The organism is Blautia sp. Sow4_E7 (assembly GCF_052116245.1).
Classification (GTDB): Bacteria; Bacillota; Clostridia; order Lachnospirales; family Lachnospiraceae; genus Blautia_A.
The window spans coordinates 1-57,671 of sequence record NZ_JBQKLL010000017.1 but is presented as its reverse complement, the minus strand read 5'-3'; the positions used below and the strand labels follow the sequence as shown (position 1 = coordinate 57,671).

At 43.9% G+C, this 57,671-nt stretch carries 47 protein-coding genes, 1 tRNA gene and 1 other RNA gene (1 of these 49 running past the window's edge); 45 read left to right on the top strand and 4 right to left on the bottom strand.

The features are described 5' to 3' along the window. The 3 genes from ACTQ50_RS11130 to ACTQ50_RS11120 all read left to right on the top strand — a co-directional run. On the top strand, nt 1–329 hold the 3' end of the coding sequence (locus ACTQ50_RS11130) for an amidohydrolase family protein (RefSeq protein WP_441484265.1). It extends 940 nt beyond the left edge of the window; 329 of the gene's 1,269 nt are visible here — the last part of the coding sequence; its start codon lies beyond the left edge, outside the window; it ends in the stop codon at nt 327–329. Between the two features lie 172 nt (nt 330–501). After that, nucleotides 502–851: a transfer-messenger RNA gene (ssrA, locus tag ACTQ50_RS11125) on the top strand. 295 nt (nt 852–1,146) lie between these two features. Beyond that, nucleotides 1,147–2,220 (top strand): Ig-like domain-containing protein, encoded by a 1,074-nt coding sequence (locus ACTQ50_RS11120; protein WP_441484264.1) that lies wholly within the window; start codon nt 1,147–1,149, stop codon nt 2,218–2,220. A 196-nt stretch (nt 2,221–2,416) separates the two neighbouring features. Here ACTQ50_RS11120 and ACTQ50_RS11115 read toward each other — a convergent pair whose 3' ends face one another. Further along, a complete protein-coding gene (locus ACTQ50_RS11115; protein WP_226821125.1) occupies nt 2,417–2,650 on the bottom strand; it encodes a hypothetical protein in 234 nt (77 codons plus the stop codon). Between the two features lie 272 nt (nt 2,651–2,922). Between ACTQ50_RS11115 and ACTQ50_RS11110 the strand changes: the two genes are divergently transcribed. From ACTQ50_RS11110 to ACTQ50_RS11080, 7 genes are all read left to right on the top strand, one after another. After that, complete coding sequence (locus ACTQ50_RS11110) at nt 2,923–3,195, top strand: hypothetical protein (protein WP_441484263.1); 273 nt, start codon at nt 2,923–2,925, stop codon at nt 3,193–3,195. A gap of 232 nt (nt 3,196–3,427) precedes the next feature. Continuing rightward, nucleotides 3,428–4,105, top strand: coding sequence for a response regulator transcription factor (locus tag ACTQ50_RS11105; protein ID WP_441484262.1), 678 nt, complete (start codon nt 3,428–3,430; stop codon nt 4,103–4,105). Next, nucleotides 4,102–5,613, top strand: coding sequence for a HAMP domain-containing sensor histidine kinase (locus tag ACTQ50_RS11100; RefSeq protein WP_441484261.1), 1,512 nt, complete (start codon nt 4,102–4,104; stop codon nt 5,611–5,613). The genes ACTQ50_RS11105 and ACTQ50_RS11100 overlap by 4 nt, the downstream gene beginning before the upstream one ends. A gap of 300 nt (nt 5,614–5,913) precedes the next feature. Further along, nucleotides 5,914–6,531: an imidazole glycerol phosphate synthase subunit HisH gene (hisH, locus tag ACTQ50_RS11095; RefSeq protein WP_441484260.1), complete on the top strand. Its 618-nt coding sequence runs from the start codon at nt 5,914–5,916 to the stop codon at nt 6,529–6,531. 2 nt (nt 6,532–6,533) lie between these two features. Beyond that, entirely contained in the window at nt 6,534–7,292 is a 759-nt protein-coding gene (gene hisF / locus ACTQ50_RS11090; protein WP_441484259.1) for an imidazole glycerol phosphate synthase subunit HisF, read from the top strand. A 35-nt stretch (nt 7,293–7,327) separates the two neighbouring features. Continuing rightward, nucleotides 7,328–8,014 carry a uracil-DNA glycosylase gene (gene ung / locus ACTQ50_RS11085; RefSeq protein WP_441484258.1) on the top strand — a complete coding sequence of 229 codons (687 nt, stop codon included), beginning with the start codon at nt 7,328–7,330 and terminating at the stop codon, nt 8,012–8,014. Nucleotides 8,015–8,017: 3 nt separating this feature from the next. Next, nucleotides 8,018–9,637, top strand: a complete 1,620-nt coding sequence (locus ACTQ50_RS11080; protein WP_441484257.1) for a putative polysaccharide biosynthesis protein — start codon at nt 8,018–8,020, stop codon at nt 9,635–9,637. Between the two features lie 357 nt (nt 9,638–9,994). Here ACTQ50_RS11080 and ACTQ50_RS11075 read toward each other — a convergent pair whose 3' ends face one another. Then, the gene (locus ACTQ50_RS11075; RefSeq protein WP_441484256.1) at nt 9,995–14,242 is read right to left on the bottom strand and encodes an acyl-CoA dehydratase activase-related protein; all 4,248 of its coding nucleotides are present in this window, start codon (nt 14,240–14,242) and stop codon (nt 9,995–9,997) included. Between the two features lie 320 nt (nt 14,243–14,562). On the opposite strand from ACTQ50_RS11075, the gene tgt reads away from it, so the two are divergent. The 7 genes from tgt to ACTQ50_RS11040 all read left to right on the top strand — a co-directional run bounded on the left by tgt (nt 14,563) and on the right by ACTQ50_RS11040 (nt 23,435). Beyond that, nucleotides 14,563–15,720 (top strand): tRNA guanosine(34) transglycosylase Tgt, encoded by a 1,158-nt coding sequence (gene tgt / locus ACTQ50_RS11070; protein ID WP_441484255.1) that lies wholly within the window; start codon nt 14,563–14,565, stop codon nt 15,718–15,720. 167 nt (nt 15,721–15,887) lie between these two features. After that, a complete protein-coding gene (yajC, locus tag ACTQ50_RS11065; RefSeq protein WP_118584184.1) occupies nt 15,888–16,187 on the top strand; it encodes a preprotein translocase subunit YajC in 300 nt (99 codons plus the stop codon). 309 nt (nt 16,188–16,496) lie between these two features. Beyond that, nucleotides 16,497–17,579: a 3-isopropylmalate dehydrogenase gene (gene leuB / locus ACTQ50_RS11060; RefSeq protein ID WP_204453591.1), complete on the top strand. Its 1,083-nt coding sequence runs from the start codon at nt 16,497–16,499 to the stop codon at nt 17,577–17,579. A gap of 242 nt (nt 17,580–17,821) precedes the next feature. Further along, entirely contained in the window at nt 17,822–19,495 is a 1,674-nt protein-coding gene (ilvD, locus tag ACTQ50_RS11055; protein ID WP_441484254.1) for a dihydroxy-acid dehydratase, read from the top strand. A 21-nt stretch (nt 19,496–19,516) separates the two neighbouring features. After that, complete coding sequence (ilvB, locus tag ACTQ50_RS11050; protein ID WP_441484253.1) at nt 19,517–21,193, top strand: biosynthetic-type acetolactate synthase large subunit; 1,677 nt, start codon at nt 19,517–19,519, stop codon at nt 21,191–21,193. Next, complete coding sequence (gene serC, locus ACTQ50_RS11045; RefSeq protein WP_148461832.1) at nt 21,190–22,272, top strand: 3-phosphoserine/phosphohydroxythreonine transaminase; 1,083 nt, start codon at nt 21,190–21,192, stop codon at nt 22,270–22,272. Before ilvB ends, serC begins: the two co-directional genes overlap by 4 nt. Next, nucleotides 22,272–23,435 carry a phosphoglycerate dehydrogenase gene (locus ACTQ50_RS11040; protein WP_441484252.1) on the top strand — a complete coding sequence of 388 codons (1,164 nt, stop codon included), beginning with the start codon at nt 22,272–22,274 and terminating at the stop codon, nt 23,433–23,435. Before serC ends, ACTQ50_RS11040 begins: the two co-directional genes overlap by 1 nt. Before the next feature lie 278 nt (nt 23,436–23,713). On the opposite strand, the gene ACTQ50_RS11035 is transcribed toward ACTQ50_RS11040, so the two are convergent. Next, a complete protein-coding gene (locus ACTQ50_RS11035; protein WP_441484251.1) occupies nt 23,714–24,688 on the bottom strand; it encodes a carbohydrate kinase family protein in 975 nt (324 codons plus the stop codon). A 213-nt stretch (nt 24,689–24,901) separates the two neighbouring features. Between ACTQ50_RS11035 and glgB the strand changes: the two genes are divergently transcribed. The 16 genes from glgB (at nt 24,902) to ACTQ50_RS10955 (ending at nt 41,383) form a co-directional block, all read left to right on the top strand. After that, nucleotides 24,902–27,238: a 1,4-alpha-glucan branching enzyme gene (gene glgB / locus ACTQ50_RS11030; protein WP_441484250.1), complete on the top strand. Its 2,337-nt coding sequence runs from the start codon at nt 24,902–24,904 to the stop codon at nt 27,236–27,238. A 38-nt stretch (nt 27,239–27,276) separates the two neighbouring features. Beyond that, nucleotides 27,277–27,768 (top strand): ureidoglycolate lyase, encoded by a 492-nt coding sequence (locus ACTQ50_RS11025; protein WP_226821181.1) that lies wholly within the window; start codon nt 27,277–27,279, stop codon nt 27,766–27,768. Between the two features lie 149 nt (nt 27,769–27,917). Continuing rightward, a tRNA-Thr gene (locus ACTQ50_RS11020) sits at nt 27,918–27,990 on the top strand. A gap of 197 nt (nt 27,991–28,187) precedes the next feature. After that, complete coding sequence (locus tag ACTQ50_RS11015; protein ID WP_441484249.1) at nt 28,188–28,409, top strand: hypothetical protein; 222 nt, start codon at nt 28,188–28,190, stop codon at nt 28,407–28,409. A 114-nt stretch (nt 28,410–28,523) separates the two neighbouring features. After that, entirely contained in the window at nt 28,524–29,528 is a 1,005-nt protein-coding gene (locus ACTQ50_RS11010; protein WP_441484248.1) for an ABC transporter ATP-binding protein, read from the top strand. 56 nt (nt 29,529–29,584) lie between these two features. After that, nucleotides 29,585–30,409, top strand: a complete 825-nt coding sequence (locus ACTQ50_RS11005) for an ABC transporter permease (RefSeq protein WP_441484276.1) — start codon at nt 29,585–29,587, stop codon at nt 30,407–30,409. Next, nucleotides 30,406–31,182, top strand: coding sequence for an ABC transporter permease (locus tag ACTQ50_RS11000; RefSeq protein ID WP_441484247.1), 777 nt, complete (start codon nt 30,406–30,408; stop codon nt 31,180–31,182). Before ACTQ50_RS11005 ends, ACTQ50_RS11000 begins: the two co-directional genes overlap by 4 nt. A 199-nt stretch (nt 31,183–31,381) precedes the next feature. Next, nucleotides 31,382–32,425: a spermidine/putrescine ABC transporter ATP-binding protein gene (gene potA / locus ACTQ50_RS10995; protein ID WP_441484246.1), complete on the top strand. Its 1,044-nt coding sequence runs from the start codon at nt 31,382–31,384 to the stop codon at nt 32,423–32,425. After that, on the top strand, nt 32,425–33,246 hold the full coding sequence (locus ACTQ50_RS10990) for an ABC transporter permease (RefSeq protein WP_441484245.1): 822 nt from the start codon (nt 32,425–32,427) through the stop codon (nt 33,244–33,246). The genes potA and ACTQ50_RS10990 overlap by 1 nt, the downstream gene beginning before the upstream one ends. Before the next feature lie 10 nt (nt 33,247–33,256). After that, nucleotides 33,257–35,104, top strand: coding sequence for an extracellular solute-binding protein (locus tag ACTQ50_RS10985; protein WP_441484244.1), 1,848 nt, complete (start codon nt 33,257–33,259; stop codon nt 35,102–35,104). Nucleotides 35,105–35,165: 61 nt separating this feature from the next. Then, on the top strand, nt 35,166–36,194 hold the full coding sequence (locus ACTQ50_RS10980) for a polyamine ABC transporter substrate-binding protein (RefSeq protein WP_441484243.1): 1,029 nt from the start codon (nt 35,166–35,168) through the stop codon (nt 36,192–36,194). Nucleotides 36,195–36,450: 256 nt separating this feature from the next. Next, entirely contained in the window at nt 36,451–38,064 is a 1,614-nt protein-coding gene (ptsP, locus tag ACTQ50_RS10975; protein ID WP_441484242.1) for a phosphoenolpyruvate--protein phosphotransferase, read from the top strand. Between the two features lie 106 nt (nt 38,065–38,170). After that, complete coding sequence (locus ACTQ50_RS10970; RefSeq protein ID WP_441484241.1) at nt 38,171–39,448, top strand: DUF362 domain-containing protein; 1,278 nt, start codon at nt 38,171–38,173, stop codon at nt 39,446–39,448. A 181-nt stretch (nt 39,449–39,629) separates the two neighbouring features. After that, a complete protein-coding gene (locus tag ACTQ50_RS10965; protein ID WP_441484240.1) occupies nt 39,630–40,358 on the top strand; it encodes a hypothetical protein in 729 nt (242 codons plus the stop codon). Then, entirely contained in the window at nt 40,345–40,950 is a 606-nt protein-coding gene (locus ACTQ50_RS10960; protein WP_441484239.1) for a hypothetical protein, read from the top strand. The genes ACTQ50_RS10965 and ACTQ50_RS10960 overlap by 14 nt, the downstream gene beginning before the upstream one ends. Then, nucleotides 40,925–41,383 carry a hypothetical protein gene (locus ACTQ50_RS10955; protein WP_441484238.1) on the top strand — a complete coding sequence of 153 codons (459 nt, stop codon included), beginning with the start codon at nt 40,925–40,927 and terminating at the stop codon, nt 41,381–41,383. Before ACTQ50_RS10960 ends, ACTQ50_RS10955 begins: the two co-directional genes overlap by 26 nt. A gap of 42 nt (nt 41,384–41,425) precedes the next feature. Here ACTQ50_RS10955 and ACTQ50_RS10950 read toward each other — a convergent pair whose 3' ends face one another. Next, entirely contained in the window at nt 41,426–42,307 is an 882-nt protein-coding gene (locus tag ACTQ50_RS10950; RefSeq protein ID WP_441484237.1) for a homocysteine S-methyltransferase family protein, read from the bottom strand. A gap of 317 nt (nt 42,308–42,624) precedes the next feature. Here ACTQ50_RS10950 and ACTQ50_RS10945 point away from each other — a divergent pair, with 317 nt between their 5' ends. From ACTQ50_RS10945 to ACTQ50_RS10890, 12 genes are all read left to right on the top strand, one after another. Continuing rightward, entirely contained in the window at nt 42,625–44,268 is a 1,644-nt protein-coding gene (locus tag ACTQ50_RS10945) for an LCP family glycopolymer transferase (RefSeq protein ID WP_441484236.1), read from the top strand. A gap of 674 nt (nt 44,269–44,942) precedes the next feature. Next, nucleotides 44,943–46,085, top strand: coding sequence for a tyrosine-type recombinase/integrase (locus tag ACTQ50_RS10940; protein WP_441484235.1), 1,143 nt, complete (start codon nt 44,943–44,945; stop codon nt 46,083–46,085). Between the two features lie 206 nt (nt 46,086–46,291). Next, nucleotides 46,292–47,476, top strand: a complete 1,185-nt coding sequence (locus ACTQ50_RS10935; RefSeq protein ID WP_441484234.1) for a zinc ribbon domain-containing protein — start codon at nt 46,292–46,294, stop codon at nt 47,474–47,476. 256 nt (nt 47,477–47,732) lie between these two features. Continuing rightward, nucleotides 47,733–49,799 (top strand): polysaccharide biosynthesis protein, encoded by a 2,067-nt coding sequence (locus ACTQ50_RS10930; protein ID WP_441484233.1) that lies wholly within the window; start codon nt 47,733–47,735, stop codon nt 49,797–49,799. Nucleotides 49,800–49,819: 20 nt separating this feature from the next. Continuing rightward, nucleotides 49,820–51,091, top strand: a complete 1,272-nt coding sequence (locus ACTQ50_RS10925) for a DegT/DnrJ/EryC1/StrS family aminotransferase (RefSeq protein WP_441484232.1) — start codon at nt 49,820–49,822, stop codon at nt 51,089–51,091. Nucleotides 51,092–51,117: 26 nt separating this feature from the next. Then, complete coding sequence (locus tag ACTQ50_RS10920) at nt 51,118–51,756, top strand: sugar transferase (RefSeq protein ID WP_441484231.1); 639 nt, start codon at nt 51,118–51,120, stop codon at nt 51,754–51,756. After that, a complete protein-coding gene (locus ACTQ50_RS10915) occupies nt 51,753–52,349 on the top strand; it encodes an acetyltransferase (protein WP_441484230.1) in 597 nt (198 codons plus the stop codon). Before ACTQ50_RS10920 ends, ACTQ50_RS10915 begins: the two co-directional genes overlap by 4 nt. A gap of 4 nt (nt 52,350–52,353) precedes the next feature. After that, nucleotides 52,354–53,505, top strand: a complete 1,152-nt coding sequence (locus ACTQ50_RS10910; RefSeq protein WP_441484229.1) for a glycosyltransferase — start codon at nt 52,354–52,356, stop codon at nt 53,503–53,505. Next, a complete protein-coding gene (locus tag ACTQ50_RS10905; protein WP_441484228.1) occupies nt 53,502–54,578 on the top strand; it encodes an EpsG family protein in 1,077 nt (358 codons plus the stop codon). The genes ACTQ50_RS10910 and ACTQ50_RS10905 overlap by 4 nt, the downstream gene beginning before the upstream one ends. Continuing rightward, nucleotides 54,569–55,624, top strand: coding sequence for a glycosyltransferase family 2 protein (locus ACTQ50_RS10900; RefSeq protein WP_441484227.1), 1,056 nt, complete (start codon nt 54,569–54,571; stop codon nt 55,622–55,624). The genes ACTQ50_RS10905 and ACTQ50_RS10900 overlap by 10 nt, the downstream gene beginning before the upstream one ends. After that, nucleotides 55,621–56,577 (top strand): DUF6625 family protein, encoded by a 957-nt coding sequence (locus ACTQ50_RS10895; protein WP_441484226.1) that lies wholly within the window; start codon nt 55,621–55,623, stop codon nt 56,575–56,577. Before ACTQ50_RS10900 ends, ACTQ50_RS10895 begins: the two co-directional genes overlap by 4 nt. Then, nucleotides 56,578–57,531 carry a glycosyltransferase family 2 protein gene (locus tag ACTQ50_RS10890; RefSeq protein WP_441484225.1) on the top strand — a complete coding sequence of 318 codons (954 nt, stop codon included), beginning with the start codon at nt 56,578–56,580 and terminating at the stop codon, nt 57,529–57,531. It abuts the gene before it with no gap. The last annotated feature ends 140 nt before the right edge of the window (nt 57,532–57,671 follow it).

Genomic DNA, 57,671 nt, shown 5'->3' with positions numbered 1-57,671 from the left:
CCGGCGGTCATGGGATTGCCGTTTACCGTCAGGTGGCAAGAGCGGTGCAGCTGTCCAAGCTGAAAGAATTCTACGAGTCTGACCAGAGTAAGACGATCACGATCACACAGGCTTTCTATTATGGAACAAAAGAGGCGGGAAGTGTATTCGGCAAGGTGGGTTCCTTCGAGAAAGGCTATGCATTCAACGCTCTCGTGATCGACAACATGGAAGATCCCTGGACCAAAATGACCGCGGAGGAGAAGCTGGAACGCTTCTGTTATATTGGAGATGATAGGAATATTAAGGCGAGATATATTGATGGGGAGTTGTTGAAGGGAGAGTTTTAGGGGATTGCTATTTTGTGGGGTAAAATCGCGTCCGGGGAACCAGCACACAAAATAGCAAAAAATTCAGTTGCCACCTTGACAGTTCTGCGCGAAATGCATATAATAAAACTCTAGCGAAAGCATAATTACACAAACTTCGTCTGCGTACCAGCATACCTATTATACATGATTAGGGCTTGTACTGGTTTCGACGGGGGTTTTGAAGTTGTGGAAGCCATCCGCAGTCTCCCGAACTGCGTAATAACGGGAAATTCTAAATATAAACGCTGACGATCAGTTAGTAATGGCAGCCTAAGTGCTGCCCGTCAGTCCTGTTGCACTCACACTTCAGGAGTCTGGCGTCGACCTTGTGAGAAACCTTGCCGGGTAAGCTTTGCCCCGGTAGATGTATCATGAAGCTACTGAAGCAGTAAGCCTGTCGGTGGGCGTGCTGTGGAGGGAATGTTAATACAGCGACTGTGATGGGAGATGCCGCAAGGGATAGACTTTCGGACGCGGGTTCAATTCCCGCCAGGTCCATAGTAAAAACGTCGTATTTACGGCGTTTTTTCTTTTTTATGTTGCATTTCGTGTTGCATAGATGCGAATTTATTTTATCTGTAAATTCTTTTGGTTCATTATTGATTACATTTCTGTATATAGCTTTTGCGCCCCATAGATAAGCCAAGATTATGTGAAAAAATGTTGGGGGTTTCCCTTTATAACTGTTAATTTCCAAACAATTGTTGAAAAGAATTTCCAATTCTTATATAATAACAGAAAGCAAACTCTCAGAACCTGATTTATTCGATTCTGAGCAGCAAAAGGAGGAAATCATATGGAAAAGAAAACCCGAATCTGGAAAAAACTTGCCGTTGTATTGATGACCGTATTTTCCCTGTCCCTGTTATCCCCTGAGGTGGCAGCGAACCTTGGAACCATGCAGACTGTACAGGCTGCCGTGAAGCTGAACGTCAAGACCGTGAAGCTTGTAAAGGGCCAGAAGAAAACCTTGAAAGTCACCGGCACCAAAAAGAAAGTAAAATGGTCCAGCAGTAAGAAATCAGTTGCAGCAGTCTCCTCAGCAGGAGTTGTCACCGCAAAGAAAAAAGGCTCCGCAGTGATCACCGCCAAAGTTGGAAATAAGAAATACACCTGTAAGGTAGCTGTTGAGGCACCGAAGCTGAACCAGACTTCTGTCACTCTGAATGCAAAGAAAACATACCAGTTAAAGCTGACCGGTACAACCCAGAAACCGAAGTGGACAAGCAGCAACAAATCTGTAGCCACAGTAAGCAGCAAAGGTAAAGTTACCGCAAAAAGTGCTGGAACAGCAACCATCACAGCAGCTGTTGGCGGCGTGAAATTTAACTGCAAAGTTACCGTGAAAGGAAACACAACCACGAATACCTCCACAACTGGTTTTAAGAAGCTGATCACGTATATCCAGAATAAAGGTGATACCAACAGCAGTGGAAATAAATTTATCAATATAACAGATTATGATTCCGAAACCACTATGAGTGTAAATGCTGGTATTATCTACGATGCATCCAAGGATCAGCTGGATCTGGTTCTGGTTACCGAGATGAGCAGCAACTCATCCAGAACTGCATCCCAGGTTACAATTTCCCGGGCTTCAACCAGTGCACCTGTTTATTATGCATTTGTATTTGATACCCAGGGTGTGGAAGGTGCCGTAGAACTGAAATCCACCATTAATATGAAAACATACACAGACGGTACCAACCTGTCCTTCCAGAAAATTTCAGATACCACAAATTCTTCCGCAGCAGATCTGAATAAGCTTGGAAATGCATATCTTCGTCTTGGTTTTGCATGCTGGCAGGAACTTCTGAAACAGGGACCGAAGATGACTCTGAAAGATATTGGATTTGCCGCATATAAATAGTAAATGCAATATTAAAAAACATATAAATAGAACAAAAGAAAAGGATACACCCTTTTATGAACAGCTTATTTTATTTCGAAATACTTTTGTGAAAATAAGCTGGTAAGGGATGTATCCTTTTGTTCTATTCTCTTTGGCAGCGTACCGAAGTATATGCTTGCAGTATGCTCTTAGCGTGGCTCAGAAGGGAAAATTGTTATTCTTCAAATTCCGCAATCACCACATATCCGCTAAGGGGAGCCTTCTCCACACTGACAATCGTGCCTTCTTTCGCCTTGATTCTCCGTGAGTTCGGATAACAGCCGGACATGGCTACGGCTGGCTCAATGATGTAGCTATAATTCATATAAGACTGATATTCTGTGATCTGAACCTTATCACCTGGCTTCACCAGTCCCGGGCGCTCCATTTTAAAACTTTCCTGACGCATGAAAATTCCCTCTTTCTAAATGTGCTATATGTTACTGACCGAAGCGTGACCAGTAACTATTATATTTACGCGGGCAAAATCAGCTCTCCCGGTTTTGCCTCGCTTCTGCAAATCAGATGCTTGTCTGATTTCTGTCACTGTTCTTAGAATACCACAAAAATGTAAAAAAGTCATCTGTGAAAAGGTTGTGAAAGCAGCGTGAAATATAGTATAATATTGAAATCAAAAACTGGAGCCTTTTTCAAACATGCTCTAGTGAAAGGAGCAATTTCATGCCATCTGACCGTACCCGCGAACTCTATAAAGCTTTACAGGAAAAAGGTTACCCGGATAAATTTTGCCGGGAAATTGCATATAAATATATGACTACAGATTATACTGCCACGCGCATGCTTGGATATCTTTACCGTGTTACAAGTCCGAGAATGGAAGACGTGGCAGATGAAATGCTTGCTATTTTAAGCGACCGCAATGCCATTATGGAAAAGAAAGCGTCAGAACACGCCCAGGCCACCATTAATGATGTTTATGAAAATGGTTTGTAGAAGAAACGTAATCCGAAGCTTTTGCTCATGTTCTGATCTTTTACATCTTTTAAGCTTTAGATCTTATATATAAAAATTTTGTGAATGCAGAAAAATACAGCCCGACGTTCACAAAATCATCATACTCGTCTGGTACTATAACCATAAAATTACAGATCACAATTACGGATCAGACAGGAAAGCCAAGACGCTTCAGAGAAAATCCGTTTAGGGAAAATAAGGAGGAAGAGATATGGATGCATTAAAAATCCTTGTAGTGGACGACGAAAGCCGAATGAGAAAGCTTGTAAAAGACTTTTTGACCAAAAAGAATTTCCAGGTTCTGGAAGCCGGAGATGGCGAGGAGGCCATGGATATTTTTTATAAAGAAAAGGATATCGCACTGATCATCCTGGATGTTATGATGCCGAAAATGGACGGCTGGGAAGTATGCCGTGAGGTGCGCAAGAATTCCAAAGTGCCCATCATCATGCTGACCGCAAGAGGAGATGAAAGAGACGAGCTCCTTGGTTTTGACCTGGGTGTGGACGAGTACATATCCAAGCCATTCAGCCCGAAGATCCTGGTTGCAAGAGTAGAAGCCATCCTTCGCCGTACCGGTCAGGCCGGAGCCGAAGATGTGCTCAGTGCAGGCGGTATTGTGATCGACAAGGCAGCCCATCTTGCGACCGTAGACGAGAAGCCAATGGATCTCAGCTTTAAAGAATTCGAACTCCTCACCTATTTCCTGGAAAATCAGGGAATCGCTCTTTCCAGAGAGAAGATCCTCAATTCGGTATGGAATTATGACTACTTCGGAGATGCCAGAACCATTGATACCCATGTGAAGAAGCTGAGAAGCAAAATGGGAGACAAAGGGGAATATATAAAAACCGTATGGGGAATGGGCTATAAGTTTGAGGTGGAATGATGAAGAAGCCAAAGAAAATCCGCTCCATAAAGCACCAGATCACCTTTACCTTTATTGGGCTTCTTTTCCTGTCCATCCTTACCATGTTTGTGATCAACGGCGTTTTTCTGGAGAAATATTATGTGTCCAAGAAAACAGACACTCTTCTGGATGCAAAAGATGTTTTAAGTCAAATTGATGCAGATTCCATGACAGATGACGATGGGGAAAGTGAGCAGGCAGATCTGCCATCGGAGCTGATTCAGGCAAGCTCCCGGAATAATCTGACCTGGGTTCTGATCAATGAGGACAATACTAAGTATCTCTGCTGGCCAGAGAATGAGGACCAGCTCCGCAGCAAGCTTTTCTTCGGTTATGCCAGTGACCTGGATATGGACAACGGCAAGGGCAAGATCCTGAAAGAAACCGATAACTGCGTAGTCCAGCAGGTACACGACCGTTTCGTAGGAATGGATTACGTAGAATGCTGGGGCAAATTTGACAACGGCAATTATTTCCTGATCAGAAGCCCGTTGGAGAGCATTCGTGAAAGTGCAGATATTTCCAATAAATTTTATTTCTTTGTAGGAATTATCATTATTGTGATAAGTGGAATGTGCATTATGGCAGTCACCAGAAGGCTGACAAGACCGATCTCCGAGCTAACCGAGCTGACCAGCAAGATGACAAATCTTGATTTTGAGGCCAGATATAAGAGTAAAGCTGGCAACGAAATTGATGTACTTGGTGAAAATTTCAACAAAATGTCCAGCCAGCTGGAACAGACCATTTCCGAGCTGAAATCTGCGAACAACGAATTGCAGAAAGATATTGAAAATAAGGTGAAGATCGATGAGATGCGAAAGGAATTCCTGGATAATGTTTCCCATGAACTGAAAACTCCAATCGCACTTGTGCAGGGATATGCAGAAGGCCTGAAGGAGAACATCAACGATGATCCGGAGAGCATGGATTTCTATTGTGATGTCATTATCGACGAAGCTTCCAAGATGAACAAGCTGGTGAAGAATCTTCTTACCCTGAACCAGCTGGAATCTGGAAAAGATGCAGCTGTTATGGAGCGGTTTGACCTGACAGCGTTGATCAAAGGTGTCCTTTCCACTATGGACATTATGATCAAGCAGAAGGAAGCCCGGGTGATCTTTAATGAGACCGAGCCTCTTTATGTATGGGCAGATGAGTTTAAGACAGAAGAGGTTGTGACCAACTATGTAAGCAATGCCCTGCATCATCTGGATGGGGAAAAGATCGTGGAGATCAAAGTCCAGAAGCAGGAGGACAGAGTAAAAGTAACCGTATTTAACACCGGAACCCCGATCCCGGAGGCTGACCTTCCAAATCTGTGGAACAAGTTTTACAAGGTAGACAAAGCCCGTACAAGAGAGTACGGCGGCAGTGGAATCGGACTTTCCATTGTAAAGGCCATTATGGAAGGCATGAACCAGCAGTACGGTGTGCAGAATTTTGACAATGGTGTGGAGTTCTGGTTTACGCTGGACCGGAAGTAAGGCGCAGAGAATTTTTTTGGCAAAGGAAAGGTTGCTGGAAAAAAGACGATAATTGTAATTTTTCATAAAAAAATCAGTGCTAATCAGGCAAGACAGTACAAACTAACAAAACAGGCGGCAGCAGGGAATTAGCTCTTTGCAACCGCCTGTTTTTGCGTTATACTGTAAGAATGTGAAGCCATATATTCAAAGAATATTATGGTAGTAAGAAAGATGGATGGATAAAGGATTCGCATAATGACAGAAACGTGCTGTGCATAGGATGCGCGGTATAAAATACAGACAACAGGAGGAGTCCGAATGATTGGAATTATCGACTACGACGCAGGTAATATAAAGAGTGTGGAAAAAGCCCTTCATTATCTTGGAGAGGAAACTGTTGTTTCCAGGAATCCCCAGATACTATTGAGTGCGGATAAGGTAATACTTCCAGGTGTTGGAAGCTTTGGAGACGCTATGCATAATCTGAATAAATTCGGACTTGTCCCTGTGATCAAAGAGATCGCAGGGAAGGGAACGCCGTTCCTTGGGATCTGCCTGGGACTGCAGCTGCTTTTTGAGTCCAGCGATGAGACTCCAGGAGTGGAGGGGCTTGGCCTTCTGAAAGGTAAGATCGTGAAGATTCCCCCGGCTCCCGGGCTTAAGATCCCACACATGGGCTGGAATTCCCTTCACCTTCAGAACGACGGGCGTCTGTTTAAAGGAATCCCGGAAGAAACCTATGTCTATTTTGTCCATTCCTATTATCTTCAGGCAGAAGAGCCAGAAATCGTGAAAGCGACTACAGAATATGGTGTTACCATTCATGCCTCCGTTGAAAAAGACAACCTGTTCGCCTGCCAGTTCCACCCGGAGAAGAGCAGCAAATACGGGCTGAAAATACTGGAGAACTTTGCAAAGCTTGGGAAGGAGGCATAATCATGTTTACAAAACGAATTATTCCCTGTCTGGATGTGAATAACGGTCGTGTGGTGAAAGGCGTCAATTTCGTGGACCTGAAAGACGCTGGAGATCCGGTTGAGATTGCTAAGGCCTATGACGCTGCAGGAGCAGACGAAGTGGTATTTCTTGACATTACCGCCTCCTGTGAACAGCGTGATACTGTAGTTGATATGGTTCGAAAAGTAGCAGCCAACGTATTCATTCCTTTTACAGTGGGCGGCGGAATCCGCACGGTAGATGATTTCAAAAAGCTTCTTCGTGAGGGCGCCGACAAGATCTCTGTAAACTCTGCAGCCATCGACCGTCCGGAGCTGATCCGCGAGGCAGCAGACAAATTCGGCAGCCAGTGCGTAGTTGTTGCCATTGATGCAAAACGCCGCCCTGACGGTGGCTGGAACATCTATAAACATGGCGGCCGCCTGGACACAGGTATTGACGCCATTGAATGGGCGAAGAAAGTGGAAGCCCTTGGAGCGGGAGAAATCCTTCTGACCAGCATGGACTGCGACGGTACAAAAGCCGGCTACGACATCCCCTTAACCCGCGCCGTATCCGCTGCTGTATCCATCCCCGTCATCGCCTCCGGCGGTGCCGGCACCCTGGAACACTTCTACGAAGGCCTCACCGCCGGCGGCGCCGACGCCGTCCTCGCAGCATCCCTGTTCCACTACAAAGAACTGGAAATTAGTCAAGTAAAGGATTATTTGGCAGAAAAGGGAGTTCCGGTACGAAGATAAAATAGTAAAATACAAAAGATGAGGTGACATTTAAAATGGGTCAGATATCAGGAGACTGGCAGGCAGCGCTGAAGAATGAATTTCATCAGCCCTACTACGCCAAACTATATAAAACAGTAATGGAAGAATACCGCACCAAGAAGATCTTCCCCCCGCCCCAGGACATGTTCAACGCCTTCGAATACACACCCCTGAACGATGTAAAAGTTGTAATCCTGGGCCAGGACCCCTACCATAACGACGGTCAGGCCAACGGCCTCTGCTTCTCCGTAAGAGAAGACGTAGACATCCCGCCGTCCCTGGTAAACATTTACAAAGAACTTCACAGTGATCTTGGCTGCTACATCCCAGACAATGGCTGTCTGGAAAAATGGGCAAAACAGGGCGTATTCCTTTTGAACACTGTACTCACCGTCCGTGCACACCAGGCATTCTCCCACAGAGGAATCGGCTGGGAACAATTCACAGACGCCGTTATTCAGACCCTGAATGAACAAGACCGCCCAATCGTATACCTTCTCTGGGGAAGACCTGCCCAGATGAAAAAAGCAATGCTGAACAATCCGAAGCAGTTGGTACTCACCGCTGCACATCCAAGCCCGCTGTCTGCGTCAAGAGGATTTTTCGGATGCAGGCACTTTAGCCAGACCAATGAATTTCTGGAGAAAAACGGGCTTGCCCCCATTGACTGGCAAATTGAAAATATAAAAAAGGAACAATAAGAAATGGGGAAAAAGAACGATAACACACTTGTAAAAAATGCATCCTTCCTGATGATCGCAGCATTGATCTCCAAGATCATCGGAATGCTCTATAAAAGTCCGCTTTCCAACACCCTTGGAAACAGCAGTATGGGCCTTTTCAATTATGCCCAGAACGTATACTTCATCCTGCTGATGATCGCCTCCTTCAGTATTCCGCAGGCGGTATCCAAGATCATGGCGGAAAAGCTGGCATTTAAGCGCTATAGAGATGCCCAGAAGGTATTCCACTGCGCACTTTTGTATGTAATCATAATGGGAGGTGTGGTGGCACTTTTCTGTCTCTTTGGCTCTTCCATTCTGGTACCGGAATCCATGTCCGGCGCACGCCTTGCCCTGAAAATGCTGGCGCCGACCATCTTCCTTTCCGGAATTCTGGGAACCTTCCGAGGCTACTTCCAGGCATATCGAAATATGCTTCCCACCTCACTGTCCCAGATCGTGGAGCAGTGCTTCGTAGCAGTTTTTGCAATCCTGATGTCTACAGTCATGCTGAATAAGTTCAGCGGTGCAGAGGAATCTGTGCGAAACGCCTGGGGCGCTGCCGGAGCCACAATGGGAACCGGAGCCGGAGTTGCATCTGCATTACTTTTCATGCTTTTCGTATACTGGGTAAACCGTAAAAACATCAAAAAGAGACTGGCTCGTGACACCCATTCACGGGATGAGGCTACCAGTGAAGTAATGAAAAATATTGTCCTCATTGTAATGCCGATCATACTCAGTTCTTCTATTTATAATGTAAATGGTTTTATCAACAGTTACATGTATTCCGGCATCCAGGGATTCAAGGGTATCGATCATGATACCATCACAAGCCTTTATGCAGAATATGGTTACTATATGACCTTGATCAACATTCCGCTGACTCTTGCAAGCACAGCACCTACTTCCATGATCCCGGAGGTTTCTGCCCAGTATGCCAAGAGGGATATGGACAGCGCAAGAGATAAGATCGACCGCGCTACCTGGATCAGCATGTTTATTTCCATCCCTTGTGCAGTAGGTCTGGCGGTTCTGGCAGGCCCCATCACCCGCCTTCTTTTCCCAAGAACAGAGGGTGCAGCAGCCCAGCTGATGATGCTTGGTGTGATTACCATTATCCTCAATGGAAACTCCAACATTTCCAATGGTGTACTTCAGGGAATCGGCAAGCCGAACATCCCGATGATCAATGCAGCCATTGCCCTGGTTGTGGACGTAGTTGCTATGGCAATCCTGCTTTTTGCAACAGATCTTGGCGTTTATGCCATTGTAGTGGCAATGATCATCTATGCAGTGGTAATGTGTCTCTTAAATGAGCGCGCCATGAAGCAGTACATGCAGTATAAGAATCCATGGAGAAGTGCATACCTGAATCCGCTTCTGGCTTCTGTGCCTATGGCAGTAGTAGCAGGCTTTTCCTACTACGGAATCTACAAATTGATCCATTCCAACTTTATCAGTCTTGGAATTGCAGTAGTTCTGGGCGTAATCATCTACTTCATTGTTTACCTTGCTGTAAGCAAGCCATCCGATGAACAATTTGCCATGATGCCAGGCGGCGCTTATTTGAAGAAAATTGCTGGAAAACTGCCATTCTAAAAATGCAAGAAAATAATTTTAAAGATAGGGTATATTGATTTTTTGATGTGCATATGCTATAATGCCGTTAGGCAAAAGGAAATGATATATTCAATGTAAGGCAAAAGCCCTCAGAGTTGCAGCTCTGAGGGCTTTCTTTTTGCATTTTTTCGGAATACTAACCGAGGCTAGTTGCTGTTATTTATCACTGTCTAACCATTTGATGATGTAGTGGCAGGCTCCACCAGCCGCAACAGCGATTATAAAGGAAATGATATTGTTCAATGTATGCACCCCCTTTCTGTTGCCAGTCTGGGGCAGCAACACATTAAGTATATCATGTCCATTTACAAAAAGAAATAAAATGTTACTAAAAATTTACGCGTTTTTTTCTTCCTCCGCCTTCAAATTCTTCTGCGCAGTAGAAAGCATCAATTTAATTCGGTTCAGCTGGTTAACTTCACTTGCACCCGGGTCGTAGTCGATGGCTGCAATATTCGCCTTCGGATACTGACGGCGGATCTCTTTGATAACACCCTTACCAACAATGTGGTTCGGCAGGCAGCCAAATGGCTGGATACAAACAATATTCGGAACGTCATCATGGATCAGCTCCATCATTTCACCGGTCAGGAACCAGCCTTCACCAGTCTGGTTACCCTCGGAAACAATCGGTCTTGCCATCTTTGCCAGATTACGGATATCCGCAGTGGGATGGAAGTGACGGCTCTCTGCAAGTGCCTCATTTGCAGTCTTACGAACCCAGTCAATGGCTTTAATACCCATATTTCCAAGGAACGCCTTAGATTTCTTGAATCCAAGATTCTCAACCTTGAAGTTCTGGTTGTAGAAGCAGTAGGACATAAAGTCGATCAGATCCGGAACAACCGGCTCAGCGCCTTCCGCCTCCAGAAGCTCTGCAAGATGGTTGTTTGCAGCCGGAAGGAACTTAACCAAAATCTCACCTACAATACCAACACGAGGCTTCTTTTCATCGCTGATCGGAATGGTATCAAAATCATGCACCATTTCCCGGCACATTTTCTTAAACTGGCTGTGGCTTAAGGAACTTCCGGAAACAAATGCGATCACACGTTTTTCCCAGATCTTATACTTGCGGTTTACAATACCTTTCTCCAGCTCGTATGGACGCATACGGTAAATACACTTCATCAGGATATCCCCAAATACAGCCGCATACACAACTGCCTTCACAAGTGGAAGGGTAAGCTTAAATCCAGGATTGCTCTCCAGACCGCTTAAGTTAATGGAAATAACCGGAACCTGCTCCATTCCAGCCTTCTTAAGGGCACGGCGGATAAAGGCAATATAGTTGGAAGCACGACATCCACCGCCAGTCTGGGACATGACAACAGCCGTCTTATTCAGGTCGTATTTGCCTGACAAAAGGGCGTCCATGATCTGTCCAACAACGATCAGGGAAGGATAACATGCATCATTGTTTACATATTTCAGACCTACATCAACGGCATGCTTATTATCATTTGGAAGAACCTCCAGATGATAGCCGTTTGCATTAAAGGCAGCTTCCAGAAGAGAGAAGTGCACTGGTGACATCTGCGGGCAGAGGATGGTGTAATCCTTTCGCATTTCCTTGGTGAACACAACCTTTTCAATAGAAGATGGTTTAATGTCACGGATCTTCTTCTGGGCATCCTTTGCACGAAGGGCGGCAAGAAGAGATCTGACACGGATCCTTGCTGCACCAAGGTTGTTTACCTCGTCAATCTTCAGACAGGTGTAAATCTTGCCGCTGCCATCCAGGATCTCGTAAACCTCATCTGTGGTGACCGCGTCAAGTCCGCAGCCAAAGGAGTTCAGCTGGATCAGATCCAGATCGTCTCGTGTTTTGACAAAGTTTGCGGCTGCGTACAGTCTGGAATGGTACATCCACTGGTCATTGACACGGATGGGCCGTTCAACCGGTACCAGATGGGAAACAGAATCTTCAGTGAGGACTGCCACTCCGTAGCTGTTGATCAGATCCGGGATACCATGATGGATCTCCGGGTCAATGTGGTAAGGACGTCCTGCAAGCACAATACCTCTGAGGCCGGTTTCCTTCAGATACTGAAGGGTTTCCTCGCCTTTTTTCTCAATGTCTTTATGTACGGCAGCCATTTCATCCCATGCCTTGTGAGCAGCTGCTTTCACTTCAGCAGCCGGGAGATCCGGGAAAATCTCGGTGAGCCGTTTGGTAACGATCTCCTCAGAGGTCAGGGCCAGGAACGGGTTCATAAAGGTAATGGACGGATCGTGAAGCTCGTCCACATTGTTCTTAATGTTCTCCGCATAAGAGGTAACGATCGGGCAGTTGTAATGGTTAACTGCATCCGGGAACTCGTTTCTTTCGTAAGGAATACAGGGGTAGAAAATAAACTTCACACCGTTTCGAAGCAGCCAGGTCACATGTCCGTGGGCAAGCTTGGCCGGATAACACTCGGATTCACTTGGAATAGACTCAATACCCAGCTCATAAATCTTTCTGGTAGAGGTAGGAGAAAGCACTACCTGATATTTCAGCTCTGTAAAGAAGGTGTACCAGAAAGGATAGTTCTCAAACATATTCAGAACTCGGGGAATGCCAACTTTTCCTCGTGTGGCCTTATCCGGAGAAAGAGGCTCGTAGGAGAAAAGCCGTTTGTACTTATATTCGTAAAGGTTCGGGATATGATCCTTATTCTTCTCCTTACCAATACCGCGCTCACAGCGGTTGCCGCTTACAAACTGGCGTCCGCCGGTGAATTTGTTGATGGTAAGACGGCAGTTGTTGGTACATCCGTGACAGTTCGCCATGGAGGTGGTGTATTTCAGCTCATTGATCTTGTCAATGGAAAGCATGGTAGTCTCACGGCCTTCTGCGTGGTAGCGCTCCTTGGCAATGAGGGCAGCACCGAAGGCACCCATGATTCCGGCAATGTCAGGACGAATGGCTTCACAGCCTGCAATTCGCTCAAAGCTTCGAAGAACACCGTCGTTGTAGAAGGTTCCGCCCTGTACTACAATGTGACGACCCAGCTCTTTGGCATCGGAAACCTTGATAACCTTGTAAAGGGCGTTCTTGATAACGGAGTATGCAAGACCTGCAGAAATATCAGCTACGGAAGCGCCTTCCTTCTGGGCCTGCTTTACCTTGGAGTTCATAAATACGGTACATCTTGTTCCAAGATCGATAGGATGCTCTGCAAAAAGAGCTGCCTTGGCGAAATCCTGTACGGAGTAGTTCAGAGACTTGGCGAATGTCTCAATAAAGGAACCGCATCCAGAGGAACATGCCTCGTTCAGCTGTACGCTGTCTACGGTCTGGTTGCGGATCTTGATACATTTCATATCCTGGCCGCCGATATCTACGATACAGTCAACCTCCGGATCAAAGAAAGCTGCTGCATAGTAATGGGAAACGGTCTCAACCTCGCCCTCATCCAGCAGCAGGGCAGCTTTCATCAGTGCCTCGCCGTAACCTGTGGAACAGGAAAAAGCAATGTGGGCATCCTCAGGAAGAATGCTGTAGATCTCCTGAATGGAACGAATGGCAGTCTTAAGAGGGCTTCCGTTATTATTGCTGTAGAAGGAGTAAAGCAGGGTTCCGTCCTCGCCTACAAGAGCAGTCTTGGTAGTGGTGGAACCTGCATCGATTCCCAGATAGCAGTTGCCGTGGTACTGGGAAAGATCGCCCTTCTTTACCTGGTAAGCACTCTGACGCCTGTTAAATGCCTCATAGTCCTCCTCTGTAGCAAAAAGAGGCTCCATACGCTCTACCTCGAAGTCCAGCTTAATGGAATTCTTCAGGCGGTTTGTCATATCCGTAAGAGAAACAGTGACTTCATCCTTGGCATTCATGGCAGAACCCATGGCTGCGAAAAGATGGGAATTCTCCGGTGTGATGGCGTGCTCGTCATCCAGCTTCAGGGTACGGATAAAGGCTGCCTTCAGCTGATCCAGGAAGTGAAGGGGACCGCCAAGGAAAGCAACATGTCCGCGGATCGGTTTACCGCAGGCAAGACCGGAAATGGTCTGGTTTACAACAGCCTGGAAAATGGAAGCGGAAAGGTCTTCCTTGGTAGCACCGTCGTTGATCAGGGGCTGGATATCTGTCTTGGCAAATACGCCGCAGCGGGCTGCGATTGGGTAAAGGGCCTTGTAATTCTTCGCATATTCATTCAGTCCGGTGGCGTCTGTCTGAAGCAGGGATGCCATCTGGTCAATGAAGGAACCGGTACCGCCTGCACAGATACCATTCATACGCTGCTCAATATTGCCGCCTTCGAAGTAGATGATCTTGGCATCCTCGCCGCCAAGCTCGATGGCTACGTCTGTCTGGGGTGCGATCTTCTGAAGGGAAGTGGACACTGCAATAACCTCCTGGACAAAAGGTACGCCCAGGTGATTGGCAAGGGTAAGTCCGCCGGATCCTGTGATCACCGGATGAAGGGTAAGCTCTCCAAGTTTCCCATAGGCCTTTTCCAAAAGCTCAGCCAGGGTCTCCTGAATGTTGGCGAAATGACGCTGGTAATCTGCGAAAAGCAGGGTGTCGTTTTCGTCAAGTATTGCAATTTTGACAGTGGTAGAACCAATGTCAATTCCTAATGTGTATTTATTGCTCATGTAAAAAATATGCCTCCTCGTTTGTGTACATGCTGTTTGTGCCATGTGCGTGGGACAAAAAATATCCCCAAACTTTCTTATTTATATATGTTAATGTTTCAGTGAAGATATTCCGTAATATTATACGATAAGGGAGCTTAAATGGCAATGTAAAAGTTTAACAAGGATTCTTCTTGCAAGTGTTGAATTTTCAGTGATTTCGGGCTATAATATATAAAGTTTTCTGCCATGGTTTTACACTCTTTCGTAAGTGTAAAACAAAAGATGAAGGAAAGAAATTTTTTGAAAATCAACATTTCAAATCGAGAAAGGATTCACATATGGCAAAATATACACTTATGAAAACAGAAGGCCGCGCCAAGCGTGCCCAGTTTGAAACTGTACATGGAACCATCCAGACGCCTGTGTTCATGAACGTGGGAACGGTTGGTGCCATCAAGGGTGCGGTATCTACCATGGATCTGAAGGATATCGGAACCCAGGTGCAGCTTTCCAATACCTATCATCTCCATGTAAGAACAGGAGACAAGCTGATCAAGGAGTTTGGCGGCCTTCACAAATTTATGGTCTGGGACAGACCAATCCTCACCGATTCCGGCGGTTTCCAGGTATTTTCCCTGGCTGGCCTTCGCAAGATCAAGGAAGAGGGCGTTTATTTCCAGTCTCACATTGATGGTCACAAGATCTTCATGGGACCGGAGGAGAGCATGCAGATCCAGTCCAATCTTGGATCCACCATTGCTATGGCGTTTGACGAATGTCCAAGCAGTGTGGCAAGCAGAGAATATGTGCAGGCTTCTGTAGACCGCACCACCAGATGGCTGGAACGCTGTAAGGCAGAGATGGCCAGACTGAACAGCCTGCCGGACACAGTGAACAAAGAGCAGCTGCTTTTTGGAATCAATCAGGGAGCAATCTACGAGGACATCCGTATTGCACATGCAGATACTATTTCCAAATTAGATCTGGACGGCTACGCAGTTGGCGGTCTGGCAGTAGGGGAGACCCATGAGCAGATGTATCACATTCTGGACGAAGTAGTTCCTCATCTTCCACAGGATAAACCGACCTATCTTATGGGAGTTGGTACTCCGGCAAACATTCTGGAAGGCGTTGCAAGAGGAATTGACTTCTTCGACTGTGTTTACCCAAGCCGTAACGGACGCCACGGACATGTTTACACCAATCACGGCAAACTGAACCTGTTCAATGCCAAGTACGAGCTGGATCCAAAGCCTATCGAGGAAGGCTGCCAGTGCCCGGCCTGCCAGCATTACAGCAGAGCCTACATCCGTCACCTTCTGAAAGCCAAGGAAATGCTGGGAATGCGTCTTTGTGTGCTGCATAACCTGTATTTCTATAACCACTTGATGGAAGAAATCCGGGATGCACTGGATCAGGGCAATTTTGCAGAATATAAGGAAATGCGCCTGGCTGGATTTGAAGAGGGCAAGATAAACAGCAGATATGCGAAATGATAAAATTGCAGCATGTTGCTGTGAAAGTTGTAAACAGCAGGGATTTCTGAAATAAATATAAAAAATAGCAAAACTACTTGAAGAATCGGGCTTTTTTGTGTATAGTATACTATAATGCGCTGGCAATAAAGGCAGAGCGTGAGAGTAAGATACAGGAGGATTAGCAAATGGACGCATCAAGCGGAATGAGTATGGGATTTACCATCGTATGGCTGGTTGTACTTTTCGGTATTATGTATTTTCTGATGATCAGACCTCAGAAGAAAGAGCAGAAGAGAGTACAGGCTATGCTCAGCGATATGGCTGTAGGTGACAGCATTGTAACTACAAGCGGCTTCTACGGTGTCATCATCGACATGACAGAAGAAGATGTGATCGTAGAGTTCGGTAACAACAAGAACTGCCGTATCCCTATGAGAAAACAGGCAATCGCCGAAGTTGAGAAAGCAGAGCAGGCTTCTGCTTAATCTGAAATTATTGAATGTGTAAGTGAAAGAATGGCTTCACCCCATGCGGAGTGAGGCCTTTTCTTTTGTTAAAATATGGCTTACATAGCCAGTTGAACTGCCGGAATTTATCTGACTACTGTATTTTTATACAAAAAACAGCTCGTCCCTGCATAAATCATTTCATATAAGAGGGAAAACGACAGTTTTTTACTTTAATAGGTTGAAATCTGAAAGAAAGTGCGTTATTATAATAACAATTATCCATTGGTGTCAGGCGAGACGTGAGATCCCCCACTGATATCATGAACGAAGGAGAGGAAATTTATTATGAATTACAACATTTCACTGATTCCAGGAGACGGTATCGGTCCTGAAATCGTTGCAGAAGCCAAGAAAGTTCTGGACAAAGTATGCGAGAAATACGGACATACTTTTTCTTATTCAGAAGTCCTTTTAGGCGGAGCTTCCATTGATGTACACGGAGTACCGCTTACAGACGAGGCCATCGCTACAGCGAAAGCTTCTGACGCAGTTCTTATGGGCTCCATCGGCGGAGATGCCAAGACATCCCCATGGTATAAACTGGAGCCATCCAAACGCCCGGAGGCAGGACTTCTTGCTATCCGTAAGGCGCTGAATCTTTTTGCAAACCTTCGCCCTGCATATTTATACAATGAGCTTCGTGCAGCATGCCCGCTCCGCGATGAGATCATCGGAGACGGTTTTGACATGATCATCGTACGTGAGCTTACAGGCGGTCTTTATTTCGGAGAAAGAAAGACAGTAGAAGAGAACGGCGTAAAGAAAGCAATCGATACTCTTTCCTATAATGAAAACGAGATCCGCAGAATTGCCATCAAGGCATTTGATATTGCCATGAAACGCCGCAAGAAAGTAACAAGCGTTGACAAGGCAAACGTTCTGGATTCCTCCAGACTTTGGAGAAAAGTGGTAGAAGAAGTAGCCAAGGATTACCCGGAAGTTACTCTTGAACACATGCTGGTTGACAACTGTGCAATGCAGCTGGTAAGAGATCCGAAGCAGTTCGATGTGATCCTGACGGAGAACATGTTCGGTGATATTCTTTCTGATGAGGCAAGTATGGTTACCGGTTCCATCGGAATGCTTTCCTCTGCAAGCCTGAACGAGACCAAGTTCGGTCTTTACGAGCCAAGCCATGGCTCCGCACCTGATATTGCAGGACAGAATAAGGCAAACCCCATCGCAACTATCCTTTCCGCAGCTATGATGCTTCGTTTCTCATTGGATCTGGATGAGGAAGCAAACGCAGTTGAAGCAGCTGTACAGAAGGTTCTGACTGCCGGATACCGCACAGGTGACATTATGTCTGAGGGCTGTACCCTGGTTGGAACTAAGGAAATGGGCGATTTAATTGCTAAGGAAATCTGATTGCTAAAAGATTGCCGGTCCTTCCACCCACAGTAATGTGATTCGTGAAATGGTCAGTGAACAGTATTTTAAAGCTGTTTAAATTAATTGGTATGAACCATATATCCGGGAAAACAGAAATAAACAAAATGATTTATCAGTCGCGGAAAGTATTTATCCAGGAAAGTGCATGAGTCGGGAAATATCCCTCATCTGCAACTGGATAATTTTTCCGGCTATGAAGTATAAAGGAGATACAAGTTATGAGAAGTGACGCAGTAAAGACAGGCTCACAGCAGGCACCTCACCGTTCCCTGTTTAATGCCCTTGGAATGACAAAAGAAGAAATGGAGCGCCCATTAGTAGGTATTGTTTGTTCCTACAATGAGATCGTACCAGGCCACATGAACCTGGATAAAATCGCACAGGCTGTAAAGCTTGGCGTAGCAATGGCTGGCGGAACCCCGATCATGTTCCCTGCAATCGCTGTCTGTGACGGTATTGCAATGGGACATATCGGTATGAAATATTCCCTTGTAACAAGAGACCTGATCGCAGACTCCACAGAGGCCATGGCACTGGCACACCAGTTTGACGCCCTTGTTATGATCCCCAACTGCGATAAGAACGTACCAGGACTTTTGATGGCAGCAGCTAGAATCAATGTTCCTACCGTATTTGTAAGCGGCGGCCCGATGCTGGCTGGTCACTTAAACGGACACAAGACAAGTCTTTCCAGCATGTTTGAGGCTGTTGGAGCTTACGCAGCAGGCAAACTTACAGAGGAAGGCCTGACAGAGTGCGAGAACAAAACATGTCCAACCTGCGGTTCCTGTTCCGGTATGTACACCGCAAACAGCATGAACTGCCTTACCGAAGTTCTTGGTATGGGACTGAAAGGAAACGGAACTATCCCGGCTGTATATTCTGAGCGTATCCGTCTTGCAAAACATGCAGGAATGCAGGTTATGGAAATGTACCGCCGCAACATCCGTCCAAGAGACATTATGACAAAAGAGGCAATTTTAAATGCCCTCACCGTAGATATGGCACTTGGATGCTCCACAAACAGTATGCTTCATCTTCCGGCAATCGCACATGAGATTGGCTGGGATTTCGATATCAGCTTTGCAAATGAAATCAGTGCAAAGACTCCGAACATCTGTCACCTTGCACCGGCAGGCCCGACCTACATGGAAGACCTGAACGAAGCCGGCGGTGTATACGCAGTTATGAACGAGCTGAACAAGAAGGGACTCCTTCACACAGAGTGCATGACTGTAACAGGCAAGACAGTTGGCGAGAACATCAAGGACTGTGTAAATCTGAATCCGGAAGTCATCCGCCCAATCAACAATCCATACAGCACCACAGGCGGACTTGCTGTACTTCGCGGTAACCTTGCACCAGACGGAAGTGTTGTAAAACGTTCCGCAGTTGTTGCTGAGATGATGGTTCATGAAGGACCTGCAAGAGTCTTTGACTGCGAGGAAGACGCTATCGCAGCCATCAAAGGCGGCAAGATCGTAGAGGGTGATGTTGTTGTCATCCGTTATGAGGGACCAAAAGGCGGCCCTGGAATGAGAGAAATGCTGAACCCGACCTCTGCAATCGCAGGTATGGGACTTGGTTCTTCTGTAGCCCTTATTACAGACGGACGTTTCAGCGGTGCATCCAGAGGAGCTTCCATCGGACATGTTTCACCAGAGGCAGCAGTAGGCGGCCCGATCGCTCTTGTTGAGGAAGGCGATATCATCAGCATCAACATTCCGGAGCTGAAACTGGAACTGAAGGTTTCTGATGAAGAGCTTGCAGCAAGAAAAGCAAAATGGCAGCCAAGAGAGCCGAAGGTTACCACCGGATACCTTGCAAGATATGCAGCAATGGTTACCTCCGGAAACCGCGGTGCGATCCTCGAGGTACCAAAGGCGAAATAATAATACTAGGAGGAAACAAAATTGCAGCTTACAGGAGCGGAGATCATCATAGAATGTTTACTGGAGCAAAGCGTGGATACCGTTTTCGGTTATCCAGGCGGTGCCATCCTGAACGTTTATGACGCCCTTTACCGATATAGTGACAAAATCAAACATGTACTTACTTCCCATGAGCAGGGAGCTTCCCACGCAGCAGACGGCTATGCACGTGCAACCGGCAAAGTCGGCGTGTGTCTGGCAACCTCCGGACCAGGAGCCACCAACCTGGTAACAGGAATTGCCACCGCGTGTATGGACTCTGTTCCTGTGGTAGCAATTACCTGTAACGTTGGAACTGCCCTTCTTGGAAAAGATTCTTTCCAGGAGGTTGATATCGCAGGTATTGTAATGCCTGTGACAAAACACAGCTACATTGTGAAAGATGTAACACAGCTTGCGGACACCATCCGCAAAGCCTTTATCATCGCAAAAAGCGGCCGTCCTGGCCCGGTACTTGTAGACGTACCAAAGGATGTAACCGCAGCAAAATGCGAATATATCCGTCACACCATCACAGCCGTAGAGCCCAAGGTGGACACCATCCGTCCGGAAGATGTAGACACAGCAGCACAGATGATCGCAGCAGCGAAGAAGCCATTTATCTTTGTTGGCGGCGGTGCCGTGATCGCAGATGCATCTGAAGAGGTTCGCGCACTTGCCCATAAGATCCAGGCTCCGGTCTGCGACAGCCTTATGGGAAAAGGTGCTTTTTCCGGAGAAGATGAGCTCTATACCGGCCCGGTTGGAATGCATGGAACAAAGACTTCCAACTACGCAATGTGTGAGTGTGACCTTCTGATCACTCTTGGCGCACGTTTTAGCGACCGTGTAACAGGAGATACCAAGACCTTCGCACCGAAGGCAAAGATCCTGCAGATCGATGTAGATGCAGCGGAGATCAACAAGAATATTGTAGTGGATGCCTCTGTGATCGGAGATTTGAAGGAAGTGCTGAAGCTTCTCCTCGAGAAAATCCCGGAGAAGAGCCATGAAGAGTGGGTACGGCACATTCAGGATATGAAAGAGAAATATCCGTTAAATTACGATCATTCCCAGCTTACCGGACCATATGTGATCCAGAAGCTTTATGAACTGACAGGTGGAGACGCAATTATTTCCACTGATGTTGGACAGCATCAGATGTGGGCTGCCCAGTATTTCAAATTTAAGGAGCCGAGAACCTTCCTTACATCAGGAGGGCTTGGTACCATGGGTTACGGCCTTGGTGCAGCTATCGGAGCAAAGATGGGCTGCCCGGACAAAACCGTGGTAAATATAGCAGGAGACGGCTGTTTCCGTATGAACATGAACGAGATCGCCACAGCAGTTCGCTGCGGCAAACCTCTTGTCCAGATCATCCTGAACAATCATGTGCTTGGAATGGTACGTCAGTGGCAGACTCTTTTCTATGACCACAGATATTCCCAGACCGTTTTAAACGACGGTGTGGACTTCGTGAAAGTCTCTGAGGCAATGGGAGCAAAAGCAATCCGCGTTACGAAGATGGAAGAAGTAGAGCCTGCACTTAAGATGGCGCTTTCATCAGAGGGACCGGTAGTTCTCGACTGCTGGATCGACCAGGATTTAAGCGTATATCCTATGGTTCCTGCAGGAGCAAGTTTAGATGAGGTATTTGACGAGGAGGATGTGAAGAAATGAGCAGAGTGTACAATTTTTCCGCAGGACCAGCAGTCCTTCCGGAAGAGGTGTTGAAAGAAGTCGCAGACGAGATGATGGATTACAATGGTACCGGCATGTCCGTTATGGAAATGAGCCACAGAAGTGCTGCATTCCAGGAAATCATCGACACAGCTGAGAAGGATCTTCGCGAGCTGATGAATATTCCGGACAACTACAAGGTACTTTTCCTTCAGGGCGGCGCTTCCCAGCAGTTTGCCATGATCCCTATGAACCTTATGAAAAATAAGGTGGCTGACTACATCGTAACCGGCCAGTGGGCAAAGAAAGCATACCAGGAAGCACAGAAATACGGAAAAGCAAACAAGATTGCTTCTTCCGAGGATAAGACTTTCTCCTACATTCCGGATTGCAGTGATCTGCCGATCAGCCCGGATGCAGACTATGTTTATATCTGCGAGAACAACACTATTTATGGAACCAAGTTCAAAGAACTCCCGAATACAAAGGGAAAAACACTGGTAGCGGATGTATCCTCCTGTTTCCTTTCCGAGCCTGTTGATGTAAGCAAATATGGTATTATCTACGGCGGCGTTCAGAAGAACATCGGACCGGCTGGTATGGTCATCGCCATCATCCGCGAGGATCTGATCACAGAGGACGTTCTTCCAGGAACACCTACCATGCTTACATATAAGACACATGCAGATGCAGGTTCCCTTTATAATACACCGAACGCATATTGTATCTACGTATGCGGCAAAGTTTTCAAATGGCTGAAGAAAATGGGCGGCCTGGAAGAAATGAAGAAACGCAATGAGGAGAAAGCAAAGATCCTTTACGATTTCCTTGATTCCAGCAAGCTTTTCCACGGCACTGTTGTTCCGAAAGACCGTTCCCTTATGAATGTTCCTTTCGTAACTGGTGACAAGGAGATGGATGCGAAATTTGTTGCTGAGGCTGCTAAGGCTGGTCTTGTGAACCTGAAAGGCCACAGAACCGTTGGCGGTATGAGAGCAAGCATTTACAATGCAATGCCGAAGGCTGGCGTGGAAGCGCTGGTTGCATTCATGAAAAAGTTTGAGGAGGAAAATGCGTAATGTTTCAGTATCATTGCCTGAATCCCATTGCCCAGAAAGGCCTGGACATTTTTGATGAAAATTACAAAAAAGCATATACTCTGGATGACTGCCAGGCAGTTCTTGTAAGAAGTGCCAAAATGCATGACATGGAGCTTCCGGAAAGCGTTGCTGTGATCGCACGTGCTGGTGCCGGTGTCAATAACATTCCGGTGAAGGAGTGTGCAGAGAAAGGTATTGTTGTATTTAATACTCCTGGAGCCAATGCAAATGGTGTAAAGGAGCTGGTTCTTGCTGGGATGCTTCTTGCTTCCCGTGATATCGTTGGCGGTATTGAGTGGGTACAGCGGGAAAAAGACCAGGAGGACATTGATAAGCTTGCTGAGAAGCAGAAGAAGCAGTTTGCAGGCTGCGAGATCATGGGCAAAAAGCTTGGTATCATCGGCCTTGGAGCTATCGGAAGTATGGTGGCAAATGCAGCAGCTTCCCTTGGCATGGAGGTTTATGGTTATGACCCATATATTTCCATTGACGCTGCATGGAATCTCTCCCGTACCATTAAGCACAGCAAGAGCTTAGATGAGATCTACAGCAAATGTGATTATATTACCGTTCATGTTCCGCTTCTGGATTCTACCAAGAAGATGATCAATAAAGAAGCTTTTGAGAAGATGAAGGACGGTGTTGTGCTTCTGAACTTTGCACGTGATCTTCTGGTGGATGAGGATGCTCTTATTGAGGCACTGGACAGCGGTAAGGTGAAGAAGTATGTAACGGACTTTGCCAACCATACCGTTGCAGGCCATGAGGGCATTCTGGTGACTCCTCATCTCGGAGCTTCCACAGAGGAGTCTGAGGAGAACTGTGCAGTTATGGCTGTGAAGGAGGTTCGTGATTTCCTTGAGAATGGTAATATCAAGAACTCCGTAAACTTCCCGAACTGTGATATGGGTACCTGTGTGGCTGTTGGACGTATCGCCATCACCCACAAGAACATCCCGAACATGATCAGCCAGCTGACCAAGATCCTTGGTGCTGAGGGACTGAACATTGCGGATATGACCAACAAGAGTAAAGGGGAGTTCGCCTATACTCTGATCGATCTGGAGAGTGCGGCTTCTGCAGAAGCACTGGATGCGCTGAAAGCGATTGAGGGCGTTTCTAAGGTTCGAGTGGTAAAATAAATAAGAATATTCAAGGCGGACGATTTCCCCGGTGTGAACGGTTTCAGACAACGTCGAATTTGGGGATTTTGCTCCGCCGCTTATTGATAGCCAGGTATGCAAACTCGCCTAAAGGCTCAGACAGTGCATACCTGGCTATCGCTATGCTCACAAAATCCCCAAATTCGACTAACTGTCTTCAACCGTTCACACCGGGGAAATCTGGCTATATAAAAAACAGAGACTACCGATTTAAGAAATCAGTTGCCTCTGTTTTTTTATATAGATTAAGAGTAAGTTTATCTACCGCTCTTTGCAATAAATTCCTCAACTTCTTCGCGGGTTGGCATGACACGAAGGGCTCCCTTGCGGGTTGTAATGAGGGATGCGCCTGCGTTGGCGAAGGTGAGCATTTCCATCAGGTTCTCGTCAGCGAGGTCTTTCAGGCCGTGGTCGAGAACGTAGTTCAGGATGCTGGCGCAGAAGGTGTCTCCGGCACCGGTGGTCTCGATGGTATTCTCCTGAAGGAACGGGGCACATTCTACGCGGCGTCCCTTGTAGTAAGCGCGGCTTCCGTCTTTACCCAGGGTAATGAGAACCAGCGGAATGTGGTATTTCTCTTCGATGAGGGCAGCGCCCTTGTCATAGTCTGTGGTATCGAAGAGGAATTCTACCTCGTTGTCAGAAATCTTCAGAACGTCACACTTGGTAAGACCGTACTCAATCTCTTTACGGGCATCCTCAAGGGATTTCCACAGCGGAGGACGAAGGTTTGGATCAAAGGTGATGATACAGCCCGCGTCTTTGGCCACATGGATGGCGTGACGGGTGGCTTCCCTTACACCTGGATGAGTGGAAGAGAGGGTTCCGAAATGGAAAATACGGGAATCACGGATCAGATCGTCCGGTACCTCATCCATGGTCAGCATCATGTCAGCACCAGGGTTGCGGTAGAAGGAGAAATCTCTGTCTCCATCCGGATAGGTGTGGACAAATGCCAGTGTGGTATGTACTTCCTCGTCCATAATAAGAGCCCTGGTATCAATTCCAACTTCTTCCACAGCGGCCTTCAGCTGGTTTCCGAACATGTCCTTTCCAACTTTTCCGATAAAAGCGGTCTTCTTGCCAAGACGCTCCAGCATTGCCAGAACGTTACATGGAGCACCGCCAGGATTGGCTTCCATAATTGGGTTGCCCTGTGCGCTGGTGCCATTCTCTGTAAAATCAATAAGAAGCTCGCCAAGTGCAGTCACGTCATAGTTTCGATTGCTCATTGAAAAATCCTCCTTAGATGTTTTCAAAAATATATACCAATAATTTAACGCAGCAGGGGATATTTGTCAAACAAATTCCTTTTCTTTCTGGTAGAAAAATGGTAAAATAGTAGCAAATATAAGGTTGGGCTTCTGGAAAATTATAACAATAATGGCATTTTTATCTGGAAAGACTGACAATCCGTGAATGTTGGCGGGGAAATGGAGAGGCTTATGAGTAAAACAGTATATGATTATATGGACTGGCCAGGAATTGAAGCGGTTGTATACGGGGAAGAGACAGCGCCCAGGGATGTGATGGGACCAAGACTGACACCGGACGGTGTGCTGATACAGGGATTTTTCCCAGAGGCCAGAAGCGCGGTTGTGGCTGTGGGACGTAAGAAATATGAGATGGAGCTGGAAGACGAAGCCGGTTATTATGCAGTTCTGATCCCAGGAAGAAAGATCCCGGATTATGAATTTCAGGTAGAGCTTGAGAAGGAGACGAAGAAATTCAAGGACGCTTACGCATTTGGAGGACTTCTTACAGAGGAAGATGAGAGAGCTTTTCTGGGCGGCGTTTATTATGAGGCCTATAAGAAAATGGGAGCACATCCTATGACCATGGATGGCGTAGCAGGTACCCATTTCGCAGTGTGGGCGCCAAATGCCATCCGGGTAAGTGTGGTTGGAGAATTCAACAACTGGGATGGAAGGGTGCTTCCCATGCACAAGATGCCCATGTCCGGTATTTTTGAACTGTTTGTGCCAGGGGTGAAGCCAGGAGCTGCTTACCGCTATGAGATCAAGGCGAAGGGGGATGTGATCCTTCAGAAAGCGGATCCTTATGGAAACAGAACCCAGCCGGCACCAGTATGGAATTCTGTTGTGGCAGAGGTGGCCGGTTTCCAGTGGACAGATGGGAAATGGATGGCTGACCGTAAGAAATACGATGACCGGAAGCAGCCTGTTTCCATTTATGAGACAAGCCTTGGACAGTGGAAAGAGGGAAAAGAACTGATCGCTTTTGCGAAGGAGCAGGGTTACACCCATGTGGAGCTTCATCCGGTTATGGAGTTTCTGGAGGAGGATTCAGACGGATATCCCACTTCCGCCTATTTTGCAGTAAGCACACGTTATGGTACACTGGCAGAATTTGCAGCGCTGGTGGACGGACTTCACAGAGAGGAAATCGGTGTGATCCTGGACTGGTCACCGGCCCAGTTTCCAAGGTATGCAGGGGGACTGGAGAAATTTGACGGAACACCACTTTATGAGGTGAAGGAGCCGAATATGGCGGTTCACCCAATGTGGGGAACCATGCTTTACAATTATGACAGCCCTATGGTAAAGGATTTCCTGATCTCCAATGCCTGCTTCTGGCTGGAAGTTTTCCATGTGGACGGGCTTCGTATGGATGATGTGGATGCCATGCTTTACCTGGACTATGGCAGAAAAGACGGATGGACACCGAATTTGTATGGCTCTAATGAGAACCTCCATGCCATTGAGTTTTTGAAGCATCTGAATTCCATTGTGAAAAAGCGTGATCCAGGTGCACTTCTGATCGCCCAGGAGGATGGCCTTTGGCCGGAGCTTACAGACAGCGTGGAGAATGACCACATTGGTTTTGATTATAAATGGAGCGGCGGATGGACAAGGGATTTCCTGTTTTATCTGTCCGTAGATCCGATTTTGCGGAAGAATTACCATGACCAGCTGACGTTGTCCACCTTATACGCCTATTCCGAGCATTATATCCTGACTTTTGGAAGCAGAGATGTGGGAAGCCTTGAGGCGTTTATGGCGAAGCTTCCAGGGGATGAGAAGCAGAAGCTGGCACAGGTAAAAGCGGCTTATTCCTATATGATGGTTCATCCTGGCTGCAAGATGATGGCGCCGGGAGCAGAGATGCCGGAGGGGCTCTCGAAATGCATTCAGGCATTGAATGCCATTTATAAGAGCTCACCAGCCCTTTATCAGATGGATGATGAATACGATGGATTTGAGTGGATCCAGCTGATGAAATACGAGGAGAACGTGATCACATTCCTCCGAAAGACAGAGAAGCCAGAAGAGACTTTGCTTGTAATCTGCAATTTCGCCGCAGTTCCCCACGAGAATTACCAGGTGGGCGTGCCTTTTGCAGGAAAATATAAAGAGATCTTTAATAGCGACGCAGCAGAATTCGGCGGCGAAGGCGTAGTAAACGCCCGCGCAAAAAGTGCCAAAGCAGAAGAGTTCGACGAACGCGAGCACTCCATTAAAGTAAAACTTCCAGCACTGGGGGTAAGTATTTTCAGCTGTACTCCAGGGAAGACACCAGCTAAGAAGAAAGTGACAGCAGCAAAAGCTGTGAAAACCACGAAAGACAAGAATGCAGGAAAACTGGTAAAGGCTGCGAGAACGAAAGTTGCAAAGAAAGTGGAAGCAGCCACAGAAAAAGCAGCTAAGAAAACAGAAATTGTAGAAAAGAAAGCTGCTACAAATAAGCCAGTAAAGGAAGAAAAATCTGCAAAGGCAGAAGAAGCTGTCAAGGCAGAGAAAAAAGAGAAAGCAATAAAATAATATAAAAATGGGGAAACAAAAACAGGAGGTTTTTACAAATGAAAGAAATTCAGGCAATAAAGATTAACACCGCAGATTTTGCACCATATGGAAGCTTTTATTCTATGACAGAGCCAGAGGGATATCCGCTGCAGGGTGAGATTCATAAATTTTACCCAGACCGCATTTCAGGAACCTGTGTCGGCAGCATGGGCTTTTCTCCGATCGCGGTGAAAAAAGATGACCGCGTTGTAAAGATGGCTGAGTATCACACCACAACCTGGGAGGGAATCGTAGCTTTGGACGATGATATGATCATCCATGTTGCCCCGGCTTCCGGAGGAACTCCGGTTCCGGAACTTACCAAGGCTTTCATTGTTCCAAAGGGCTGTATGGTAAAAATCAACCAGGCAATCTGGCATTTATGTCCACTGCCAGTACATAACGAAGTCCTTCACGCCATGATCATTCTTCCGGAATGTACCTATGCAAACGACTGTACAGTTGTGGAATTTCCAGAGAAGGACTGGTTTAAAATAAAGGTTATGTAAAGCTTGGGAATATTACCTTTGAAAAGGAAACAAGAGATTACCTGAGAAAATGCAAAGAAAACTCAAGTTAAATATTTCTTGACAAATTCCCGTATATAAACTAAAATAATTTTTGTGTCTGGCAGATGATTCCATTTGCCAGATCATAAGCTGGAATAGCTCAGTCGGTAGAGCACTTCACTCGTAATGAAGGGGTCGTGAGTTCGAGTCTCATTTCCAGCTTTTTCTTATAGGAGAAAATTTTTTGCAAGGGAGCAGAGCCATTTGGAGTCTGCTCCTAATTTATTAAATGAAAAAATATGTCATCAATGGGAAAATAATTGTTTTCAAATGGTTCATTCTATGATAGAATACACCTTGATTGCAAACAAAGGGTTACTGGTCAGGATGTGATCAGTAACACAAAGGAGACGAGGTATATGTCAGGTTATTCTGCCCCAGGCTTTTTTGAAAAGAAAATAGAGCGTGAGACCGCGGCGCGTGTTGCGGCTTTTTTAGGCGGGCTTGGAAGAGGCTCTGAGAATCTTGGAGCTACCGGGGTGCGTTCTGACTGGATGGAGCAGGACGGACCTGCTTTTGGTGTACCTTGTTTCGAAAAAATGTATGAGAATACGGGTTACCGATATAGCAATATGCAGTAAATGCACCGCATAGACATGTATAGTGTTTATGCAGAAGCATTTCTCTATATAAAGCTGGTAGGTATCCCGTGTTTTTTTTCGTAAATTTGAAATCACACAGAGAGGAGGGGACAAATGTCTGACTCATTTCTTGAATTAAAAGATCTGAAAAAAAGTTTTACTCCAGGAGAATATGTCCTTCAGGGGATTAACTTAAAAATAGAGCAAGGCGAATTCGTCACATTACTTGGTTCATCCGGCTGCGGCAAGACCACCACTCTCCGCATTATCGCTGGCCTGGAACAGCCAGACAGCGGAAGTGTATGGCTGGAGGGCAAGGATGTGACGAATCTGGAGCCAAATGAAAGAGACGTAAATACGGTATTTCAGAATTACGCTCTTTTTCCCCATATGAACGTGGCGGACAATATCGGATATGGCTTGAAAATACGAAAAGTGTCAAAAGCGGATATCAAGAAAAAGGTAAAGGAAATGCTGGAGCTGGTGCAGCTGGAGGGGTATGAGAAACGGAAACCTGCCGAGTTATCCGGTGGACAGAAGCAGCGGGTGGCAATTGCAAGAGCACTGGCAAATAATCCCCGGGTACTGCTTCTGGATGAGCCGCTTGGAGCTTTGGATCTGCAGCTTCGCAGGGCCATGCAGCTGGAATTAAAGCGCCTGCAGAAGAAGCTGGGAATTACCTTTATCTATATCACTCATGATCAGGAAGAGGCCATCAACATGTCTGACCGGATTGTGGTCATGAACCAGGGACGTTTTGAGCAGATCGGCACTCCGGATGAAATCTACAACCACCCGAAAACCAGTTATGTGGCAACTTTTGTGGGAAATGCCAATATCCTGAAAGGCGAGCTTGTGGGTATGGATGGAACAGTGGCAATTCGAAGTGAGAACATAATATTGGATGAAAATTGTAAACAGGGCTATTCGGCAGTGGTAAAGGAGAAAAATTTTGCTGCGGGACAGCTAAGAGTATTGCTAGTCTTGCCAGACGGAACAGAAATCACAGCCAGCCGATTCGGCATGAATGCAAATATTCAGCCAGGCCAGCAGATAAACTGGTACTTTGATCTGAAGAATGCTGTTATAGTAGACAATGCAAAAGGAGAAAGACTGTGAGGGGCAAAATAAGCCGGAGCAAATCTTCGGCGAAGCACACTCACGCTACCATCGGCATGATCCTGCCGCTATACATTTTTACCTTGATTTTCGTGGCATGTCCCCTCCTGTACATGGTGGCTCTAAGCTTTGCCACCCCAGGAGAAATCCACGGCGTACAGTGGATCTTTACCCTGGATAATTACCGGAAGATCCTGGAACCGGTGTACCTGAACACCTTCGCCCAGTCCTTCCAGTTAGCCATTACAAGCACCCTTTTTATCACCCTGATCGGCTACCCATTTGGCTACTTCATTGCGAAATTACCAACAGGAGGCAAAAAGAAAGCCATGCTTCTCCTCATGCTTCCATTCTGGGTAAATTCCCTGATCCGTTTATACGGCTGGATCATCATCCTCCAGAAAAAAGGTCTTCTGAACTTTGTTCTGAAAAAGCTTGGCCTGATCCAGAAGCCGCTGAAAATCATGTACAGCTATCCGGCAATCGTCATTGGCATGATTTATGTCCTTCTGCCGTTTATGATCCTGTCGGTGTATTCCAGCGCAGAAAAACTGGACTGGTCACTGGTAGAAGCTGCCCGTGATCTGGGAGCCAGTAAGGCGAAGGCTTTTTGGACAGTAAGCTTTAAGCTGACACTGCCGGGACTTTTGTCCGGTGTGATCCTTACCTTTATTCCCTCCATGGGACTGTTTTTCATAGCAGATATCCTGGGCGGAAACAAGGTGGTGTTGGTCGGAAGCCTGATCCAGGATCAGATGACCAGGGGAAATAACTGGCCCTTCGCGGCAGCCCTGGCGGTGATCATGATGATCCTTACCACTTTGATGATCTTGCTGTACCGCAAGGTTACAAATGCGAAAGAAGTGGAGGGGCTGGGATGAAAAAGAGTACACGTTTTGAAAAAATATATTTGGGGTTGATCTTTTTCTTAATGTACCTCCCCGTAGCTGTAGTCATTATCTTCTCCTTCAATGAATCCAAGCTTCCCGTACGTCTCACCGGATTTTCCCTCCAGTGGTACGAAAAGCTGTTCGCAGACAGCGCCATGATGGAAGCCCTGGTAAACAGCCTGATCCTTGGGGTGGCCAGCTGCGCAGTATCTGCAGTGATCGGAACCCTGGGCGCTGTTGGTCTGTCACGGATCCATTGGAAAACAAAAGGCGCATTGGAGTACATCTCCATTTTGCCCCTTATGATACCGGAAATCATTCTGGGTATGGTGCTGATGGCATTTTTCTATATGCTGAACCTGCCCTTTGGAATGCTTACCTTGCTCATCGGGCACACGGTATTTTGCATTCCGTATATATTGATGGAAGTAAAAGCAAGGCTTGTGGGCATGGATCCTTCCCTTGAGGAAGCCGCCCGGGACCTTGGAGCCACTTCCGTGAGAGCCTTTCTTGACATCACGCTGCCGCTGATCATGCCAGCTGTGGCGTCTGGCTCATTACTTGCCTTTGCCATGTCCATGGATGACGTGGTAATCAGTATTTTTATTAACGGTCCGAGGCTGTCCACCTTGCCAATCAAGGTGTACACTCAGATAAAAACCGGTGTCACGCCGGAAATCAATGCCCTGTGTACGATTATGCTGGCTTTTACAGTGGTGATTCTTCTTATTTATTCTCTTATAAAGAAATTAAGAAGAAATTAGTACAGTAAACAATAAGTAAACGTTATTATAACAGATACTTAATTTTTCTGTGCTACAAGTAATCAGACCATAGGAAAGTTCGATTCCTGAATATTAGATAGGAATCCATTAAGAAAATCACCTGATAAAAGCCGGTTTTTTTCACGGCATGAGGAAATATCGTCGATATTTCTGCTTAGGGACGGAAAGGAGCACACAAATGAACAAACTCATCGAGTTGAAAAACCTCACCAAAAACTTTGATGACCAGCAGGTTCTCCGCGGAATCAACCTGGACATCTATGAGAACGAGTTTCTCACCCTTCTGGGACCAAGTGGCTGCGGAAAGACCACAACCCTTCGTATTATCGCTGGCTTCGAGGAGCCAAGCGGCGGCGAAGTATTGTTTAACGGCATTGAGATTTCCAAACTTCCCCCATATAAGAGAGAGGTAAACACCGTTTTCCAGAAATACGCCCTTTTTCCACATCTGAATGTGGCGGAAAATATTGCATTCGGTCTGAATCTGAAAAAAATGGACAAAGACGTGATCGCCCAGAAAGTCAGCAAAATGCTGAAAATGGTAGGTTTGGAAGGCTTCGAAAAAAGAGACGTTACCCTGCTTTCCGGTGGACAGCAGCAGCGAGTTGCCATTGCAAGAGCCCTGGTAAACGAGCCGAAGATCCTTCTCCTTGACGAGCCTCTTGGCGCCCTGGATGCCAAGATCCGTAAACAGATGCAGATCGAGCTGAAAAAAATCCAGCAGGAGGTTGGAATTACCTTCATCTACGTCACCCATGACCAGGAGGAAGCTCTTTCCATGTCTGACACCGTAGTTGTTATGAACAACGGTGAAATCCAGCAGATCGGTTCCCCGACGGACATTTACAACGAGCCTGAAAACCGTTTCGTAGCAAGCTTTATCGGAGAGTCAAATATTATAGAAGGAATTATGATCAAAGATTACCTGGTTCAGTTTGACGGATTTGAGTTCGAGTGCGTGGACAAAGGCTTTGAGGACAACGAAGAGATCGAAGTTGTGCTCCGTCCGGAGGACCTTGATATTGTAGAGCCATCCCAGGCGAAGATCACCGGCGTTGTGCGAAATGTAACCTTCAAAGGCGTTCACTACGAAATCCTTGTAGAGACAGAGCTGCGTACCTATAAAGTTCAGACCACCGATTACGCGGAAGTGGGCCGCCAGGTAGGACTGAAATTCGGACCAGAAGACATTCACGTAATGTACAGAATGGGTGCTTATTAATGAAACAGTTTAAGCGCCTGATCATTCCCTATTTTATCTGGGCAATCGTCATCCTTGTGATCCCACTTTTCCTGATTGTCCTGTATGCGTTCACCACCGAAGGAAACGAAGTTATGACGCTTTCCTTCACCTGGGGAAACTTTGTGAAATTCCTGGAAGCCACTTACCTGAACGTAATCCTGAAATCCTTCTGGCTGGGACTTCTCACCACCTTTATCTGTCTGGTGCTGGGATATCCCCTGGCCCTGATCATCGCAAGATGTTCCGAAAAAGTGCAGGGACTTCTGATCATGCTGGTAACCATTCCAATGTGGATCAACATGCTTCTTCGTACCTATGCCTGGATGAACCTGTTGTCCGATAACGGAATCATCAACAACCTTCTGGCAAAAATCGGGCTGGGTCCCATCAGCATGATGTATACCGACTTTTCCGTAATGGTAGGTCTGATCTGCAACTTTATGCCATTTATGATCATTCCTATCCATACTTCCTTAAATAAAATGGACAAATCCCTGATTGAGGCAGCCTACGATCTGGGAGCTAACCGTTTCCAGACCTTCTGGAAAGTAATCTGGAAGCTGTCTCTGCCAGGTGTGGTAAATGGTATTATGATGGTTTTCCTTCTTGCCATTTCCTCCTTCGTTATTCCGAAACTTCTGGGCGGCGGACAGTACATGCTGATCGGTAACCTGATCGAGTCCCAGTTTATCTCCGTTGGAGACTGGAACTTTGGTAGTGCCATTTCCATGATCCTTGCGGTGATCATCCTGCTCTCCATGAGCCTGATGAAGCGGATGGACAAGGAAAAAGGAGAGTAGGAGGGATATCATGCAGAAAAAAACAAGCTTTTTTCAGAGATTTTACGTGGCCATCTGCCTGGTGTTCTTTTACCTGCCCATCCTGGTGACCATGATCTTTTCCTTTAACTCATCCAAATCCCTGACCAAGTTTACGGGATTTTCCATGAGATGGTACACAGAGCTGCTTCACAATACAGAGGTCAGCAAAGCGGTTTACGTTTCTGTGACCATTGCGATTCTGGCAACGGTGATCTCCACAGTGCTGGGAACCATCACTGCCATTGGCCTTTCCAAGTCCAGAAAGGTGTTAAAGGAAACACTTTTAAATATTAACAACCTGCCGATTTTGAACCCGGATATTGTAACTGCCATCGGACTGATGCTTCTGTTTTCCTCATTGGGATTCCGAAAAGGGTATTTTACCATGCTGCTGGCGCATATATCTTTTTGTACGCCCTACGTAATTACCAGCGTTTATCCCAAGGTGCGAAGCCTGGATCCCAACCTGGCAAATGCAGCCATGGACCTTGGAGCCACCCCATTCCAGGCGCTGACCAAGGTTATTGTGCCTATGATCAAGGACGGTATTTTCGCAGGCGCGCTGCTGGCGTTTACCATGTCCTTTGATGATTTCGTAATTTCGTATTTCGTGTCCGGAAACGGTGTGAAGAATATTTCCATTGTGGTTTACAATATGACCAAGCGAATCAACCCTACCATCAATGCCCTGTCCACAATCGTTATTGTGGTCATCGTGCTGGTTATGGTGTTTGCCAATGTGCTTCCGAGAATTCTGGAAAAACATGCAAGCAAGCATGCGAAAAAGATCCAGCGTGTGATCGCACTTCTGCTGGTTTTCGCCCTTGGTTTCGGACTGATCAAATGCGGCGGCGGTGCTACAGAGAGCCATGTTCTGAAGGTTTACAATGCAGGAGAGTACATTGATCAGGATCTGCTTACACAATTTGAGCAGGAGTATAATTGTACTGTGGTTTACGAAACTTTCGAATCCAACGAAATGATGTACACCAAGCTTTCCGGCGGTGAGTCCTACGACGTGCTGGTTCCTTCCGATTATATGATCGAGCGTCTGATCAAGGAAGATTATCTCCAGTATATTGACTGGGATCTGATCCCGAATAAGGATAATCTGATGGATGAGGTTATGAACAAGAGCTACGATCCGGGCAACCGTTATTCCTGCCCGTATTTCTGGGGAACTGTTGGCATTCTCTATGATACTACAGTGGTGGATCCGGCGGATCTTCAGGAAGGCTGGGATCTCCTTTGTGACACCAAGTACAAAGGAAATATTTACATGTATGATTCTGAGCGAGATTCCTTTATGATAGCACTGAAGGCTCTTGGATATTCCATGAACACCACGGACGAAAATCAGATCCAGGAAGCTTATCAGTGGCTGATCGCCCAGAGAAATACCATGGATCCGATTTACGCCGGTGATGATGTTATTGATAATATGATTTCCGGAAACAAGGCCATGGCAGTTGTTTATTCCGGAGATGCTTCCTATATTATAAGCGAAAATCCAAACATGGATTACTTCACTCCAGACCAGGGAACCAACAACTGGTACGATGCCATGGTCATCACAAGAGACTGCAGCGAGGTGGAGCTGGCACATGAATTTATTAATTTTATGCTGGAAGAAGAATCTGCTCTTTCCAATACGGAAGAAGTAGGGTATACTTCACCTGTAAAGAGTGTTTACGAAACCATGATCACCGGAGAGTATGAAGGGGTTTCCTCCTATATCCCGGATTTCGAAAATCCAAACAGCGAGATCTTCCGCTATCAGGAGCCAAAGATCAAGCAGAAATATGCGGAGCTGTGGACGAAAATCAAGGCGGAGTAGGCAAAAAGTAAATACCCAGGACCGGAGGTGTCCTGGCCGGACAGAGAGGAGAACGACTATTATGAAGAAAAAGTTACTTGCAGTAATTCTTGCAGCCGCAGCTGTATGCGGCAGCGTGGCACCTGTATACGCAGCTGATTCTGAGCTGGTCCTTTATACCTGGGAAGGCATGTTCCCGCAGGAGGTTCTGGACGGTTTCGAGGAAGAGACCGGATGCAAGATCGTATACTCCAACTTTGACACAGACGAGACCATGCTGGAGAAGGTTTCCATGGCAAAAGGCGGAGATTACGATGTAGTAATCGCAGATGATTACATTCTTGAGAAAATCGTAGAAGAAGGTCTTGCCACCAAGCTTGATAAAGAGAAACTCACAAACTGGGGAAACATCAATCCTCTTTACCAGGGACAGTTCTATGACGAGAACGACGAGTACACGGTACCGTACGGTGCAGGTATTCCGCTGATCGTATATGATCCGGATGAGGTTGACATTGATATCAAAGGCTATTCTGATCTGTGGGATCCATCTCTGGAAGACAGCATTGCGTTGATCGGAAACTATCGTGTTATTAATGGTATCACCCTTCTCACTATGGGTAAGAGCATGAACGAGGAAGATGTGGATGTAATTAAAGAAGCTGGCGACAAGCTGGTAGAGCTGGCTCCTAACGTTCGTATGATCCAGGATGACAATACCCAGAATGCACTTCTGAACGGGGAGGCTTCTGTTGGATTCCTTTACACTTCCCAGGTAACGGCAGCCCTGGCTGAGAACCCGGATCTGAAGGTGGTTTACCCGGAAGAGGGACTTGGCTTCGGCGTTATGGGAATGTTCATTCCAAGCGAGGCACCAAACGCAGATGCAGCTTATCAGTTTGTAGATTACATCTTAAGACCGGAGGTTGCTGCACAGTGCTTCAATTATATCGGTTACTACTGCACCAACAAAGCTGCAGATGAGCTGGTAGACGAAAACCTGGTAGTCCCGGACAGCGTAACAAGCGGAGAGAGCATTAAGAACGTAAGCGCTGAGGCTGAAGAGCAGTATAATAAGAACTGGACTGAGTTCAAGGCAGCGTGTGATTAAGTAAATAAGTGAAGCAATAGAAATAGGACGAGCCTGCATGGAAGGGGAAGACTTTGGGAAAGAAGTCGGAAACTGCTGTGGGGGCTCTTTTTTCTCTTATTGACAAATTTTTGCCAGTGTGTGATTATTATTTACATGGAAGAAAAAGGCCTGACGGACAGAAGCGTATTGCAGTGGAATGGCAGAGATTGCAAGAGCGTTATGCCGCAGGCGAAGAATCTTGTTTAGAAGGATTCTTTTTGAGAGGAGAAACAAAATGGAAATATATAAAGGCGCTTCCGCCTTTGCGGGAATAGCTATTGGGAAAATACGGTTTTATCGAAAAGGGGAATACCAGGTCCGGCAGCATCAGGCGGATGATGTGAAGAAGGAATTGAAGAATTTTGATATAGCCAGACGGCATGTGATGCAGACTTTGAAGGAAGAGTATGACAGAATGTCAGAAAAACAAATTCTGGAACAGGCGGAGCTTCTGGGCTCAGGCAGCTTCCTTCGGGCAGTGCAGAGCATGATCACAGGAGAAAAGGTAACGGCTGCCTATGCAGTACAGACCACCAGAGATGAGCTGCAGAGCACTTTTTCCAGCTTAAATGACCCGTCCATAAAAGAACGGATCCACAATGTAAGCCGGGTGTCCAGCCTCCTTCTGGAAATCCTTGGGGAAGACGAGAATAAAATTGACCTGGGAGAAGAACCTGTAATCCTGGCTGCAGACACTTTGTCCCCTGCTGAACTAATGGAAATGAATAAGGAAAAGCTTCTTGGCATTATCACCCGGAAAGGTTCCTCCACCTCCCATGCGGCCATCCTTGCGAAAAACATGGACATTCCCTGTGTTACAGGCATTGGAATCCCCCAGTCAGAGGAAGAGTGGGAAGACAACGTGGCCATTATTGACGGCTATACGGGAACCATCTACCTGGAGCCAGACAGCGAGATCCGCAAGGAATACGAGATCCGCAGAAAAGCAGATCTGGTAGAGCGGGAGGAGCTTCTGAAGCTGAAAGACCAGGCAGATGTGACAAAGGATGGCAGAAAAGTAGGAATTTACGCCAATATTGGCAGTCTGGATGACCTGAACAGTGTCCTTTACTATGGGGCAAGGGGAATCGGACTTCTTCGAAGCGAGTTCCAGTACCTTGGCAGGGAAAACTATCCTGGTGAGGAAGAGCTTTTCCAGGCCTATAAGAAGACCGCCCAGACTATGGGAGACCGCCTTGTGATCATCCGTACCGCGGACCTTGGGGCAGACAAACAGGCCTCTTATCTTGAAATTCCTAAGGAAACCAATCCTCTTATGGGAAACCGTGGAATCCGCCTCAGTCTGGACCGGAAGAATCTGTTTAAAACACAGATCCGCGCTATTTACCGGGCAAGCTGGTATGGCAATCTGGGCATGATGTACCCCATGATCTGTGCAGAAGAGGAAATGGACGAGATTGAAGCTCTGGTGGCAGAGGTGAAAGAAGAGCTGCGGGCAGCAGGAGTGCCTTTTAAAGAAATCCAGACCGGAATTATGATGGAAACACCGGCTGCTGTGATGATTGGGGAAGAACTGGCGAAACGTGTGGATTTCCTTGGAATCGGAACCAATGACCTGACCCAGTACACCCTGGCCATGGATCGGCAGAATCCTCTTTTGCAGAAGAAATATAACGACCATCATCCGGCAATCCTGAAGATGATAAAGATGATCGTAGACGCCGGACACGCACAAGATTGTAAGGTCTGTCTCTGCGGGGAACTGGCAGCAGATACCAGATTGACGGAGACGTTCCTTCGGATGGGAGTGGATGCGCTGTCTGTGGTACCAGCGTGTATTTTGCCGGTGCGGAAAGCGCTGAGAGCGGTATGCATTGATGAGAAATAGCTGATTTGGAATATAACTGTAGAGTAGCTAGGATTTGAATTACAAAATAAAATAAGAATGTCAGATTGGCAGCATCAGCTGCTGATTTAGAATACAGGTACAAAACATGAATGAAAAAAGTAAAGTAATCGTACTTTCTTGTGATTCCTATGAGGAAGAACGGATATATACCCTTTTAAAGAGAGGTTTAAAAGAACTTGGAGGCGTTGGCGCCCTTATTAATAAAGAAGAAAAAATCCTTTTAAAGCCCAACCTTCTGAAAAAAGCAGAAGTGGAGAAGGCTGTGATCACCCACCCGGTGGTGGTGGGCGCCTTTGCCCGGATTTTGCGCGAGGAGGGCTATGAGAATATTGTACTTGCGGACTCCTGCGGTCACGGAACTACGAAGCAGGTAATCCAGGGTACCGGAATGGACACCTATCTGGAGAAATACCAGATCCCAGCCATTGATTACACCAAGGGTGTGCATGTGGAGAACCCAGATGGAGTCCAGGCGAAGGAGTTTATCCTTCCGAAAGAATTGCTGGAAGCAGACTGTGTGATTTCTCTTTCCAAGATGAAAACCCATGCTCTGGAGCGGATCACCGGCGCAGTAAAGAATAGCTACGGCTTTATATATGGAAAGAATAAAGCCATCGGTCACACCAAATACCCCAGCGCGGACAGCTTCGCCCGGATGCTCATCGACCTGAACCAGTATGTGAAGCCCAGGCTTTACATACTGGACGGAATCACCGCCATGGAAGGCAATGGCCCCGGCTCCGGAGATCCGACAGTCATGAACGTGATCCTCATGTCCACCGATCCCGTAGCTCTGGACAGCGTCTTTGCAAGACTGGTCTATCTGAAACCAGAGATGGTTCCCACCAATTATCATGGGGAAAAGATGGGGCTGGGGAATTGCAAAGAATCGAATATTGAGGTTGTGGTAGTTAAGGAGAATTCTCAGATATCGGTAGAACGTGATGATGGAAATGAGGAACAGAAAAACAATAAAATAACTGTTGCTAAGAAGCAATGCGAGAATGCAGATATTTCAGCAGATGAAAATCAAAGTGATATTAATATATCTTGTAATATAATCCCTATGGAAGCATTAATAGAACAGTACGGCAATCCTCATTTCAACGTAGACCGCACCAAAGTCCGCAGCAACATCTGGACCAAACTGGCCAAAGCCCTGAATATTTTCCAGAAGAAGCCCTACATTGAGCCCGACAAATGCATCCATTGCGGCATCTGCGTCAACAGCTGCCCCGTCCCCGGTAAAGCCGTAGACTTCCGAAATGGCAAAAACCATCCCCCCGTCTACGACTACAAGAAGTGCATCCGCTGCTTCTGCTGCCAGGAAATGTGCCCGAAGAAGGCAATTAAGGTGAAATGACGTCTGTAAATTTTTTGTCTGTTGGTCTGCGTGTGAAAAGATAATGAATAGCAACGTTTGTCGAAATCTTTATGACGATAATTGTTTACGCGTTAATGAAAAGTATGCTATGATAAATGTAACAAAAACGTATGAGGATTAATAAAATACATTAATGTGTTGGAAAGGAATTGAAAATATTATGATTTCTAATATTAGTTATAAATTATCTACATTTGCCGATTATAGCAACATTTCATACACAAGTGAAAATATGATGAAAGTCATGCGAGCCTTTGAAGGTCTTGAATTATTACCGGGGATAGCGCAGGAGATTTCTGCAGATGGGAATACTTCCAGAAGAATACAACTGACTTCAGCAAATGGAGCATTGACAATTACAGTATATAGTAACAGAATGGATGCGGAAATTACATCCTTAGAAAAAACAGGATTTTCTGAGAATGAGAAGGAAAAACTTTTGCCAGAGTTATGTGAATTAATAATTTGTATGTATGATGAATTTAAGCAAATTATGCCGATTCCAAATAGGCTAGCTTGGTTTACATCATATGTGAATTTTGAACTTGACGGAGAAAAGAAAAAGAAATTTAGGGAAAAATTTATAAAACCCACCCATTTTTATGAATCAAATTTGACAGATGAATTTATGGTAAGATATGCTGGAAGAGAAAATGTTAAGATAAATGAATCTGAAGAGAAAATGAATTTTATAACCACTATTTCACGTTGGTTGACAGACCAGGGAACAAATATGGAAGTTGATGGGTACAGAATTGATTTTGATATAAATACATGGCAGGAAAACCGAAAAAATAGATTTTATAATGAAGATATAAAAGCGTTTGTAGAAAAATCAATAGCTTTTCAGAAATGTCTGGAGGAAGATTTTATTTATGAATTTAAATAATTACTGGTTAAAAAATAATATTCGTTCAAAAACAGACATAACGAGTGAGACAGAAAATAGAAGCTATAATCCGTTAAGAACTTTACCGTTTGAAATTAGAATGGATTTGACATCTAATTATTATGAGACTGGGCGGACTTCTCTAACTCAGGAGTTTTTTTCAAAAACAGCGGAAAAAGAAGATATTGTGCCGTTATTACAAAAAATATATTATTTTGCAGTAAAAAGAGATAATCATATGCTTATATGGAATATTATGGTTGTATTGTCTCAAATTCCATATACGTTGCTAGGAGAGGGAGCCGCTATTCTTGCACTTGCAGCAACGAGAACTAAGTACATGGATGTAATTGAAATGGGAATTAGATGTTATGAAAATTGGGAAGATAAGGAAGCTTGTACATTTCTTGATGCCAACTCTTTTTCTGAAAAGTGGCTTCAGGAATATGCCGAAGAGGTATGCGCTTATGTAAGGGAGGAAGGAGTCGTAAATGTACTATCTGAGAAAGATTACTCGTGGAAAATGGCCGTCAGAAGAGAGTATACCGCAGGCGACACTGGAAAATGTGGATGCGGATACAGTTGTAGCTGAATTTCGTACAGAAAAAAATAAACTTTCGGTATGGAAAGTAGAAAATGAAGAGGATATTAATGATGCGTTTATTGCACTAGCTTCTAATTGTGAGTCGATTGGAACAATTGATGCAATAAAAATAGAAGAAGCTGATTTGAAACAGTTGATGTTTGATGAGGAATTAGGAGATACACCAACAAGAAATATAAATCAAAAACATTGCAATATTGTAGGATTAAATTATGTGAATCTTGGAAATGTTATTCAAGGGATTCTTAATGGTTTGAAAAAAGAACAAGTTGTTAGAAAAACCAAACCTAAGATAAAACAGCTTCTAGCAGATGCGTACGAAGCAGATAAGTTAATCGAAGAGGAAATTGCACCTGGTGTTATGCGAGACATACGAAATACCATAGAGAAAAGAAATAATTCAGAAAGACTACATAATTAGAGATCTGACACTGTGATCAGATCTCTAATTTCACATAGTACATTAATGCACAAGAATTTTTGCAACTTCCTTAATAAACTCCGGTGTTGTTCCGCAGCAGCCGCCCACAATACCAGCCCCGGCGTCAACCAGTGCTTTAATATGTGCAGCGAACTCAGCAGCCTTCATGGAATATACCGCATTTCCCTTATCATCAATAAACGGCATACCAGCATTTGGTTTCGCAATAACTGGGATGGATACGTTTTCCTTAATATTGCGGATAACAGAAACCAGCTGGTCTGGGCCAACGGAGCAGTTGACGCCTACGGCATCGGCACCGGCAGCCTCCAGGGAAGCAGCAGCCTCGATGGCGTTTCCGCCGCTGAAAATACTTCCATCCGCTTCCACAGTCATAGTACACATAATCGGCAGATCGCAGACAGAGGCAGCCGCATCCACAGCCGCAAGAGTTTCTTCTATATTAATCATAGTCTCAGCAACGATCAGATCCACACCGGAATCCTTCAGAATGCCAATCTGCTCCTGATACATCTCGAACGCTGCCTCGTAAGTCATCTCCCCGGCAGGAGCCATCATCTTGCCGCTGGTTGTAATATCAGCAGCCACATAAACCTTATGATCCGCAGCATCCGCAACCTCTCTTGAATAAGAAACAAGAGTGCGGTTGATCTCCTCAATACGATCCTGCAGCCCATGCATGGTAAGGGACACTCGATTGCCGCCAAAAGTAGGAGCGTAGATGATATCGCTTCCAGCATCAATATAAGCTCTCTGCAGATTCTGGATCACGTCCTTATGTGCAAGCACCCATTCCTCTGTGCAGATGCCCTTAGGCATACCGGCCGCCATCAGGTTCGAGCCTGTAGCACCATCCAAAATGACGATCTTCTGTGTCAGTTCCTGAAATTCCTGTTTTGTCATAATGTAGTTCCTCCTTGAATTGGCAGAGCACCGAAAATCATACTTCTAAGAAATCGGCAATATATTTACATCTGCCGGATACGGTTTGTTCGTCATAGTCCCACCCGCGTCCTGGAAATTATAACGTTTTCATAAAAAATTTTTCATAAATCTTTCGTATTATAACACTATTTGACTTGATTTTCCAGTTGTCAGCGTATAAAATATATGCTATGTTCTGAATAGGTTACCGGCCACAGAATGAACCGTAATTGGATAATATTACGTTCCGACAGCGGCGGGCAGCAACAAACAAAAGAATAAAAAGGAGCTAACAGATGAGTAGAAGGAGAAGAAGAAACGACTGGATACCAGGTGCGGTGATCACCATCATCGTCATTATGCTTTCTGTTGTTTTCATGGGACTTCTTGCGATGACCAAGATGATTCCTACAATTTACATGCTGATTATCGGCATTGTACTTGCAGTGCTTGCAGCGATTATCTGGCTGCTGGTATGGCATACCAGGTATACGGGCAGATTTATAGGCGGAACCATTTTCGCTGTAATTCTGGTTGCAATTCTGGGATTTGGCGGTTTTTATATTAATAAGACAAGAACTGCAATCAGCGATATTTCCAGTGTGACTACAGAGGTTACACAGATTGCAGTTTATGTAAAGAGTGATGATGCAGCTGATTCTGTTGAGGCAACCAAGGGATATAATTATGGGATTCTTTCCTCCCTTGACCGTGAGAATACAGACGGTGCAGTAGAGCATTTGAAGAGCGAGTTTGGCACAGATGTACAGACTACCGAGTATGCAGGTCTTACTGAACTTGCAGACGGACTTCTGAATGGTGAAGTCAATGCTATGCTTATGAACAGTGCGTACCTCAGTGTTTATGAGGATATGGACGGCTACACCGATTTCGGAACCAAGGTAAAGGAAGTTGGAACTGTAGACGTTGAGACAGAAATCCAGGCAGCAGCTGAGGAGACTCCGGTAGAGCCGATCACCACAGCCAATGGCGGTAAAGTGTATACGGTTTATCTCAGTGGTATCGACACCAGAGGGGAAATGACAGCTAAGAGCCGAAGCGATGTTAACATCATCGCCACTGTGAATACAGACACCCACGAGATCCTGCTGGTTTCCACACCTCGTGATTACTATGTACCGCTCTCTATTTCCAATGGAGCTCCGGATAAGCTGACACATGCAGGTATCTACGGTATTGATGTATGTATGGATACTCTTGGAATGCTGTATGACATTGATATCAATTATTACTTCCGAATCAACTTCGGTGGATTTGTAAAAGTAATCGATGCACTTGGTGGAATTACAGTAGATTCTGACTATGATTTCAATTCTGGAAACATTACCGGATATCACTTTAACAAAGGTGAGAACTACGTAAACGGCGAGCAGGCCCTTGTATTTGCAAGAGAGCGTTACGCTTTCCAGGAGGGTGACCGCCAGAGAGGTAAGAACCAGATGGCAGTTATCCGTGGTGTTGTGAAGAAGGCTCTTTCCCCGGAAATCCTTACCAGCTATTCCTCTATCCTTTCCAGCCTGGACGGATGCTTCGGTACCAACATCACTTACGAAGAGATCGCACAGATCCTTCAGCAGCAGCTTTCAAACGGCGGCGACTGGACCATCGTTTCCTATAGTGTAGACGGAACTGGTGCTACTGAGAAGCCATACTCCATGAGCCAGAAGGCATACGTTATGGTTCCAGATTATAACACCGTTGATAAGGCCAAGAGCCTTATGGAAAAAGTCCGCAACGGAGAGGTGGTTACCCAGGAAGAAGCTGACGCCCCGATCAGCGGCTCCACAGATACAACTACCTCTACCGAGTCTGTTGCCGAGCCCGGCACAGTAGCAGCCGAGACCCAGACCAACACCACCGCAGCCGACGGAACCACCACAGACGGAACCGCAGCTGCAGATACTACGACACAGCAGTAAAAGCAAATAAATAAAGTCGAAAGGCAGATCTGAAAAGGGTCTGTCTTTCTTTTTTGAAAATTTATAAACTTTTAAGATGATTTTTATAGTATATTGTGATATTATAGAGATATATGAGATTGGGACAGATGATAGAGAAAGATGGGCGTGAAAAAGAACGTATAGCATTAAATACTCTGAATAAGAAGTTGCTTTCTTCAAATCGTATTGAAGATTGTATAAAAGCAACAGAAGATGAAGAATAGCAGAAACAACTTATGAAAGAATTCGGAATAAAATAAAGAAGAAAACCTCGGCCGGGACATCACTCACCTGATCATTCCCGGCCCTTCCTATATAAGAAATCATCCCAATGTATAATAAAAATGAATAATCCCAATAATAAACGAAAACAATAAAAAAGAACGGCCCCCAGTCGCATTATTCCAGTAATGCGACTGGGGGCCGTTCAAGCATGATTTCTGCTTTCTTTCCCATCGTCGCTTTACATTCTATCGCGAATACAAGGGAAAGTCAACCAATTATAGAAGCTATAGACTTTTTTTGTCGAAATATACCACATTTATTAAGAAATCCACTTGTTTTCCATGCGTTTTTCAAATGGTGTATTTCGGTATACAATGTTTGCGTGGTCAAATAATTGGTATGTATCTATAGAAAACAAGGAGGCAGCTATGTGCAGAAAAGGCGAAAATATACGCAAACGCAAGGACGGGCGCTGGGAAGCCCGTTATATCAAATACCGGGAACCGGACGGCAAGATCCATTACGGTTCCATTTATGGAAAATCCTACCACGAGGTAAAGGATAAACGAAACCAGAAGATTTCAGAGCTCCCCGGATACGGGCACCAGATATGTAAGACCGTGGGTCTTAACTACCAGGCAACTTTTGCCACAGTCACAGAGTACTGGAAACAAAGCGTCCGCTACGTCATTAAAGACAGCACTTTTTCCAATTACGAGGCAATCCTGAAGAACCAGCTTCTCCCCCAGCTTGGGGATATCCAGATCCGCAAGCTCACCAACTCCCGGATCATGCAGCTGATTCAGAGAAAAAAGGAGCAGGGCCTATCCGCCGGAACCATTCATGTAACCTTAAGTGTTCTTCGAAATGTACTGAATTTCGCAGCAAAAAAAGGCATTTACACCGCAGAGCCCATCTGTTATCCTCATATCTCCGCAAGCGGAAAAGAGGTAAAGATCATGAGTCTTACTGACTACCAGAAGCTGGAAAATTTTCTGCTCACCAATATGAATGAGTTTCATTTCGGTCTGCTGCTCTGTATGCACACCGGCATCCGGGTAGGCGAGTTAAGCGGACTCCGTTGGGGCGACATTGATTTTGCCCAGCGCAAGATCCGCATTCAGCGGACGGTGCTTCGGATCAAGAATCTGGATCACGCAGTCAATCCCAATACAGGCAAAGTCCCAAAGACAGTCCTCTATATCGGTCCGCCGAAGACAGAGCAGTCCAACCGGGAAATTCCCCTTCCCGATAAGCTTCTCTTCCACGCCAGAAGATTCCAGGGGAAGGATTCCACATACATTTTGTCTGGAACAGAGAAATGCATGGAGCCCCGTATTATTCAGCGTAGATATGCGGCGCTTTTAAAGACCTGCGAAATCCCTCCTATCAAAATCCATGCCCTCAGGCATCAGTTTTCCTGCCGCTGGGTGGAGCATGGCTTTGACGCCAAGTCCCTGTCAGAAATTCTTGGACATACTTCCGTCCGCACCACCCTGGATCTGTACGTGCACATCCAGGCAGAGACCAAACGGCAGTATATGAACCAGATGATTGGGCAGGCAATGTAGCAAATTTTATATAGCAGAGAAAGACAATCATTTCAGAAAACTAAAATTCTGAGAGGTTGTCTTTTTTTGTTGCCCTTATTTTGAAAATAAGTGGTACGCATTCGTGGTCATAGCCCAGTTTGTACTGCTTCTGTGCGTGTCTGCACGCCAATTACGCATTACTGGAATAATACGAAAAAGAAAAGCGAAAATCACAGAAAAAACCTATGAAAACAGGCTACAGCATCCGAACCTGGCGCATGCGCCTGGTTTGTCCGAAGCCTATATGGCTGGACAGAACAGAAGAATATTTTCAGAACGTGGTGGAATTTTACTACCACCTTCTGAGACAGCACGAAGAACTGTGGACCAGCAGCCTCTTCGACATCCAGCGCAGTCTGGAGCTCCTGACCCTGGCCGGTCGGGATGGCAGACAGCCCACCAACCCCTTACCAATGGGGAAAGTACCTGTCTACCTGAGACGCGCCGCCATCAACAAAGCATCTGCCACAGTAAAAAGCACCCAGGAGCATCAATCCGGATTCCCTGAGAAGCTGGAAGCCAAGGTTACCTTTTTCAAAGGAATGTATTCCGACCTCACCGACAGATCCATTTGCCTGAAGCTGTGGAACGGTGAGAAATGGATCTGGACAGACTGCAATCTGAAAGGACGCCCCTTTCCCCAAGATGGTCAGCTGATGTCGCCCACCCTGGTAAAGGAGGGCAGGCGCTACCTGCTGAATATCCCGGTGAAACAGGAGAACAGCGACGCCCGCACTGCCAAAGAACGAATGGAAGAAGGTACGAACCTGTGCAGTGTCCGCTTTACAAACACAGACACTTTCGCAATGTGCTGCATTCTGGATGAGCAGGGGAATCAGCTGGCTGTACACACCTGCCGGGGCGGAGATGCGTACCGCCACCGCTGCAAGCTGCTGGAGACCAGAATACAGAAATCCAGACCAAACACAGTAGGAGACAATAGCCCACAGCCCAACCGGAAGTACTACATGCACCTGAAGAACCTGTCCGAGCACTATGCCCACCAGGTCAGCCGTGAGATTCTGAACTTCTGCAAAGAGAATCAGGCAGGAATCATTGTCCTCCCCGATTACGACCGGAACTTCACCCGGATGGCAATGGTAAAAAGCGGCAATTTTTCCCCGCTTCATTTAAGCAGCAAGATCCGGACCAACCTGCAGTACAAAGCCTGGGCAGAAGGAATTCTGGTGCTGGAAACCAGAACAGACGGACTGAAGGACAAATGTGCCATCTGCGGCGGCAAGGTTCGCCGGAAGGGAAATGAATTCCTCTGTGAAAATGGTCATCAGGGAAACCGCTTCCTGAATGATGCCAGAAATCTTGGCAGGAAATGCCAGGAAAGCTTTTTTCGCGGAAGTAGAATAAAATAATTATTGACAACAAAGATAAAAATGATAATAAGCAGCGTTACGAACGCTCTTATCTATAAAACCGGGTAACCGGGCAAAGAGGCTGCGCCAGTGACGCAGGCTTTTCGGCAGACCACCGCCGGTGCGGGTTCCGGACTTCCCCAAGATATCTTGGGAGTCGCCGAAGCACCAGACAGGAAGCTATCTGGTAAGTGGTCAAAGTTATGAAAAATGGGAGGAAAGGACTGGGGGGTAACTCCGTCCGTATGATTAAGAAATGACAACGAAAAAACAAAAAACCGAACGCAAAAAAAGAAAGTTGGAGCATTGGCAGGTAATCGCACTTTATCTGGTTATTTATGATGTGATCGCCGTAAACGCCGCATACTTTCTCGGACTGTGGTTCCGCTTTGATTGTACATACTCCGCAATACCCGGAGAATATTTGTCTGCCTATCTGAAATTTGCACCATGGTATACAGTATTCTCTGTTTTTGTCTTTTGGGCATTGCGCCTCTATAACAGCGTATGGCGCTTCGCAAGCTACAGTGAGCTGTTAAGAATTGGCTTATCTACTATACTTACATTCCTGTTCCAGATAATTGGAATCACATTTGCCATTCAGAGAATGCCAATGTCCTATTATCTCTTCGGAACCATTATTCAATTTTGCCTGATTACAGGAATCCGCTTTTCATATCGATTTGTTCTTCTGGAAAGAACACGGAAACAGAAGGAAGAGGAAGGTCCGCTGCATCACATTATGCTGATTGGTGCCGGCCAGGCAGGACAGATCATTCTCCGCGACGTGGAACGCGCCAAAGAGCCAAAGGGAAAGGTCTGCTGTATTATTGACGATAACTCCAACAAATGGGGACGCTATATGGAGAGTGTGCCTATTGTAGGCGGCCGTGATGATATTCTTGCAAGCGCAAAGAAATATAAAATCGACCAGATCCTTCTGGCAATTCCAAGCGCAAGTGCAGCAGATCGAAGAGATATCCTGAACATCTGCAAAGAAACCAAATGTGAAATGAAGATTCTTCCAGGTGTGTATCAGTTTGTCACCGGAGAAGTGTCCCTCAGCAAAATGAAAGACGTGGCAGTGGAAGACCTTCTTGGAAGAGATCCGATCAAAGTAAATATGGATGAGATTTTCCGCTACATCAGTGGAAAAACCATTCTGGTAACTGGTGGTGGCGGTTCCATCGGAAGTGAGCTTTGCCGTCAGATCGCAGCCCACGCGCCGAAACGACTGGTGATCTTCGATGTCTATGAGAACAATGCCTACGACATTGAACAGGAGCTTCGCTCCAAATATTCACATCTGGATCTGGTGGTACTGATCGGCTCCGTGCGCGATACCAGAAAGATCAACAACGTATTTGAAACATACAAACCAGACATTGTTTACCATGCAGCTGCACATAAGCATGTACCTCTTATGGAGACAAGCCCATGTGAGGCAATCAAGAACAATGTAATGGGAACCTATAAAACAGCTCATGCAGCTTTGAAAAATGGCTGTCAGCGTTTCGTGCTGATCAGTACAGATAAAGCGGTTAATCCAACCAACATCATGGGAGCCAGCAAGCGTCTCTGTGAGATGGTTATTCAGACCATGGATAAGATTAGCAGAACCGGAAGAGAAGATCTGCTTCCATTACTGGGAAGCCACTATGAGGACAGTGAGGAAGCACTTGCAGAGGTGGCAGCAACTTGTGAAAATCCAGGGGCAAATGGTGAGAGAAAATACAGGACTGAGTTTGTGGCAGTGCGTTTCGGAAATGTTCTGGGAAGCAACGGATCTGTTATTCCTTTATTTAAGAAACAGATCGCCAAAGGCGGTCCGGTAACGGTTACCCATCCGGACATTATTCGCTACTTTATGACCATTCCGGAAGCAGTAAGTCTGGTGCTTCAGGCTGGAACCTATGCAAAAGGCGGAGAAATCTTCGTCCTGGATATGGGTGCTCCGGTGAAAATTGATACACTGGCGAGAAACCTGATCAAGATGTCAGGACTGACACCAGATGTGGATATTAAAGTGGAATACACTGGGCTGAGACCTGGGGAAAAGCTTTATGAAGAGAAGCTGATGGCAGAGGAAGGGCTGACTAAGACGGATAATGATCTAATTCATATTGGAAAGCCGATTCCATTTGATACAGATGAGTTTTTACATCAGCTTGAGAATCTGGCAGTAGTAGCTTATGGAAATAATCCGGATATCAGAAGTTATGTGGAAGAGATTGTGCCGACTTATCATGCGGCAAAGGATGATTTGAAACTGCATGGAGAGACATATAAAAAATTGTTTGAAAAAGCAGCAGGAAATAAATAACAGGAAAAGAGGAAGTTATCATGTTCAGTAACAAAAATAATTTTCAGCCTTTTGAATCAAAGGTATGGCTTAGCAGTCCAACAATGTATCCGGACAGTATGAAATACGTTATGGAAGCATATGAGACAAACTGGATGTCAACTGTAGGAGCAAACATCAATGAAGTAGAACGTCTGGCATGTGAGAAAGTGGGATGCAAGTATGCAGTAGCGTTATCCGCAGGAACCGCAGCACTTCATATGGCAGTAAAACTTGCTGGTGTAAAGCCTGGAGATAAAGTATTTTGTTCCGATATGACATTTGATGCTACTGTAAATCCTGTTGTATATGAAGGCGGTGTGCCTGTATTTATTGATACAGAGTATGATACCTGGAATATGGATCCTGTAGCTCTGGAAAAGGCATTTGAACTTTATCCAGAGGTAAAAGTTGTAGTAGTAGCGCATCTTTATGGAACTCCAGGAAAGATTGACCAGATTAAAGCAATCTGTGAGAAACATGGTGCAGCAATTATTGAAGATGCAGCAGAATCTCTGGGAGCAACATATAAAGGTGTACAGACTGGAACATTTGGAACATATAATGCGATTTCATTTAACGGAAACAAAATTATTACAGGTTCTTCTGGCGGAATGCTTCTTACAGACAGTGAAGAAGCTGCGAATAAGGTCCGTAAGTGGTCTACACAGGCCAGAGAGAATGCACCGTGGTATCAGCATGAAGAGCTTGGCTATAACTACAGAATGAGTAATGTGATTGCAGGGGTTGTGAGAAGTCAGTTTCCACATCTGGAAGAGCATATTGCACAGAAGAAAGCAATTTATGAACGATACAAAGAAGGATTTAAAAATCTTCCTGTGAAAATGAATCCTTATGATGCTGACAATAGTGAGCCTAACTTCTGGCTATCTTGCATGATTATTGATGAGGATGCTATGTGTAAGCAGGTGAGAGGAGAATGTGATGTCCTCTATACATCTGAGAAAGGCAAAAGTTGTCCAACAGAGATTTTAGATGCAATCAGCAGTATTAATGCAGAAGGACGTCCAATCTGGAAACCAATGCATATGCAGCCGATTTATAGAATGAATGGATTTGCAACCAGAGAAGGAAATGGTCGTGCGAAGACGAATGCATATATTGCTGGCGGTATGCTGAGCAAGGTGGATGGAAAACCAATTGATATTGGAATGGATATATTTGCAAGAGGTCTTTGTCTGCCAAGTGATAACAAGATGACTGTAGAGCAGCAGGATAAGATAATTGCCGTAATTCGTGCTTGCTTTGAATAAACTAAATAAAAAATGGAGCATCAAAAGTGTACGCGAAATATTTTAAACGAGGGATTGATTTTATTTTAAGCTTATGTGCGCTGATTGTTCTTTTACCAGTTCTTTTGATCCTTATAATATTGGGGACTATATTTATGGGCGGAAACCCATTTTTTACACAGGAACGCCCTGGAAAAGATGAAAAGATTTTTAAATTAATTAAATTTAGGACAATGAGCAATAAAAAAGATAAAGAAGGAAATCTTCTTCCTGACGAATTACGACTGAATAAATATGGTAAGTTTTTACGCGCTTCTTCATTAGATGAATTGCCAGAGCTTATCAATATTTTGAAAGGTGATATGGCAATTATTGGTCCACGTCCGTTGCTTGTGAGATATCTTGACAGATATAACGAAGAACAGCGCCATCGCCATGATGTAAGACCAGGACTTACAGGATATGCTCAGGCGCATGGGAGAAATGCAGTGTCTTGGGAAGATAAGTTTGCAATGGATGTGTGGTATACGACACATATTACTTTTGTAGGAGATATTAAGATAATTATTGATACAGTTAAATCTGTATTGAAACATGAAGGGATTAGTTCAGAAACTTCTGCGACTATGGAAGAGTTTATGGGAACGCCAGTTGAAAAAAATAGTTCATGGAGGGCGCCTTATTGAAAAAGTTGATGATTATTGGTGCCAGTGGTCATGGAAAAGTGGTTGCGGATATTGCAGTGAAAAATGGATATGAGCAAATATTTTTTCTAGACGATAATGAAGATGTAAAAGAGTGTGCGGGATTTCCGGTGGTTGGCAAATGTATATTAGCAGCTGATAATGAAGATGATAAAATTGTTGCTATTGGAAACGAGAAAGTAAGAGAGAAAATTCAGAAAAATCTTAAAAATCTGGTTACATTAATTCATCCTAATGCGGTTATTAGTAGAAGAGTTAAGATTGGCGAGGGATCTGTAGTAATGGCTGGTGCGATTATTAATTCTGATGTAGTGATTGGAAAGGGATGTATCATAAATACCGGAGCAACTGTGGATCATGATTGTAGAATTGGAAACTTTTCTCATATTTCAGTTGGAGCACATGTAGCAGGAACATGTGAAATTAGTGATAGAACATGGGTTGGCGCTGGTGCTGTTGTAAGTAATAACATAAATATCTGTGAGGGGTGTTTAATTGGTGCAGGTGCAGTTGTAGTTAAAAATATAGAAAAAGCAGGAATATATGTTGGAGTTCCTGCTAGATATTTGAGGTGAGAATGTGAAGAAAGTTCTTATAGTGGCAACAGTATATCATTTTTTAAATTTTGAAAAAAGTGATATTCAAATATTAAAAAATATGGGATATGAAATACATACTGCAACAAATATGGAAGGTGAAAAATGGCTTCAAGATGATGGGACGTTTGATGATATAGATATCATAAAACATCAGATTGATTTTAGTCGCTCTCCTTTTTCAATAAAAAGTTTAAAAGCATATGAGGAGTTAAGAAGTCTAATAAAAAATTATCAGTTTGATATTATTCATTGTCATACACCAGTGGCAGCTGCAATTACAAGAATTGCTGCATTGCATGTCCGAGGAAAAAAGGCTTATATGATTTATACATGTCATGGTTTTCACTTTAATAAAAAGTCTGGTTTAAGAAATTGGATTTTATATTATCCCTTAGAAAGAATGTTAGCACATTTTACGGATATGATTATTACAATAAACAAAGAAGATTATGGAGTTATTAACAAATTTAAAGTAAAAGAGAAAAGGTACATACCAGGAGTTGGAGTTGATGTTGAGGGCATTTCTAGTATTTCTGTTGATAAAATAGCATTTAGAAGAAGTATGGGAATATCATCGAGTGCATTTGTAATAATGTCTATTGGAGAGTTATCAGATAGGAAAAATCAGCAAGTTATATTGCAAGCAATTGCGAAATTGAAAGATAAAAATATTATTTATGTAATGTGCGGAACAGGAAGTAAAAAAAATGACTATGAAGTCTTGGTAAATGACTTAGGAATAAAAGACCAAGTGATATTTACGGGACAGAGAGATCATGATTGGGTAATGAGATTTTCACATTGTATTGATTTAGGGGCAATTCCATCTAAAATAGAAGGGCTGGGTTTAGCTGGAATTGAAATGCTTGCAGCAGGAAAACCACTGGTTGGTTCTAATGTGCATGGAATTAAAGATTATTTAGTGGATGGGAAAACTGGTATAAGTTGTGATCCGGAAGATGCAGAAGAATTTGCAAAAGCAATTTTTAAATTGAAGAATGATAAAGAATACTATAATTTATGTATGAAAAATGCATATGGAATGGCAAAAAAATTTGATGAAAAAATATCAAAAAAAATGATGCTTGAAAATTATAAAATAGTAGAGCTATATTTGAGGAAAAATTCATGATATTTTGTGTGACGTTATCTATTATTCTGATATTGACTGGAATTGTAATTCAAAACAATAGAATATTAGCGGCTATTCAATCCATCTGGATATGGCTAGTGGTTGGATTTACAAATGGTGGAATGGATTTTGCTGAGAACAATTTAATTTACAAAAATACAGCATATGCAAAAATTAGCAGTCCAAGTACTTGGCTATCCAATTTGATTGGAAATTATACGAATTCTATGGGAATGGAGTATTGGGAATACAATGCAGTGGTTTCAGCGGTATTAATTTTAATATTATATTGGATTATATTAAAAAATACTAAGAAAATAAGCTTGTTTTATTCATTATTTTTAATATATCCTCTAGTTGACAGTGTAATACAAAAGAGATTCTTTATTGCTTTTGTTTTTTGTGTTATATCACTGATTGCAATGAAAAATAACAATATAAAAATGAGCATAATAGCAATTATATGTGCGTTAGGGTTTCATTTCAGTGCTATTATTTTGGTTCCATATTTATTTATGGATATCATTTTAAAGAAGCATATTAAAGTTATATGGATGATTTTAGCGCTTGAGGTTTATATAATTTTCTTTCAACGTAATTTAGTAGCAATAATATTAGGAGATAATTCAGCGAAAGTGACTACTTATATGAATAATAATATAAGTTTAAAAGCAGGATTATTGTTTGTCTGTGTGCAAGTAATTTTAGTCCTTCTTACACTATATATTGAAAATCCTAATTTATTCCTAAGAAATTTATCTATAAATTCAAGAGAAAATTATATTATGAGAATAAATATATTTTCTTTACTTTTCATTCCATTACTTTTTATGGATTCTACTTTTTTTAGATTTTATAGAATTATTATGGTAGTAACTTATACTGATATTGGAAAAGCCTTTAGAGGAAAATTGTTAAAAAATTCTTATAGATATTATATGGGAATGGCATATATTATTTTAATTATTACCTTTCAGGTTATGACAGTAAACTTGGGAGAATTTGGTTGGAATGAGGTTTTAGATACTCTATTTAAATACAATCAAGTTTTAGGAGGAATAGCATGTTATTGAGTATAATTATTCCAGCTTATAATGCGGAACGTTATATAAAAAGAACTATTGAAAGTGTACTTCAGCAAACATATCAGCTGCTGCAAATAATAATTGTAGATGATGGCTCAACTGATAAAACTGCATCGATATTAAATTGGTATGCTAAAAAGGATAATAGAATTGAAATTATACATAAAGAAAATGAAGGATTATCGAGCGCAAGAAATGCAGGGTTAGAAAAAGCAATTGGGAATTATGTGTTTTTTTTAGATTCGGACGATTGGTTGGAAAAAAATTACTTAGAAACATGTATGGAAGTTTTGAAAAAAAAGAGAGTAGATGTTTTATTCACGCCTTATATAAGAGAATACAAGAATAGATCAATGAAAACGAATCTGTTTGATAATTCGTACATAGAATTTTCTAAGGAGATGGTTCAAAATAAGTTATTATTACGCTTATTTGGACCAGTAGATGAAGAAGAAAAAGATCCAACTAAATTAGATAATTTTAATACTGCATGGGGGAAATTTTATAATAGGAAGATAATTAAAAACATTAAATTTGAGCCGAGAAATATTGTAGGGCTATCAGAGGATTTGTGGTTTAATATTAATATCTTTTATTTTGTGAATAGTGCAATATATTTAGGAAATGTGTATTTACATTACAACAAGGTAAATGATGAATCATTGGTGTCGACATATCATCCAGAATTGGCCAGCACGAGAAAAAATGTTAGCCAAATGATGAGAAATTTTGCAAGGAAATATCAGTTAGAAAAAAAGTTTTTTGAAGCACTAAATAATCGTATTGTTTTACTTTCGTTTTCAGATGTACTCTCTGTTTGTCATTCGAATTTAAATTTTGAGGAAAAACAGCATGTATGCAAACAGATAATATATGATGATATGTTTAGGGATGCGTTAAAAGCTTTTTCTTATAAAAATATGAAATTTATGTGGAAGATATTTTATAAATTAGAAGAAATAGGAAGTACAAAGTTAATTCTGTTATTTGTTAATCTTGCACTTAACTTTAGAGAGAGGGTAAAAAGAAATTGAATAAAATTGCATTTATAATTCCATATTTTGGGAAATTTAATAATTATTTTCAACTGTTTTTGAAATCATGTAAGATGAATCCAACTGTGACGTGGCTTATTTTTACGGATGACAAAACTGATTATCAATATCCTCCAAATGTTAAAGTAGTATATACAGAGTTTAAAACTATACAGCAACGCATTCGAAATAAATTTGATTTTGCAGTTTCTATTGAGCGTCCATACAAGTTATGCGATTATAGACCAACATATGGATATATTTTTGAGGATTATTTAAAAGATTTTGATTATTGGGGATACTGTGACTGTGATCTAATTTGGGGTAATATTAGAAAATATATTTGTGATGATATTTTAGAAGGTTATGATAAAATAGGAGTGTATGGTCATTGTGCAATTTTTAAAAATACTTATGAAATAAATAGATTATTTATGAGTTCATTAAATGGAGAGCTAATATACAAAGAAGTTTTGGCTGATGTTAGGAACCATTCATTTGATGAAGAATACAATAACAGCATTAATAATATTTTTATAACTAATGGTTTACGTGTATTTGAAGGGCTGAAAATTGCTAATATTTATATGAAATCTTCTTTTTTTAGATTAGTTAATATGAATTCAGAACATAAATATGAAGTTGAGTCAAGAGTGAGGGGATTTTTTGTTTGGAATGATGGCAATTTAGAAAGATATTATGTTGATAATGGAAAAATAAATAAAGAAGAATTTTTATATATTCATATGCAATCTAGAAAAATGAAAAATAAAGTAAATGAAGAACGGTTTAAAATAATTCCTAATTCGTTTGAAAATATAGAAAAATATCCGATTGTGGACGATGATTTTTATAAAATTAAAACATATCATTTTAACACACATTATTGGAAGCTAAGAAGTAGAAATTTAGTTATAAAATGTAAACGTTTTATGGAGAATAGAGAGAACTAAATGAAGGAAAAAATTACAGTTATTGTTCCATTGTATAATGCAGAAGCATATGTAAAACAATGTATAGAAGGATTATTGGCTCAAACTTATAAGGAATTTAGAGTAATTCTAATTAATGATGGATCAACAGATGATACGGGAAATTTATGTAAAAAATATACACTATTAGACGAGCGGTTTTGTTATATAGAGCAAGAGAATGGAGGAACAGGAAAAGCAAGGAATATAGGAATAGAAAATACGGAAACTCCATTTATGTTGTTTTTAGATTGCGATGATAGATTACCTCAAAATGCAATTGAGATTTATATGGGTGTATTGGATGAGGCAGATTTAGTTGTTGGTGGAATAGAAAAAACAGAGGGAAAACAAACAAAAGAATTTATGCCTCATCAAAAAAAAATCAAAGGAAAAAAAATGATTGCACAATCATTATTGGAAGAAATGTATTTTATCAATCCTGTATGTAGCAAATTATATAAAACAAAAATTATTAAAAATAATGATATTTGTTTTAATGATTTTAAATATGGAGAAGATACAGATTTCATATACACGTATTTAAAATACGCAGATACTATTTTGTTTTTGAATAAAATAGTATATTGTGTAAATGCTACAGAAGGATCGTTATCGTTAAGTCCTGTACCAGAAATTTGGACATATATGAAAAAATTATATGAAAAAGGCAAACAATTTGATCAAAACAATAAACAATTTTGCTATATGTTGTTTTTAAGATCTGTAAAAACTTCTCTATTAATAAAAACAAGGGAAACGAAGGACGATTTTTATAATGTTTGTACACTGATAGTTGATTATATTGTTGCGGAAAATATAGAGGTAATATTTGAAGGTGGGATTTACGACAAATTGGTGATTATGTGTGTATTGAATAAGCATTGGTTTATATTGTATGAGATATTAAAGGTGCGTACAATTATAGGAATATAAGGTCTGCGGTTTGTAAAGATAGAGATTAACCTGAATTATTCACGGAACAGTATCTAAACTGATAACTGTACCATGAATCCGAAAATTGACCCATGTAGCCTAAACATCGCTCAATCAGTTTCCAAAAAGGGTATAAAATC

Excerpts from the sequence above, each read along its gene's own strand:
- hisH (WP_441484260.1), top strand. The coding sequence starts at position 5,914 with ATGATTGGAATTATCGACTACGACGCAGGTAATATAAAGAGTGTGGAA.
- ACTQ50_RS11105 (WP_441484262.1), top strand. The coding sequence starts at position 3,428 with ATGGATGCATTAAAAATCCTTGTAGTGGACGACGAAAGCCGAATGAGA.
- ACTQ50_RS10935 (WP_441484234.1), top strand. The coding sequence starts at position 46,292 with ATGAAAACAGGCTACAGCATCCGAACCTGGCGCATGCGCCTGGTTTGT.
- ACTQ50_RS11000 (WP_441484247.1), top strand. The coding sequence starts at position 30,406 with ATGAAAAAGAGTACACGTTTTGAAAAAATATATTTGGGGTTGATCTTT.
- ACTQ50_RS10945 (WP_441484236.1), top strand. The coding sequence starts at position 42,625 with ATGAGTAGAAGGAGAAGAAGAAACGACTGGATACCAGGTGCGGTGATC.
- ACTQ50_RS10930 (WP_441484233.1), top strand. The coding sequence starts at position 47,733 with ATGACAACGAAAAAACAAAAAACCGAACGCAAAAAAAGAAAGTTGGAG.
- ACTQ50_RS10940 (WP_441484235.1), top strand. The coding sequence starts at position 44,943 with ATGTGCAGAAAAGGCGAAAATATACGCAAACGCAAGGACGGGCGCTGG.
- ACTQ50_RS11075 (WP_441484256.1), bottom strand. The coding sequence starts at position 14,242 with ATGAGCAATAAATACACATTAGGAATTGACATTGGTTCTACCACTGTC.
- ACTQ50_RS10970 (WP_441484241.1), top strand. The coding sequence starts at position 38,171 with ATGAATGAAAAAAGTAAAGTAATCGTACTTTCTTGTGATTCCTATGAG.
- ACTQ50_RS10950 (WP_441484237.1), bottom strand. The coding sequence starts at position 42,307 with ATGACAAAACAGGAATTTCAGGAACTGACACAGAAGATCGTCATTTTG.
- ACTQ50_RS10890 (WP_441484225.1), top strand. The coding sequence starts at position 56,578 with ATGAAGGAAAAAATTACAGTTATTGTTCCATTGTATAATGCAGAAGCA.
- ACTQ50_RS10980 (WP_441484243.1), top strand. The coding sequence starts at position 35,166 with ATGAAGAAAAAGTTACTTGCAGTAATTCTTGCAGCCGCAGCTGTATGC.
- ACTQ50_RS10900 (WP_441484227.1), top strand. The coding sequence starts at position 54,569 with ATGTTATTGAGTATAATTATTCCAGCTTATAATGCGGAACGTTATATA.
- tgt (WP_441484255.1), top strand. The coding sequence starts at position 14,563 with ATGGCAAAATATACACTTATGAAAACAGAAGGCCGCGCCAAGCGTGCC.
- leuB (WP_204453591.1), top strand. The coding sequence starts at position 16,497 with ATGAATTACAACATTTCACTGATTCCAGGAGACGGTATCGGTCCTGAA.
- ACTQ50_RS10965 (WP_441484240.1), top strand. The coding sequence starts at position 39,630 with ATGATTTCTAATATTAGTTATAAATTATCTACATTTGCCGATTATAGC.
- hisF (WP_441484259.1), top strand. The coding sequence starts at position 6,534 with ATGTTTACAAAACGAATTATTCCCTGTCTGGATGTGAATAACGGTCGT.
- ACTQ50_RS10905 (WP_441484228.1), top strand. The coding sequence starts at position 53,502 with ATGATATTTTGTGTGACGTTATCTATTATTCTGATATTGACTGGAATT.
- ACTQ50_RS11110 (WP_441484263.1), top strand. The coding sequence starts at position 2,923 with ATGCCATCTGACCGTACCCGCGAACTCTATAAAGCTTTACAGGAAAAA.
- ACTQ50_RS11005 (WP_441484276.1), top strand. The coding sequence starts at position 29,585 with ATGATCCTGCCGCTATACATTTTTACCTTGATTTTCGTGGCATGTCCC.
- ACTQ50_RS11010 (WP_441484248.1), top strand. The coding sequence starts at position 28,524 with ATGTCTGACTCATTTCTTGAATTAAAAGATCTGAAAAAAAGTTTTACT.
- ACTQ50_RS11120 (WP_441484264.1), top strand. The coding sequence starts at position 1,147 with ATGGAAAAGAAAACCCGAATCTGGAAAAAACTTGCCGTTGTATTGATG.
- ptsP (WP_441484242.1), top strand. The coding sequence starts at position 36,451 with ATGGAAATATATAAAGGCGCTTCCGCCTTTGCGGGAATAGCTATTGGG.
- ACTQ50_RS10985 (WP_441484244.1), top strand. The coding sequence starts at position 33,257 with ATGCAGAAAAAAACAAGCTTTTTTCAGAGATTTTACGTGGCCATCTGC.
- ACTQ50_RS10990 (WP_441484245.1), top strand. The coding sequence starts at position 32,425 with ATGAAACAGTTTAAGCGCCTGATCATTCCCTATTTTATCTGGGCAATC.
- ilvD (WP_441484254.1), top strand. The coding sequence starts at position 17,822 with ATGAGAAGTGACGCAGTAAAGACAGGCTCACAGCAGGCACCTCACCGT.
- ACTQ50_RS10960 (WP_441484239.1), top strand. The coding sequence starts at position 40,345 with ATGAATTTAAATAATTACTGGTTAAAAAATAATATTCGTTCAAAAACA.
- serC (WP_148461832.1), top strand. The coding sequence starts at position 21,190 with ATGAGCAGAGTGTACAATTTTTCCGCAGGACCAGCAGTCCTTCCGGAA.
- ACTQ50_RS11035 (WP_441484251.1), bottom strand. The coding sequence starts at position 24,688 with ATGAGCAATCGAAACTATGACGTGACTGCACTTGGCGAGCTTCTTATT.
- ACTQ50_RS11080 (WP_441484257.1), top strand. The coding sequence starts at position 8,018 with ATGGGGAAAAAGAACGATAACACACTTGTAAAAAATGCATCCTTCCTG.
- ACTQ50_RS11040 (WP_441484252.1), top strand. The coding sequence starts at position 22,272 with ATGTTTCAGTATCATTGCCTGAATCCCATTGCCCAGAAAGGCCTGGAC.
- ACTQ50_RS11100 (WP_441484261.1), top strand. The coding sequence starts at position 4,102 with ATGATGAAGAAGCCAAAGAAAATCCGCTCCATAAAGCACCAGATCACC.
- ACTQ50_RS11025 (WP_226821181.1), top strand. The coding sequence starts at position 27,277 with ATGAAAGAAATTCAGGCAATAAAGATTAACACCGCAGATTTTGCACCA.
- ACTQ50_RS11115 (WP_226821125.1), bottom strand. The coding sequence starts at position 2,650 with ATGCGTCAGGAAAGTTTTAAAATGGAGCGCCCGGGACTGGTGAAGCCA.
- ung (WP_441484258.1), top strand. The coding sequence starts at position 7,328 with ATGGGTCAGATATCAGGAGACTGGCAGGCAGCGCTGAAGAATGAATTT.
- ACTQ50_RS10925 (WP_441484232.1), top strand. The coding sequence starts at position 49,820 with ATGTTCAGTAACAAAAATAATTTTCAGCCTTTTGAATCAAAGGTATGG.
- yajC (WP_118584184.1), top strand. The coding sequence starts at position 15,888 with ATGGACGCATCAAGCGGAATGAGTATGGGATTTACCATCGTATGGCTG.
- glgB (WP_441484250.1), top strand. The coding sequence starts at position 24,902 with ATGAGTAAAACAGTATATGATTATATGGACTGGCCAGGAATTGAAGCG.
- ACTQ50_RS11015 (WP_441484249.1), top strand. The coding sequence starts at position 28,188 with ATGTCAGGTTATTCTGCCCCAGGCTTTTTTGAAAAGAAAATAGAGCGT.
- potA (WP_441484246.1), top strand. The coding sequence starts at position 31,382 with ATGAACAAACTCATCGAGTTGAAAAACCTCACCAAAAACTTTGATGAC.